This is a genomic window from Catenibacillus scindens, assembly GCF_014202115.1.
GTDB classification, from domain to species: Bacteria; Bacillota; Clostridia; order Lachnospirales; family Lachnospiraceae; genus Catenibacillus; species Catenibacillus scindens.
Genome location: NZ_JACHFW010000004.1, coordinates 173,015 through 230,685, shown reverse-complemented (window position 1 = coordinate 230,685; position 57,671 = coordinate 173,015). Strand labels below are relative to the sequence as shown.

Below are 57,671 nucleotides of genomic sequence, written 5' to 3'. Positions count from 1 at the left end.
ACTGTTCCGGGATTATAGTATTTATGGATATGTTTCAGTTCAAGCATTGATCTTCACCTTCTTTTTGCGGTCATGGCTGATGACAAGAATGATCAGGAGCAGCGCCGCGGTAATTAATTTAACAAAATCCGGTTCAAGGAAGTTTAAGGCGATGGCCACGCAGGCTTTGTACAGGATGGAGCCGATTAGCACGGAAGATGTTACACGAAGGATAGTAACGTTTTTAAACAGGTTTGTCCCGATGATGACGCTGGCAAGGCCGATGACCATAGTTCCGGTGCCGCTGGAAATATCAAAGTATCCTTCTTCGTGGGCGTAAACAGCGCCGCCTAAAGCTACAAGGCCGTTGGAGATGGCCAGTCCCACAATTTTTACAAGTCCCTTGTCTTTGGCAAGACATGTGACAAGAGTGTCGTTATCGCCCACCGCCCGGAGCAGATAGCCGGAGCGGGTATTCATATACAGATCCAGAAGATATTTTGCGATAAGGGTAATGATCAGAATAATGATCAGGGTCATATATGGGCGCAGGCCGTTGGGAATAATCCCGTTGATAAAGTCATTATTAAATATGGTCTGGCTTGTAAAAAGCGGGATATTGGCCTGACCGGCAATTTTCAGATTGATGGTATACAATGCGGTCATCATAATAATTCCAGACAAAAGATCCCGGACTTTAAGTTTAACATGGATCAGGCCGGTGCAGATTCCAGCGAGAATCCCGGCGGCAAAGGCTGCCAGCAGGGAAAGGTAAGGATTGATCCCATTTTTTATGAGAACTGCGGCCACGGCAGCCCCCAAAGGGAAACTGCCGTCTACGGTCAGATCGGGAAAATCAAGAATTTTATATGTAATATAAACACCCAGAGCCATGATCCCGTAGATCAGGCCCTGTTCCAGTACACCTAAAAGAACAGTCATGATTTAATCTCTCCCCAGTGATTATTCGGCGGTGATCTCTGTAAAGATCTCAGCGTTTTCTAAAAGTGATGCATCAACGCTCAGTCCAAGTTCATCGGCAACCGCCTGATTAAAATAAGTATTATAATTTTCAAATGTTTCATAAGGCATCTCGCTGGCCGTGGATTCTCCCTTTAAAATCTGGGCGGCCATCTGACCTGTCTTTTTGCCAAGCTCAATATAATCAATGCCGGCGGCGGCCAGGCAGCCGATCTTTACCTGCTCGATCTCGCTGCCAAAAACAGGGATATTTTTTTCTGTCGCTTTGGCCAGGATAGTCGGAAGGCCCTGGACAACAGTGTTGTCGGTCAGGTTGCTGACACAGTCAACGTCAGACAGCATGTTGTCGGCGGCCAGAGGAATATCGGCGCTGGTGGAAATACCTACGTCAACGATCTCAAAACCGTAGTCCGGCGCTTTTTCTTTGTATTCTGCGATGGTTGCCACAGAGTTTACTTCGCTGGTGGTATACATAATGCCGATTTTTGTGGCGTCGGGAAGCATGTTCCGGATCAGCTCAAGCTGGGCGTCCACAGGAAGTTTATCACTTGTTCCGGTCACATTGCCTACAGGCATTCTACTGTCATCTACAAGCTCGGCGGCCTGAGGGTCTGTGACTGCGGTATAAACTACAGGGATACCGGTGTCCATGGCGGCGTTATAGCAGCTTAAAGCGCTTGGCGTGGCGATGGCGCAGATCAGATCCGGATTTTCGGAAATAAATTTAGAAGCGATCTGGCTGCTCATACCGGAATCTGCCTGGGCGTTCTGGTAATCAATCGTCAGATTTTCACCCTCCACAATGCCTTCCTCTGCCAGTCCTGCTAAAAAGCCCTCCCGGCAGTTATCCAGAGAGCCGTGCTGAGCATACTGGGTAATACAGATTTTATAGCTTTCACCGTCGGCGGAGACAGCTTCCCCGCTCTGGGCCTCCTGAGTCTGTCCGGCGGAGGCCGTATCTGAGCCTGCGCTGGTAGAACTGCTCTGGCAGGCGGATAAAGTACACATACCTAAAGTCATTGTTAATAAAGCTGCGATCATTTTCTTATTCATAATAGAACCTCCTGTTGTTTTTCACACAGCAGCCAGACACTTGCTGTATGGCTGCGTAAGAACGTGATTCAGGTGTTCGCAGGCTTCTTTGGCGAAGCAAAACTTTAAATAAGCCTGCGAAAGTTACTGCTCACTGACTTGTCAGTGAACCGTAACAACCTCCTTAATCCGGTGGGATATTTTGTCTGCCTGCGGAAATAAAAAAATCCCAAGCATGATATAATGCTTGAGACGGTAGATTCGTTCCGCGGTGCCACTCAAATTGACTTTCGCCCTCTTTTTTATGTACTGACATACACACCTTATTGATAACGGGTTTGGTTCCCGGCAGCGCCTACTTTCAAAAGATTTTGGGCTGCCCTCGAAAGGCCATTCAGCTTTAGACGCCATACTGCCTTCCCACCATCGGCAGCTCTCTGTGATTTTGTCTGTAAAGCCTACTTTTCTTTCTCATCGGTTTAATGCGTTAAATTAATTTTTTTTAGCATAATACATTTAGGTACAAATGTCAAGCACAAAAAAGCGTAAGAAACATAGACTTGGGACTAGCCGTTGGACAAAATGCCTGGTAAAATAGAGAAAAGACGAGGAGGGAGTATTTTATGAAAGAGGAGAAAACAACAAAAAAACATAGGGGATGGGTGATTTTTAAAAGAATTACGGGGGTAGTGCTGATCTTGATTTTTCTTGCGGTAGCTGCTGCCGGGGCACTTGTAGGCTATTTAAGTCTCAGGGAATATAAGCCTGGGGATATTGAGGCTGTCACTGTGGAAGGAGAAGGGGGAAAAACTGTCCGGTTTGGTGAGGAGATCACAGTGCTGACCTTTAATACAGGATATGGCGCTTTGGATGCTGGGGAAGATTTTTTTATGGACGGCGGCAGCGGCGTCAACGCGGATTCTGTGGAACAGGTGAATGCCAATATCGCAGGTATTTCCGGTATTATCAGTGAAGTGGACGCGGATGTTGTTTTTTTACAGGAAGTAGATAGGGATTCAAACCGGTCAAAACATGTGGATCAGGCTGAGATTTACGCAGGCCTTGAGGCAGATGACAGTTTTGCCTATGCCACAAATTTTCGCTGTGATTTTATACCTTATCCTATTCCGCCCATTGGGAAGGTGGAGGCTGGTCTTGTAACATTGTCTAAATTCCAGACGTTGGAGGCGGAGCGGATCGCGCTGCCCACAACTTATACCTGGCCAGTGCGTGTGGCACAACTTAAACGGTGCCTTCTCTTGGAGCGTATTCCCATTCATAACAGTGATAAACAGCTCGTCATTGTAAATCTCCATCTGGAGGCTTATGATGACGGGGAGGCGAAAATTGCTCAGACACAAGAACTTGCCAATGTTTTAAAAAGTGAGTATGAGAAGGGAAACTACTGTATTGCAGGGGGCGATTTTAATCAGTTCCTGCCGTCTGTGGATGAAGACCGCTATCCGGTTATCAACGAAGAATATTTCCAGGCCAAGGTGCTGGACGGAAGTCTCTTTGGATCTGACTGGAATTTTCTGGCTGATGATTCTGTGCCCACAGCCCGGCTTCTTAATCAGCCTTATGATCCGTCAGATTCGTCAACACAGTACTATATGCTGGACGGTTTTATAACATCTCCAAATGTTTCAGTCAATCTTGTCCAGACGTTAGATGAAGGATTTGAGTACAGTGATCATAACCCCATGCTTTTAAATGTTACCCTGATTGGTGAAGAAAATATTGAGGAGAGCGAGGAGTGATTCCCTTGGAATCTGTGAAAATATTGTATGAAGATCCGTGGATTTTGGTCGTAGTCAAGCCTCCGGGAATGGCGTCACAGCCGGAGCGGTCCACAGCCATGGATATGGTCAGTTACCTGAAAAATTATATTTCCCGTAAGGAAGGACAAAAAAACCCCTATGTGGCGGCGGTTCACCGATTGGACCGTCCGGTGGGCGGCGTTATGGTATACGCCAGGACACCGGAGTCGGCGTCAGCACTGAGCCGTCAGATCGCCGGAAGAACTGTAAGAAAGGAGTATCTGGCGGTTGTGTGCGGCAGCCCTGAAAAATCGGAGGGGGTTTTGGAAGACTGGCTTTTGCGCAACGGAAAAACTAATGTTTCAGAGGTGGTGCCTCCAGGAACTTTGGAAGGAAAGTTGGCCCGTCTCTCTTACAAGATTTTAGCCCGGAATGACCAGGGATACACTCTTGTCAGTGTCCATCTGGAAACCGGGCGCCATCATCAGATTCGCGTCCAGATGGCTGCCGCTAAAACTCCTGTGGCCGGCGACCGGCGCTACGGCGGAGGTAATGCCGGGAATTTCCGGGATATAGGGCTGTTTTCCTGCAAGCTGTCTTTTAAACATCCTGGGACAAAGAAAATGATGGAATTTCAGGCCAAGCCTCAATGGGGACCGTTTTTATTGTTTTCTGATGTTTTTGACATCAGTGATCATGCATAGAATATTTTCAGAACACACATACTAAAGCCATAAAAACTGTCGAAGATTTATGGAAAGAGATGTGGGTTAATGAGCCGCAAGTCCGCACAGAAATATAAGAAGCTTTTTTTGGTCACTTTTGTGGCTGTGATCGTTTATGTTGTTTTAAAATATCTTTTGCCTTTGGTACTGCCTTTTGTTCTGGCTTACTTTATCTGTCGTTTGTTTTATCCTTGGGCTCTTCGTCTGTGGAAAAAGACGCATATTCCCCTGGGGATCTGTTCAGCGCTGTGCGTTGGGCTTTTTTCACTGGCAGTTGTGGCTGTGATCGGTCTGGCCGGCTGGTATCTGCTGACCCAGCTTGGCCAGATTTCAGGCAGCTTTTCTCAGCTTGGTCAATGGATGAACCGCACCTGGGATCAGATCTGTACTTTTTTATCAACGATGGCCGGGGATGAGGACGGGGCTGTCTACACGGCACTGTGCGCCTGGGGAGAATCTATCTTTGCCAAAGCGCAGGAAAAAATACCGGAGTTTCTGGCAGGCGCTGCCGCAGATTTCCTTCGGGGAACAGGAAAGTTTTTTGTGATTTTTGTTGTGGCTGCCGTAGGTTCGGTGTTGCTGATGAAAAATAAACAGCGCATAAAAAGGCAGCTTTTATCCAATATTTTTGCCCGTGAGATCACTTCGCTGACTGCCAGGATCTATCAGGTCAGCGCCGGATTTTTCAGGTGCCAGTTGACAATCATTGGCATTATCGCTGTTATATTAAGTCTCGGCCTGACGCTTTCCGGCAGCCATTATGGCGTGCTGTTGGGCATTATCATCGCTTTTTTGGATGCGCTGCCGGTTATCGGAAGCGGCACAGTGCTTTTGCCCTGGGCGGTGTTCGTATTTCTTAATGGAAGTTATGTGAAAGCGGCTGTCCTGGTGATTTTGTATGTATTGGCCACTATTGTGAGGGAGGTCCTGGAACCCAGACTTATGGGAAATAAGCTTGGAATCAATGAGTTTTATATGCTTATGGCAACGTTTACAGGGTTGGCATTGTTTGGTGTCTGGGGAATTTTTCTGGGACCTCTTGGGATGGTCATGATTCTGGAGATTCTAAAGCAGCTTGAAGATCTGTACGCGGAATGTGGATAAGCGCCATACGTCTGGTTTTATAAAAAATCCTCTGCAAGTAAACCTGCACCGTATTTTTATTCCCGCAGGCAGTGGGCCAAGCGGACACACTCGCGCGTCCATTTGGCGGTACTGTGTGCCAGTGGCACACGTTTAGCACCGACCGTAGCGGAGTGAAGACCAAATACCCCGCCCCTTGGGGTGCTGTTAGCTTGATGCCCCGTTGCTTGCAGCGGGGTATTTGACTAAACCAGCCGCATGGCTGAATCGTTACATAAACTGTGATCGGGAGTGAAAATACAGAGTTGACAAACCCTGTTTTTTGGCATAGAATAAGCTGTACACAGCGATGAAAGGGAATAGTACGCAGCGCAGTTATCCACAGAGAGAAGACGGTTGGTGAGAAGTCTTTATGGACGGCAGCGGAACCGGCCCCGGAGCTTCATGCGATGAGTATGACGTTATCCGGCGTTAACGGAGAAAAGAGCGATCCAGGACATTTTGGCCTGGTTAATTAGGGTGGTACCGCCGAAAGGAAATGATAAAACCTTTTGGTCCCTTGTTTTACCAGTATAGGTAAGCGGGGATCAGAAGGTTTTTTTCATAGGAAACTGTGTTTCTTATGATACAAAAAATGCTCCGCAAAGCTCACACTGCGGCGGGGCGGTATAAATGTTGAGGAAGGAGATTAACATGGCTAAGGATAAGAAATTAGTGGAGGCCATCACATCCATGGAAGACGATTTCGCGAAATGGTATACGGATGTGGTAAAAAAAGCGGATTTAATGGATTATACCAGTGTGAAGGGATGTATGGTATTTAAGCCGGCAGGTTATGCCCTGTGGGAAAATATCCAGCATGAACTGGACCGACGGTTTAAAGAGACCGGTGTGGAGAATGTTTACCTGCCCCTGTTTATTCCTGAAAGTCTTCTCCAGAAGGAGAAAGATCATGTGGAAGGGTTTGCGCCGGAAGTGGCCTGGGTGACTCACGGCGGTCTGGAAGAACTGCCGGAGCGTATGTGTGTGCGCCCCACATCGGAGACGCTTTTCTGCGATTTTTATGCAAAGGAAATCCAGTCTTACAGAGACCTGCCAAAGATTTATAATCAGTGGTGTTCTGTTGTGCGCTGGGAGAAAGAGACCCGTCCGTTCCTCCGTTCAAGAGAGTTTTTATGGCAGGAAGGTCATACAGCTCACGCTACAGCCCAGGAGGCTCAGGAGAGAACAGAGCAGATGCTTCATCTGTACGCAGATTTCTGTGAGGAAGTTCTGGCCATCCCTGTCGTTCGGGGACGCAAGACAGATAAAGAGAAGTTTGCCGGCGCCGAGGCCACATATACGATTGAAGCTCTCATGCATGATGGCAAGGCTTTGCAGTCCGGAACAAGCCACAATTTTGGCGATGGATTTGCGAAGGCTTTTGGTATTCAGTATACAGATAAAGATAATAAACTCCAGTATGTACATCAGACATCCTGGGGAATGACAACCCGTCTCATCGGGGCCATCATTATGGTTCACGGAGATAACAGCGGACTGGTGCTGCCGCCGAGAATCGCGCCGGTACAGGTGATGATCGTTCCTGTAGCCCAGCACAAAGAAGGCGTTCTGGACAAAGCCTACGAATTAAGAGACCGTCTCTCCAATTTCAAGGTGAAAGTGGATGATTCAGATAAGAGTCCGGGATGGAAATTTGCCGAGGCTGAAATGAGAGGCATTCCTGTCCGTATTGAGATCGGCCCCAAGGATATTGAGGCGAACCAGGCTGTGATCGTGCGCCGTGACAACCGGGAAAAACAGGTAGTTTCTCTGGATACCCTGGAGGAGAGCGTTGCCAATACCCTGGATACGATGCAGAGAGAAATGCTTGAGCGGGCAAGAGCCCATCGGGACAGCCACACTTACACGGCAACTAATTATGAAGAATTTAAAGCTATTATTGCCAACAAACCAGGCTTTGTAAAAGCTATGTGGTGCGGTGATCAGGCATGTGAAGATAAGATTAAAGAAGAGACAACGGCAACTTCCAGATGTATGCCTTTTGCTCAGGAACATATTTCAGATGTGTGCGTGTGCTGCGGTAAGCCGGCTAAAGCTATGGTTTACTGGGGCAAAGCGTATTAATTTTTGCCTAACAGTTCAGCGCGAAAGCGCAAGTGTGCTTTCGCGCTGAACTGTTGCATTTTCTGCGGCTGTGAGCCGGCAGACCAATACCCCGCCATAATCAGGCGGTTATTTATCATAATCGTTAAGATATCGTTTCACTTCAAGCATTTCATCTCTAAGCTGGGCAGCCAGTTCGAAATTTAAGTCCGCGGCGGCGGAATGCATTTTCTTGGTCAGCTTGGCGGCCAGTTCTTTCAGCTCTTTCTTTGTCATAGATTCCAGATCTTTGGCCATTTCCTTCTCATCTTTTTCTGCAGTCTTTGAAATACTGATCAAATCACGCACAGCCTTTTTGATTGTCTGAGGAGTGATGCCGTGATCTTCATTATATTTTTGCTGGATGGTCCGGCGGCGGTTCGTTTCGCTGATAGCCCTGTCCATGGAGTCGGTGATCGTATCCGCGTACATAATTACATGTCCGTCCACATTTCTGGCGGCCCGGCCGATGGTCTGGATCAGGGAAGTCTCAGAGCGTAGGAAACCTTCTTTGTCCGCGTCGAGGATGGCGACAAGGGTGATTTCCGGGATATCCAGCCCCTCACGGAGCAGGTTGATACCTACCAGGACGTCAAAAACATTCATCCGAAGGTCGCGGACGATCTCTGTCCGCTCAAGAGTATCAATATCTGAATGGAGATATTTTACACGTATTCCCAGCTCTTTCATGTAATCGGTCAGATCTTCCGCCATTCGTTTTGTCAGTGTGGTGATCAGAACCTTATTGCCTTTGGCTGTTTCTTTATTGACCTCAGACACAAGGTCATCTATCTGACCTTCCACAGGGCGGACACTGATCTGGGGGTCAAGGAGTCCTGTGGGGCGGATAATCTGTTCGGCGCGGAGAAGTTCATGTTCTTTTTCGTAATCTCCGGGAGTGGCAGAGACAAAAAGCATCTGGTCAATTTTAGATTCAAACTCCTGGAAATTTAAAGGCCGGTTGTCTTTGGCGGAGGGCAGACGGAAACCGTAATCCACCAGGGTGGTTTTCCGGGACTGGTCTCCGGCGTACATACCTCTGACCTGGGGGATGGTCATGTGGGACTCGTCCACGATAATGAGGAAATCATCGGGAAAGTAATCAATGAGGGTGTAGGGCGGCTGGCCCGGTTTTAATCCGGAAAGATGCATGGAGTAGTTTTCAATGCCGGAGCAAAACCCGGTTTCCCGCATCATTTCAATATCAAAATTGGTTCGCTCCGAGATACGCTGGGCCTCCAGGAGCTTGTCCTCGCTTTTAAAGTAGCGCACCCGTTCCTCAAGTTCCGCCTCAATATCTTTGATGGCCCGCTCCATCTGTTCCTGGGGCACAACGTAGTGGGATGCGGGAAAGATGGAAATGTGCATTAAATATGCTTTGACTTCCCCGGTGAGAGGGTCAAATTCCGCGATCCGGTCAACCTCGTCGCCGAAAAATTCCACCCGGACGGCGGTATCGGTGGCCGCTGCCGGAAATATCTCCAGAACGTCGCCGTGGACGCGGAAGGTACCACGCTTAAAATCCATGTCGTTGCGGGTATACTGCATATCAATGAGTTTGCGTATAGTCTCATCCCGGTCCTTGACCATTCCGGGACGGAGAGAAACAACCATTTTCTGGTAGTCGATAGGACTTCCCAGACCGTAGATGCAGGATACCGACGAGACGATAATCACATCTTTGCGCTCAGACAGAGCCGCAGTGGCAGAGTGGCGCAGTTTATCAATCTCATCGTTGATGGCGGAATCTTTTTCAATATAAGTGTCGGAAGACGGGACATAAGCCTCCGGCTGATAATAGTCGTAGTAGGAGACAAAATATTCCACCGCATTGTTTGGAAAAAATTCCTTAAATTCGCCGTAGAGCTGAGCGGCCAGGGTCTTGTTGTGGGCCAATATCAGTGTCGGCTTGTTCAACTGCTGGATAATGTTGGCCATGGTAAATGTTTTTCCTGAGCCGGTAACGCCCAGCAGGGTTTCAAACTGATTGCCCTCCTTAAAACCTTTGACCAGTTCTTCAATGGCCTGGGGCTGGTCGCCGGTGGGTTTGTATTCTGATACTAATTCAAAATGATCCATGATTTTACCCTTCTATTTTTTTCTTCTAATTCACCTTTAAGCCGAAAATGGTTATATTCAATAACTTTATTAGAAAGTTCTATAGGAACAATTTCTGATACTGCTGTAACTGCCGGATTCTTTTCAACTATCAACACCCTCTCTTCTTCATCTAAAACTTTAATTTCATACCCAAAATCTTCTACAAGTCCAATCACATTCTCCTGTAAATACTGATATTCAGCATCACAATCTTCTACTATATACATGTATTTATCATTGCATAACCATATTAAATTTGAAATATATTCTAAATAATTTAATACAACATTTATATCTTCAATATTCTTTTTTACTTCACCAAATGTAATGCATAAACTTTTTCTTATTTCTCTACAACTAGTACACCTCCCCCTATATTTCCAATCTCGAATACAGTACTCATCAATAATCTCTTCCAACGTCCATCCATCTATAGAATGCTTTGACAATAATGTTTCTATCCTGTCAAGTTGATAAGCAATATCTTCTTTTTCTGCTAGGATTTCAAAAATATTTTTTCTTCCCATTTGTATATATCTCCTATTCTTTATGAATGTGAAGTTGACTATCTTCATACCTATTCAACAAAACTATTATCTAATGTTTGTCCTCATCTTTCGCTTCTAACAATATACGGTCAAAATCACTCTGATATAGCCTGTCTTGTTTTACACGGTATTTTTCAAACTCACTTAACGCATGTTCTTCCGCTATTTGAGCCGATATACTTCCTGCATGCGTCAAAATTTCTTTCTTCGATAATCTTAAAATGCCCTCAAATTGCTCGGCCCAATCTTCCATCGTCATAGGAATATGTTCTTCTGCGCGCATTTCCGCCAAATCTAAATAAGCATTAACAATTCGAGCCATAGCCGAAAGTTCCTGTTCGGTCAAGTAGTTTTTTGCAACTGTAACATCAAATCTTTGTATTTTACCATTAGGGGCATCCTTCCATGTCTGTAAACCCATGTGTTCTTTTTCGCTATCCGCTCTATGATAGATTACCTCTGCCGCTGTTTCCCCATGAATCGCCCAGTGTAATTGGTTTTGAACCTTTGCAAAAAACATTCTTGTTGTTTGTGCCTTTGGATCATAATCTATACTAGTTGCATAAATATCTGTGATTTTCTGATAAAATCTTCTTTCAGATAATCGGATCTCACGAATTCTTTGCAGATGCTCTTCGAAATAGTCCTTTGTCAGTACAGTTCCAAAGTTTTTTAGTCGTTCATCATCCATAGTATAACCTTTTATAGTGAATTCTTCTATAATTCCATTCGCCCATTTTCGGAACTGAACTGCTCGCGGAGAATCGACCTTATTTCCCACAGCAATAATTGCTTTTAAATTATAATGATTTGTGTTATAGCTCTTCCCATCTGAAGCAGTTATTCGAAATTTTCGAATAACTGAATTCTCATCTAGTTCTCCATCAGCAAATATCTTCTTCAGATGATAATTAATCGTGTGAGTTTCCACATTGTAAAGAAGCCCCATCATTTTCTGGGTCAGCCAAACATTTTCATCAAAATATATAGCATTAACATCACTTTCTCCCGTAGCAGTAATAAATGTCAAATACTCTGCTGCCGAAGAACGCACAATAGATATTTCTTTTTTCTTTTTCATATTCTTCACCTTTAAATTTAATAGCATTTTACCATTACAAATTTTTCCTGCAAAAAGTCACAAAATCATTTTGTCCGCCTGGCCTCATCTTGCCCGCTTTGAGTTGTTCTGTCTGTAAAAAACGACCGCATTTTCCTCTCGGTGATCCTGTCATTGCCTCCGATCTCCCCGAAGAGGAGAGGTGATGCCGGGTTATGGAGAGCAAAATTTTTATGGGCCAGCGGCTCATTGTAGTTGGCATAGCAGTAGGCGCAAAGATTGATGCAGGTATTATACGCGCCAATATCAATACTGGACACACAGCCGCATTCTTTTCTCTGGCCGGGATCCTTTCTGACATTGAGTGGACGCCCGGTAATCCGGTGAAGTAATACGGGGTCGATGCAGCGGCCATGTTCAATCCCGTAAGGGGAAAGGTCGACAGCTTCACCGCAGGTGGAAAGTTCCATCCCGCAATTACGGGCAATGCCGGAAAAATGTCCGGCAATTCGGTACATATCTTCAGTCCGGATTTCTTTAAGGGTAAGACGTTCTTTGTGCCGGGCTGTATTGCGGTAGCTGTCGATAAAGCTGATGACACACTTTTTGGTGTATCCTTTTAGCGTCTGGGCCATCTGCTGAAAGGATTGGATATGCCGGTCTATAGTATACTGTCTGTTGAGCAAAATGGGATCGTACCGCCAGATTACCCGTTCATATCCGATAGCTTTGGACAGAGCGATAAAAGCCGGAATGAGAACGTCTTTTTTGGACGGCAGCCCCGGCTCAATATCCTGGTCATAGGGTGTAAGGGTAAATTGAAAATAATAATTATAGTCTTTCAATTCGCTCAGATGCTCCAGCATGGGAACAGGGTTTTTGGTCCAAAACACGATGGCGTCCACTACTTGAGGGGACAGGGGGACGCGGCTGATCTGATGGAAGTTGACCGGATTGCGCACAAGGACATACTGCTCTTTCAGGCGGTTAAAAAACCACGGTGAGTAAAGAGCGGGAATGTCAGTCCTGCGGCTGACGCTGATGATCATAGGGACGGCCTCCTCCCAATATAAGTTGCAGGGTTTCCAATGTTTTTCCCTATTATAGCACCTGGAAGGATAAAAGTACATATGTTCTGTTTAGACGCCGAGATTTTTTTGACAGTTCAGTTCATCAGGAATGGCGCGGACTGAACTGTTACGATTTTTTCGCCTCCAACGGTTTCATTCAAGTAACTATACCACTTTGTTGTGCCTACTTTACCAATTGCCAGGGCTGGATTAATATAAGATTAAAGATAAACATTGAAGCAGGAGAAAGAGATTCTCCGGATGTGAGCAAAAAGCTACCTCAGCCTGCGGGACAGCGTGCGGCACTGGAGACAAGAAGTAAATGGCTGAAATATCCCTGCAGGCACCTATACCTGCGGGGATATTTCGATGATACTGGATCACAGAATTCAGGAGAAAGGAAAGAAATACTATGGAATATTTTGTGTTTCAGTGGCATATTACAGAAGCCTGTGACCAGCGATGCAGGCATTGTTATATTTACGCTTTAGGAAGTCATGCCAAATTTAAAGAAATGTCCCTGGAAGACATGGTAACAGTGATTGAAAATTGTAAAACTTTTTGTGAAAAAGCAGGGAGGCTTCCCTATCTTTATATAACCGGCGGTGATCCCATTCTGCATCCGAATTTCTGGACACTGATGAAAATTCTTAAAGTGTCGGAAATTCCTTTTGCTCTTATGGGAAATCCTTTTCATCTCACAGAGGATGTATGCCGCCGTCTGTAAGAGTGCGGCTGCCGAAAATACCAGTTATCACTGGATGGACTGAAGGAAACCCATGACGGCATTCGCCAGCAGCCCGGTTCCTATGATGCCACCATGGCGGCGATCCCCATGCTCAGAAATGCGGGAATTGACGTGGCCATTATGACTACCGTATCTAAATGGAATGTCCATGATATTCCCAAACTGGTGGATGAAGTTGTGAAAAATAAAGCAGATATTTTTGCTTTCGCAAGATACTGCCCGTCAAAAGAGGACAGGGATGTGTGCTGTTCACCGGAAGAATACAGGAATATGATGGAACAGTGCTGGGAGAAATTCCAGAAATACGAAGCCAGGGGCTGCGAGACAACCTTTAACCTGAAAGATCATCTGTGGACACTGTTCCTCTATGAAAAGGGATTGTTTAATCCTAAAGCATACCCGGACTTGGAAACGGGAAAATTGTTCCCAAAGGCTATTTTATTACCGATGAGTGTATAAGTTGTGGGAAATGCGCACAGGTTTGTCCGCAAAATGCCATTGCAACAGGCAGTCCCAGCATTATCCGCCAGGAACATTGTCTCCATTGCGGAAACTGCTTTGAACATTGCCCGGTGTCCGCCATCAGGCGCAATTAAAGATTTTAGGACGGAACACACTTGTCTGATGATATAAAGGTTGGTAACTGGCCATTTTACTGCATTTTTAGTAATTATTCTTTCCCAGCAAAAATCGTGCGCATCCTCCGGAGGGTTTATAGTAAACGACAAATATATTTGTCGTTTACTATAAACCCTCCGGCAGTCTAAGACAGGCTGTCGGGGATTTCTTTTTCATTTGTTCTACCGCTAATGTAACAGTTCAGCCCGCGCCTACGCTGCGGCGCGCTTACGCGCTGATTCGCGGCTTACGCCGCTCCTTTGCTCATTTTCAGGCGCTCTGCTAATCAGAGCAGAACTGTTCCCCGCTAATTAATTATTTCATTGCAGCTCTTGATATATCCATTAGATTGTGCTATAAGAAAACAAGAAATCTGCAGAAATGGCAAGGCAGTTTAAAATGTAATGAGGAGGGCCGGGGAGGTAGAAAATGAATATTTTGGGAATTGATATTGGAACAACGTCCATCTGTATGGTTTTATATGATCCGAAAAAGCATAAGATTGTTGAGATGCAAAGCGTTCAAAATGCTTTTCTCTCTGCAGGAAATTTTTTGCAGGACGCTGATGAAATTGTGAAAAAAGTCGAAGAAATGCTTAAAAAATGGGAAAGTTTTTCTTTTGACGCCGTGGGGATTTCCAGTCAGATGCACGGAATTGTCTATGTCAGCGATTCCGGCAGGGCTGTGTCACCTTTGTATACATGGAAAAATCCATGGGGGAACTGCACTTTTAAAAATGGGGAAAGTTTTGCCCGGTACCTTACGGGGAGAACCGGATATCCCTTATATACCGGATATGGTACAGTCACCCATTTTTATCTTCAGACAACGGGGGACATTTCCGGGGACGCTGTCGGATTTGTGGATATTGGGGATTATCTGGCCATGAGACTGACTGGCGCTAAAAACCCTGTGGTGAATCCCAGTGTAGGAGCAAGTTTTGGCGGCTTTAACAACAGCCTGGGAAATTTTGATATGGAGGTCATTGAAAAGGCGGGAGTAAATATAGGGTTTTATCCTCGGATCTGCACGTGGACAGAGGTTGTGGGCCATTATCATGGGAAAAAAGTATTTACAGCCCTTGGGGATCATCAGGCCAGCTTTCTGGCTGCGGTTGAGGACCGGAAAAGAAGTATCGGCGTTAATGTGGGAACCGGGGCACAGGTGTCGGTCTATGCCTCGGATTTGTTGGATGAAGCAGATTTTTTTGATAGAAAGACAGGCTCTTCTATAGATATCCGCCCATTTCCCAGAGAAGGATACTTGTATACAGGCGCATCGTTAAATGGTGGAAAGGTTTACGAACGCCTGGCCCTGTTTTTTCAGGAGGTATGCCGGCAGTTTACCGGAATAACGCCGGATATCTATGAAAAGATGGAGCAAATTGCCGCAGAACAAAAAAAGACCAGCCTGATTGCCTGCCCGAATCTCTATGGTGCCAGGGAAGGAAAGAAGGCAGGGGAGAACTCCGGATTTTTTGGACTGACAGAAGAAAATTTTCATCCTGGGGATCTGATCCGAAGTTATGTCCATGCCATGGCTGTGGAACTTTTTCAGCTCTATGAGATTTTCCCCGAAAAGGTAAAAAAAGAAAAGACACAGATCGTTTCTTCTGGCAATGGTCTTGGAAAAAACGCCCTATTGTGTGAGGAAGTAGAGTCGGTATTTGGGCGGCCTCTGAGATTTTCACCCTTTAAGGAGGAAGCTGCGGCCGGCGCAGCGATCTTTGCATGGGAAAACCTTTGACGCGGGAGCCAGATCGTTTTATACTTAAAGGAGTATGTTGTCAGGAGGAATGAACTTATGGAAACGCATTTTACACACGCTTCGGCCCTGGAACTTTTAATGAAATATAATAAAGAACCTTTCCACATTCAGCATGGCCTGACTGTCGAGGGATGTATGCGCTGGTTTGCACAAGAACTGGGATATGGAAGCGATCAGGATTTTTGGGGGATCTGCGGCCTGCTTCACGATATTGATTTTGAACTTTATCCTGAGGAACATTGCAAGAAGGCAGTGGAACTTTTGACCAAAGCCGGCGCTCAGCCGGAAGTGATCCACGCTGTGTGCAGCCACGGTTATGGGATCTGCTCCGATGCAGAGCCGGAACATGAGATGGAGAAAGTTCTCTTTGCTGTGGATGAGCTGACCGGGCTAATTGGCGCGGCAGCGAAAATGCGGCCCTCTAAAAGTGTGATGGATATGGAAGTCAAAAGCCTTAAAAAGAAATTTAAAGATAAACGTTTTGCGGCGGGATGCTCCAGAGAGATTATTGAAACTGGAGCCCAGAGACTGAACTGGACACTGGAGGAGCTGATGGATAAGACTATACTTGCCATGCGTTCCTGCGAGACTTCCGTGGCTAAGGAGATGGAAGGACTGGGATTGTAAATGTCAGACAGGAAAGGTGAGAAATCTCTGCGGGGCGCTGTATTGGAATATGCCTGGCAAAACTATAAAACACGGCCGGATCATCCGTGGATAAAATATCCAGACTATGAAGTCCTTCGCCATGAGGATAATCGGAAGTGGTTTGGAGTGATCATGACTGTTTTGCGAAAACGCCTTGGACTGGATGACGAGGATGACATTGACATTCTGAATGTGAAATGTGATCCTATGTTCGGTGCCGCGCTGAAGTCCGGTGACGGATTCTTTCCGGCTTATCATATGCAGCACGACCGTTGGATCACTGTGCTTTTGGATGGGACAGTGGCGAAAGAAAAAATTTTCCCTTTGATAGATATGAGTTTTGATCTGACGTCAGGTTCGGGAAAGAGCGGCGGGAAAACTGCCGCAGGGCCGTCGGACTGGATAATCCCGGCCAATCCTAAATATTATGACGTAGGCAGAGGATTCGCGGAACACAGAGAGATTTTATGGAAACAGAGAAATAAAATTTTTGTGGGAGATGACGTATATTTATATATGACCGCTCCTATTCAGGCAATCTTGTATAAGTGTGAAGTGACAGAGACGGATATTCCCTATACCTTTGAGGATGGAAATATAAAGATCAGCAGAGCAATGAAGATTCGTTTGATTGAAACTTTTGACCCGTCATTTTTGCCGGTGGGGCGTCTAAAAACTCACGGTGTCAGCTCTGTGAGAAGTCCCCGGAGGATGCCGGCCAGTCTCCGGGATGAGCTGGATGTCTGGAGGAACAATGAACATAATGGAGAAGGAGTGACTACATAATGACAAAAGATATGACAAAGGGGAGCCCTATACGCCTGATGCTTTATTTTGCTCTTCCTTTGCTGATGGGAAATCTTTTGCAGCAGACCTACAATATGATGGACGCTGCAATTGTGGGAAGATTTTTAGGCGCTCAGGCCCTGGCAAGTGTGGGTTCCACCAGCAGCGTACAGTTTTTGGTTCTCGGCTTTTGTATGGGTATGTGCAACGGTTTTGCGGTGCCGGTAGCCAGATATTTTGGAGCGGGAGACTATGGGCGTATGCGCCAGTGTATTACCCATGCTCTTGTGCTGACCGCCGGTGCCGCGGTAATACTTACGGCCTCCTGCGCCATTCTTTGCCCGCAGATTTTAAGGATTCTGTCAATTACAGATGATATATATGCGGACGCCTACTGGTATTTGCTGATCATTTTCCTTGGAATGCCTTTTACTCTGCTGTATAATCTGCTTTCATGTATTTTAAGAGCGGTAGGTGACAGCCGGACACCCTTTGTATTCCTTGCTTTTTCGGCGGCCCTTAACATTGGCCTGGATCTGCTGTGTGTCCTTGTGTTCTCCTGGGGATGTGCGGGGGCGGCTATCGCTACTATCACATCACAGGCGATAAGCGGTATTTTGTGTCTTGTGTTTATTTTTCACAAATTCCGCCAGCTCGTGCCGACAAAAGATGACCGGAAACTGGAGAGAAGTACCTTCAGTATGATGCTTGGCATGGGCGTCCCTATGGGGCTCCAGTTTTCCATTACGGCCATTGGCAGTATGGTCATGCAGTCGGCCAATAACGGCCTTGGGAGCGTCTATGTCTCCGGATTTACAGCGGCGGCTCGGATCAAGCAGTTTGCAATGTCTCCTTTTGACGCCATCGCCACCTCCGTCTCCGTGTTTTGCAGCCAGAACGCGGGGGCCAGACAGGGGGCGCGCATACGAAAAGGTTTTGTACAGGGATTGTGTATTGGCGTGCTGTACGGTATCTGCGCGGGCATTGTCCTGATCCTTCTGGGACGGACCCTTTCTATGCTTTTTGTCAGCGCGGATTCTGTGGAGGTTCTGGATGCTTCCGCCAAATATTTGCGCTATATGGGATACTTTTTCTGGTGTCTAGGATTTTTAAATGTGGCCCGCATGTGTACTCAGGGCCTTGGATTTTCAGGACGGGCTGTGTTCTCAGGAGTTACTGAGATGATCGCCCGGATTTTTGTCAGCTTTGTTTTTGTCGGCACCTATGGTTATACGGCCATCTGCTGCGCAGATCAGACCGCGTGGATAATGGCATGTCTGTATATTGTGCCGATGTGTATTTATTGTATACGAAAAGTCTGCCGGGATATGGGGAAAGAAAACGACCCGGAAGAGGCGGCTGTCTGAGAAAAATTTTTAGAACGCCTGAGACGGATTTTTAATAAAAAAGAGACAGACCTTTGTTCTATCAACGAAAGGCGCTGTCTCTTTTTTGTCAGTGTGCAATGGGGGCTTCGGAACAGCCCTCGATGCTTTGAAACCTATGTCAAAGTTTTGGATATTATTTATTAAATTCGATAATTTTTCCAGGATTTAAAATAAGCTTATCGTCAAAAGCAAGCTTGATGGCTTTGTAAAGCCGGATCATCCTTGGCCCGGCAAATTCTTCAAGAAATTCAATTCGGCCGTTGCCGATACCGTGTTCGCCGGAAAGCTGGCCGCCAAGTTTTTTTGAGAGGGCGTAAAGCTCAGTCAGTGAGGCGTGAGTGGCTTTTTTCCATTCTTCATCGCTCATATTTTCGCTCCGGAGAAGTTCTGTGTGGATGTTGCCGTCGCCGCAGTGCCCGCAGGGCTCTACCCGGATGCCGTGGGATAGGGCGATCGTTTTGGCGGCTTTCACATACTCGGCGATTCTGGCTCGTGGGACGACTACGTCGCATTCTTCCTGTGCTACAGAATCCGCCTTCATACCTTCAAGAATACCGCCGCGCACTTCCCACACAGAGGCTGCCCGCTCAGGGGTGCCTGCAATACAGCAGTCCAGGGCACCGTTGGCCAAAGCGGCCTCGGCGGCGGCGGTCACAGCGCTGTCCAATTCCTGGCGGCTGGAGGCGTCATACATAACAATAAGCACAGCCTCACCCTGCTTTACAGGGAAATATTTGTGGAGCGTTCGTTCCACAATGTCAATCAGTTCCCGCTCAAGAAATTCGATGGCGGTGGGGACAAAAGGAAGTTCCAGCACCTTAGGCACCATATCGGCGCATTCTTCCAGGCTGTTAAAGGGCATGACAAGGGTACATGTACAGGTAGGCGCCGGCAGGAGCTTTAATGTTACCTGAGTTAAAATGCACAGAGTGCCTTCGGAGCCGATGATCAGATCTTTGACATCATAGCCGGTGGTGTTTTTTACTACATTGGAAGAAAAATTCATAATGGACCCGTCGGGCATGACAGCTTCTATGCATCGTACAAAATCCCGCGTCAGACCATAGCGTACCGCTTTCATGCCTCCGGCATTAGTGATGACGTTTCCGCCGATGGAAGCGGTCTTTTCACCCGGATCCGGCGGATAGAACAGACCTTCTGCGGCAGCGGCCGCCTGTACGTCAGTGAGAAGGGCGCCGGGCTGCGCAGTAATGGTCTGGTTTTTATGATCTACAGGAAAGATTTTATTCATGCGCATGACTGACAGCATAATGCCTCCGTATTTGCATGTGGCGCCGCCGGCAAGACCGGTTCCTGCGCCCCGGCAGACTACAGGAATATTTTCTTTATAGGCGTAGGCCATAATGGCAGAAATTTCCTCTTTGTTTAAAACTTCAACGTAAAGTTCCGGCGGGAAAACACCGTATTCCGGCATTTCATCTTTATAATAATCATAGTCAATGTTTTCGCCAACCCACACCCGCTCTGGGGATGTTACTGAACGGATAAAATTAAAATCATCCGCAGTCATTTTTTTATATGGATAAGCCATTATTTAATCCTCCTTTTGCCGGCGGATCAGCTCGGTCAGCCGGGGTACCACCTGGTATAAATCGTCTACGATGCAGTAATGGGCCACTTTAAAGATCTGAGCCTCAGGATCTGTATTAATGGCCACAATACACTGGGAACTGCTCATACAGGATGTAAATTGGATGGCGCCGGATACGCCACAGGTGATGATCAGACTGGGGCGGACCGTGCGTCCGGACAATCCGATCTGATGGGCGTTGTCCCCCAGGCCGTTTTCTACCATAGGGCGGGTAAAGGCAAGCTGGCCGCCGAGGGCATCGGCAAGGCTGCGGCACATTTCCACATCCTTTTCACTGCGGACGCCCCGTCCGGCGACAACAATAATGTCTTCTTCTTCCAGACTTTTCTTCTTCTCAAGAATCCTGGAAGATAGAACACGGATCTGTGACTGGATCATCGCTTCTGTCACCGGGCAGGCCAGGATTTTCCCGTGGGGAGTTTTCACTTTTTGGGCCCGGTCCATGACCTTATATCGGACTGTGGCAAACTGAGGGCGGGAACGGGTAATAGCGATCTGGGCCATAATATTTCCGCCAAAAGCAGGCCGGATCTGCACAAGATCTGTATCTGGTTTAATGTCAAGAGTCGTACAGTCGGCGGTCAGACCGGTTTGAAAATGGGTGGCCAGCCGTGGCGCGAGGGACCGTCCAAGGGCGGTGGCGCCTATAAGAACTGAACACGGTTTTGTCCGGGCAATACAGTCGATGGCGGCATTGGAGTAGCAGTCTGCCCGAAAATGGGAAAAGGCTTCATGCTCGTAGACATAAATTTTATCTACGCCATAGTCCAGCAGTTTTTTTGCGTTTTTTTCTGTGGAATTGCCGCCGATCATCAGCACGTTGACACAAAAATTCACCTTTTGGGCCATTTTCAGTGCTTCGCCGATAAGCTCGTAAGTTACAGGATGGATTTCGCCTCTTTCCTGTTCCGCAAAAATGAGAAAGCCCTGCCACTGAGATTTGTCAACAGTTTTTTTTCGCTCCTCAAAATGTATGGCTTGCTCAGGGCAGCATTTGACGCAGACGCCGCAGGTTCGGCAGGTATCCAGTATATGGATAACGTCATTTTCCCGGCTCAGAGCGCCAAAAGGACATTTTTCCACACATATCCCACAGAGGGTACATTTTTCAATATCTAATTTTAATAATTCCATGAGACCTTTCTCCTATATTATAAGTTGCCCGACAAATGGACATGAGATACGGATTGCTCCTGACTTCGCACTTTTGATTCCTTTTGTCGCTTGTTTCATCTTATATAATCTTCCTGGACTTAAGGATGGAAAATAGCTGGTCGGTTTTTTCTATGGCATTTCCCTCTATATAGACCTGCTTTTCTTTTTCAGGAGGAGCAAACATACTCTCCACAGATGTGGGGGAACCTGCAAGACCGTAGTGGCTTTCATCTTGGTCATAAAAATCCCGGAAGGTGAGAATATGAACCGGTTTTTTTGCGGTGGCCCGCTGTAAAAGATAAGATGGCAGTCTGGGAACGCAGATATCCTTTTCCACAGTGATTAGACAAGGATAGGGAATTTCAGAAATCTGAGTAACACTGGCAAGATCTTGCTTTACCTGGATCTTTGTATCATCCGCATCTGTGATCTGAGACACCCATGCGGCATGGGGCAGGCCAAGATGCTGGGCGATCGCCGGACCTACCTGGGCGGTATCCCCATCAGTGGTCTGGCGTCCGCATAAAATCAGATCAGCGCCGCCAAGTATCATAATACCTTGGGCCAGTGTATAAGAAGTGGCTAAAACATCGGCCCCGGCAAATTTCCGGTCCGACAAAATCACAGCGTCATCAGCGCCCATAGCATAGGCGTCTCTCATCATTTCTTCCGCCTGCAAAGGCCCCATGGTCAGCACAGTGACCGTTCCGCCCAGTTTTTCTTTTAAGAAAAGGGCGGTTTCAAGGGCAAACAGGTCATAGGGATTTGTGCAAGACTCGCTTCCGAGCCGTTTCATAGCTCCGGTTTCAGGGTCAATCTCCACGGATGTCCCCGCCGGAACCTGTTTCATGCAAACAATTATTTTGATCATATATGTCTCCTTGAAGCTTTTTGACTTTAACATAGTACACTGATAAAAAACTTAGTTAAGTATAGCATTTTCATGCACCGTTTGTCGAGCCGGTACGGGAGACAGAATAGACAAAATTTTATGGCGTTTTTTGGCAAAATGCACATCATTGTGAGGTTTTTTTTGCGACTTTATTCTGATACATAAGCTGATCTACCTGTCGGAGGATCTGTTCTGCGTCATGGTGGGGCGGAGTGCAGTACAGAACGCCGATGCTTACTCCATTAAAGGGACAGGGGGCGCCTTCATCCCAATTTTTACATTCCTTTAGCTGGTCAAAAACATGATCTGGGACAGTACCGGAATAAATAGCTACAAATTCATCGCCGCCGAAGCGGTGGACGGTCCCATTTCGATCAAAAATCTCGGAAACTATTTTTGAAAAATGCTGTAAATATTTATCCCCCACCATATGTCCGTAATGATCGTTAATATGCTTAAAGCGGTCGAGATCCATAAATAGCAGGGAAAAATCGGCATCCTTTTGAATTAGTTCATTCAGCTCATTCCACAAATGCGTCCGATTTCCCAGACCGGTGAGAGGGTCATGAAGCGTCTCCTGTTTCAGATTGTTCATTTTCAACGTGTCAATAACAATCCGATAAATAATGTAATAAGAAATATAAATAAAGGCCAGAAGCAGGGCTGTGACCAGAACTTTCGCCATGGAATTTTGCGAGGCGATAAAAATTCCGTGGATAAAAACAAGGAGCAGAAAACCTAAAAGATCATTCAATGTCATATATATGTACCATTGACGGTCAAAGGATTCCAGATGTTTCGTCACAAAAATAAATCTTGGAAGTATTTGCCGAAAAAAAGGCAGGCTTGTAACAGCAAAAATAATATTTTCGATGATCAATATGGCGGCTATAGTCCCTGAAAAATATATTCGCGAGAGCTGAATGGAAAGAGATAATACGCCCATAGTATAAACCCAGCAGGTACATGAAATGATGATCAGCAGCCGCCAGTTCTCTTTAAATAGCAATTTAAAGGGAATCAGGAAGATAAGCCCAAAAAGGACAGAACTTCCGTCGCCGCTGGTGGGGATCAGCGGGCTCAGTGCCATAAAACATATAAAAATGAGGATTGATGATAAAACCAGGAAAAAAACTGTTCGTGGGAGAGAATATTTTTTATGGCAGCAGCGGTAAATTGAAATCAGATTAAATATAAGCATTTCAGTGACCGGCAAAAATTGATAGAGCAGCATAGAAGATTCTCACTCCTAACATTTGTGATTAACAGTGTATTATTATTAATTATAATGAACCTGTCACACGGTGTCAATGAATCTGTAACAGTAAAATTTGCTGTTGAAAAATATACTGTGCCACGCTATAATAAATGCATAAAAACTTCAGATAGCAGTAGTGATACACTGAGGGGAGCTGGCAGGAAGCCGGCTGAGAGGAAGCTGGATTGCTTCGACCCGTGACCTGATTTGGATAATGCCAACGTAGGGATGAAGACCGTGATATAGCAGGGGTTCCCAGGCGGAGCCCCTATTTTGTTATATATAATGAGTTGCCCATTTGTCGGGCAACTCATATAAAAAATACACGTAACAGTTCAGGATGGCGTGTAAGTTTACAAGAGAATAAGGAGGCAGATACATGAGAAATTATACAACTCAGATGGATGCGGCCCGCAAAGGGATCATAACACCGGAAATGGAAACGGTGGCCAAAAAGGAAAAAATGCCAGTGGATAAGCTGATGCAGCTTGTGTCGGAAGGAAAAGTGGCGATTTGTGCCAATAAAAACCATACATGCCTGGACCCGGAGGGTATCGGAAGTATGCTGCGCACTAAGATCAATGTAAACCTTGGCGTTTCCAGGGATTGTAAAGATTATGATATTGAAATGCAGAAAGTGATGAGCGCGGTGAATTTGGGGGCAGAAGCGATCATGGATCTGTCCAGTCATGGAAATACACAGCCTTTTCGTCAAAAACTGACCCGCGAGTGTCCGGTAATGATCGGAACAGTACCGGTATATGACAGCGTGATTCATTATCAGAGAGATCTGGCAACCCTGACGGCCAAAGATTTTGTTGATGTGGTGCGGCTCCATGCGGAGGACGGCGTTGATTTTGTGACCCTCCATTGCGGGATTACGAGAAAGACTATTGAGCAGATCAAAAAGCATAAACGTAAGATGAACATTGTCAGCCGGGGCGGCAGCCTTGTGTTTGCATGGATGAGTATGACCGGGGAGGAAAACCCCTTTTATGAGTATTTTGATGAGATACTGGATATTTGTGAGGAATACGACGTCACTATTTCCCTGGGAGATGCCTGCCGTCCAGGATGTCTGGCCGATGCCACAGACGTGTGCCAGATTGAAGAACTGGTGCGCCTCGGTGAGCTGACAAAGCGGGCCTGGGATCATAATGTCCAGGTTATGGTGGAAGGTCCGGGACATGTGCCTTTAAATCAGGTGGCGGCAAATATGGAAGTGCAGAAGAGCATCTGCATGGGCGCTCCATTTTATGTACTCGGCCCTCTTGTGACCGACATCGCTCCGGGCTATGATCACATAACAGCGGCTATCGGCGGCGCGGTTGCGGCAATGAGCGGCGCGGCTTTTCTGTGCTATGTCACTCCGGCGGAACATCTGGCTTTGCCTAATGTTGAGGATGTAAAGCAGGGGATCATCGCTTCAAAGATTGCGGCCCATGCGGCAGATATCGCCAAAGGAATTCCGGGAGCCAGAGATATTGATGACCAGATGGCTGACGCCCGGAGAAATCTTGATTGGGACGCCCAGTTTGCCTGCGCTCTGGACCCGGAAACTGCCAAAGCGATTCGGGATAGCAGAAGCCCTGAGGATGATCACAGCGATACATGCAGCATGTGCGGAAAATTCTGCGCGGTGCGCAGTATGAATAAAGCGCTGGCGGGAGAGTATATTGACATTCTTTAATAATTTAGGGGAACAGTCTGGCCATCTATAGATGGCGCGAGATGAGCTGTTATCATTTATTCCCGCAGGCAGTGAGCCAAATGGACGCTCATGCGCGTCCATTTGGCGCTGCTAACTTGATACTCCGTTGATTGCAGCGGGGTATTTGACTTTAAAACAGTATGCCGGCCTGTAAATAGATTTTTCAGGCCGGCTTTTGACTATTTTTCATGGATGGGGAGATTATGAACAAGCTTCAAAAAATACACTGGCATAAATCTTTTGGCATTATGTTTGTGTTGATTTTACTGATGATTAGTGGTTTTATTGTGGCGGCAACACAGATCAACCATATGGAGGAAGAACGGGGATTTACCACGCTTTATGAGGAAGCGGGAAGAGTTGCAGATGATTTCGAGGCGCGCATTCAAAGTGACAGGGAGCAACTGGAATTGATTGCCTCTGTTGTGGCTACCTACGATGATCTTACATCTCCAAGGCTGTGGGATGTGCTGGACGGGTACACGTCGGTTGGGCTGATGTCAAGGCTGGATCTTCTCCTCCCCGACGATTCTGTTGTAACATCCGGCGGAGAGACGGTACAGACTACATTGTCTTTTTCTGAGCAGGCAGCGCTGGGCGCCCATGTGACCAACAGGGAGGAGGATTTTACCGATGGCGGAAGATATATTCTCCGGCACTACGTTCCTGTAATCCGCAGAGGGGAAACCATTGCCATGCTGTGCGGTGTTATTGATCTGAAAGATATCCCCGGAGAGATTCGTGTTAAACCTTACAGCGGGGAAGCGGCAATCTATATTATCGAGGGAGAAAGCGGCGATTTTATCGTGGATACATGGCATGAAGAAATGGGGAATATCTGGGATCTGGGAGAGCGGGAGATGGCGCCGGGATATGATCATGAGCAATTGAAGCAGGGCCTTATTCATGGCCAGTCGGATTATGTGGTTTTTGTGTCAAGAACGATTGGAGAGTATCTCTATTTCTATTATGAACCTATGGACATTAATGACTGGCGTATCGCCCTGTCTGTGCCGGAAAGTACGGTATTTGCCAATGCCAGTGCCATCCGGCAGGTCATCCGCGCCTTTCTTATATTTGAAGTGGTTCTTTTTGTACTTTACTTTATCTGGATGATCTTCTATGTTCTCCATGAGACCGGAGAAAAACAGCGGCAGTTGGACACCATCAGCCATATTTATGATGTAGAAAATCTTCTTTTTAACGCTCATGAGAATCAAGAAAATATTTCGGCGGCACTGAAAAAGATTGCTAATATGGTCAGAGCCGAACTGGCCGGATACTGGGTGGGAAGCCAGGATAAAAAGACTGCGGTATTTTCCTGTTCCAGCGGCGTCTCCAGCCTTACTGACGAGAATATGTATTATCTTTTAGAATATTTTCGGCATACCGATGATTCCTTTGAGATGGATAACCTGGAAGAAATCCAGAGCTTTTTAAGAAACAAAGAAAATATACGCAACATAATCGCGGTGCCCGTAAAAAATGTTGGCGGCGCTGTGGCCGGTATTTTATATGTATATAATTGCAAGAGACACAGCGGTAATCTGGAACTTATAAAAAGTATCAGTTTTAGTTTTACTATGCTGGCAAAAAATATGCGTTCCTACAATGCAATTAAAGAACTGGGAGAAAAAGATATCCTTTTAGGGTTAAATAACAGGAACCGCTATGAAATGGATATTGACAGATTTGAACATATGTATGAGATGTCTCTGGCCTGTATCTATATTGATGTGAACGGCCTTCACGAACTCAACAATGCAAAGGGGCATGAAGCGGGGGATCGTATGCTCCAGTCAGTGGCCGGACAGATCCGGGAAAAATTCGGAGTCTGCTTTACATACCGCATTGGCGGCGACGAGTTTGTTATTTTTGTTGTGGATACAGATGAGGCTGAAATTAAGGAAAAACTTGCCAATCTCACAGCCGAGCTTGTTTCAGAAGATATACATGTATCTATCGGGCTGGCGTGGGAAAATGAAGATATTCAGGTGGAATCTATGATAAAAACAGCGGAAGCCCGGATGTACACCGACAAAAAGCGATATTATGAAGAGATGGGCTATGACCGCAGAAGGGGAAAGTAATTTTGGATAATCGTTACTGTTTCATTTGCGGACAGTAACGATAAAATCTTTCATCAGACGTATTTTTTTGAGGAATCGTTGACAAAATATAGGGAGAATGATATTATCCACTTAGTTAGTTATTACTAACCCAGTGGATAAATCATTTTATTTATATTCTCTTGAAAGGGGTAAAGAGCATGGAACTGCTTCAGATTGAAAAAGTTATAGGACGAGAAATTATTGATTCCCGTGGAAATCCTACGGTAGAGGCTCAGGTCTGGCTCAGCGATGGGACGACGGCCAGAGGAGCCGCGCCCAGCGGAGCGTCTACAGGAGAATTTGAGGCCCTGGAGCTTCGTGATAAAGACAAAACCCGGTATAAAGGTAAGGGTGTAACCAAAGCTGTTAAAAATATTAATACCATTATTGACAAAACATTAAAAGGTATGGACGCTCAGAATATTTATGCAGTGGATCAGGCCATGATCCAGGCCGACGGCACTAAGGATAAATCAAAGCTGGGGGCCAACGCTATACTGGCGGTATCCATCGCCTGCGCCAGAGCCGCGGCCTGCGCCCTGAATATTCCCCTGTACCGCTTTCTGGGAGGAATCTGCGGAAACCGTCTGCCAGTTCCTATGATGAATATTTTAAACGGTGGAGCTCACGCGGCCAACACTGTTGATGTCCAGGAATTTATGATCATGCCGGCCGGAGCCCCATCATTTTCAGAAGGACTGCGCTGGTGTACAGAAGTTTTCCATGCCCTGGCGGATCTGCTTAAATCTAAGGGGCTTGCCACATCTGTGGGAGATGAAGGCGGTTTCGCACCGGATCTTTCCAGCGATGAGGAAGCGATTCAGTATATATTGCAGGCCATAGAGGAAGCGGGCTATGAACCGGGGAAAGATTTTGTCCTTGCCATGGACGCGGCTTCCAGCGAGTGGAAAGGGAATAAAAAAGGGGAATATATCCTGCCCAAGTGTGGAAAGACTTTTACGTCACAGGAGTTGGTCCAGCACTGGAAAGAACTGTGTGAAAAATATCCCATCTATTCTATAGAGGATGGTCTTGACGAGGAGGATTGGGAAGGCTGGCAGATGCTTACAAGGGAGCTGGGCGGCAAAGTACAGCTTGTGGGGGACGATCTGTTTGTGACCAACACAGAACGGCTGGCTAAAGGAATTTCCATGGGGTGCGGAAATTCTATCCTTATTAAACTTAATCAGATTGGCTCTGTGTCAGAAACTCTGGAGGCTATTAAAATGGCCCACAAAGCCGGATACACCGCCATCGCCTCCCACCGCTCCGGGGAGACAGAAGATACAACTATTGCGGATCTGGCGGTAGCGTTAAACACATGCCAGATCAAAACCGGAGCGCCCAGCCGAAGCGAACGGGTGGCCAAGTATAACCAGCTTCTGCGCATTGAGGAGGAACTTGGGCAGAGCGGAAGTTATCCGGGATTTGACGCATTTAATGTAAGAAGAGGATGAAAGAGGAGGATCCAAAAATGTCTTTAATTGGAAAAAGAGTCGGTGATTTTAAAGTACAGGCATATATTAACGGAGAATTTAAGGAAGTTACTCTGGAAGATGTGAAGGGGCGCTGGAGCGTATTTTTCTTCTATCCTGCGGATTTTACTTTTGTTTGCCCCACAGAGCTGGAAGATCTGGCAAATAAATATGAAGATTTCCAGAAAATCGGCTGTGATATTTATTCTGTTTCCTGTGATACCCACTATGTTCACAAAGCATGGCATGATACGTCAGAACGCATCAAAAAAATCCAGTATCCTATGCTTGCCGATCCTACCGGCAAACTGACCAGAGACTTTGACGTGATGATCGAGGAGGACGGACTTGCGGAGCGGGGTGATTTTATTGTCAATCCTGATGGAGTTATTGTGGCCTACGAGGTCACTGCCGGAAATGTAGGGCGCAACGCCGATGAGATTTTCAGACGGGTACAGGCGTCACAGTTTGTGGCAGAACACGGCGATGAGGTGTGCCCGGCCCGGTGGCAGCCTGGAGAGGAGACTTTAAAACCCAGTCTTGATCTGGTAGGTTTATTATGAAAAATTTTTATGACGCGGTTATTGTGGGAGGCGGACCGGCAGGTTTGTCGGCAGCCATCTATCTGGCCAGGGCACAGTACAGTGTCCTGGTCATTGAAAAAGAAAAAATCGGCGGCCAGATCACCATTACATCAGAGGTGGTCAATTATCCCGGCGTTTATTCCACAGACGGAAAGCGGCTGACTGAGGAAATGCGCCGTCAGGCCCAGAGTTTTGGAGCGGATTTTTTACTGGCCGATGTGAGAGCCCTTCATCTGGATGGATATAAAAAATTGGTGGATACCGATAAAGGGACGGTGGAATGCTTTGGAATCGTCCTCGCCACAGGCGCAAGTCCCCGCAGGGCCGGATTTGCCGGGGAAGAAGAATTTCGAGGGCGCGGCGTGGCTTACTGCGCCACCTGCGACGGAGAATTTTTTTCGGGAAAAGACGTTTTTGTGGTGGGCGGCGGTTTCGCAGCGGCTGAGGAAGCGGTTTTTCTTACACGGTATGCCAAAAAGGTGACTATCCTGGTCCGTGAAGAAAATTTCACCTGTGCCGGGTCCATTGTGGATCAAGTGATGTCCACGCCGGATATCCAGGTGTATTTTAATACTCAGATCCGGAAAGTAGGAGGAAACGGACTTTTGCAGTATGCCGAAATTTATAATAATAAAACAGGTGAGACCTGGCGCTATGAGACGCCGGAAAAAAGTAATTTCGGCATCTTTGTTTTTGCGGGATATGCTCCGGCCACAGAACTGTTTAAAGATCAGCTTGAACTGAGCAAAGAGGGATATCTTATGACAGACAGAAATCAGAAAACCTCCGCCGCTGGCGTTTATGGGGCGGGAGATGTGTGTGTCAAGCAGCTTCGCCAGGTGGTGACCGCTGTTTCCGACGGAGCGGTGGCGGCCACATCCCTTGAAAAAGATCTATTTGCTATGTATCAAAAGCTGAACATAAAAAGGGAGAAGCCAGAGCGCAGAGTCGCTCCCAAAGCAGTTCAGGCCCAGCCTGGGAAAGAAAAAAATGAAGATGACCGTTTTATTACAGGGGAGATGAGAGAAACTCTGGCTCCGGTGTTTGGGCGGCTTGAGAAAAACATTGTGGTCCGTGTCTATCTGGACGATTCCCGTCTTTCCAGGGAAGTAGAGGGATTTGTTTCAGAAATGGAACCTTTGAGCGATAAAGTCCGCTACGAAAAGATCAAAGACCGTGACGGCGGATACCGGATGCCGGCTATGGCAATCTGTGATGATGCCGGCCATGATCTTGGGGCTGTATTTCACGGGGTACCTGGCGGCCACGAATTTAATTCTTTTATTATTGCTTTGTATAATGCGGCTGGACCGGGGCAGCCTGTGGATACGGGGTTGGAAAAACGTATCCACAGTTTGTCAGAAGCGCTGGATCTTAAACTTGCCGTCTCCCTGTCATGTACGATGTGTCCGGAACTTGTCATGGCTGCCCAGAAGATCGCCCTGGAAAATCCAAAAATCCGTGCGGAGGTCTTTGATCTGGCTCATTATGAGGATTTGAAAGAACAGTATCAGATTATGAGCGTCCCCTGTATGGTAGTCAATGACAGGGATGTTTATTTTGGAAAGAAAAATATTTCCCAGCTTTTAGATATTTTGGAAAAGAAAGGAATAAAAGAATAAGTTTAAGGCGCTGAGACGGTTGAATTTTACCGCCCCGGCGCCTGTTTTTTGATGTGCGGCCATAGGACCTTATGAGGCGGTAAAGTAACGCTGGAGATAAGGCCCATTTGGAGAAATACAATAGATATTTGCTTAGAATTATCACAAGAGAAAATTGCTTGCGCACGCAAATAAATGATAGTATACTTAATAGAGCAAACATATATGCCGGACTGAGCGCGGCAGTATAAGAATGGGAGGAGGAAGTATGGAAATTATTAAATGGCTGTCCATCACAGCCCGATATACCCGAATATATCTGGATAAAGAATTGGCGCCTTTGAATTTAAACAGCAGCCAGTATATGTATGTCATCCGGGTATGTCAGGAACCGGGAATTACCCAGGATCGGTTTTTGAAACTGTTTTATGTTAATCCCAGTAATATTACACGTTCTCTGGCCCGATTGGAGAAGGATGGGTTTATACGCAGGGAAAGTTATCCGGGAGACCGCAGGACATGGCGGCTTTGGCCCACACGGCGAGCTATAGAGGCCAATAAAAAAATTCAAAAGATCATTGCGGATATGGAAGGATATCTGACGGATCATCTTGATGATTCCCAGGCCAGATGGTTGAGAGAATGGCTGGAGGATGCCGGGAAAAAAGTGATTTTGCAGACATCGAAAGATTTTTTTCAGGAAAGAGGTTAATTAAGAGATACTATGGAACAGACAATGATAAAAAACCCATTAGGGTATGAAAAAATACCAAAACTGCTGAAAAGTTTTGCTATACCAAGTATTATAGCCATGCTTGTAAGTTCGCTCTATAATATTGTAGACCAGATTTTTATTGGACAGGGCGTAGGGTATCTGGGAAATGCGGCGACAAACGTATCCTATCCGCTGACAACCATATGTCTGGCGATCGCACTGCTGATCGGTATCGGAAGTGCGTCCAATTTCTCACTCTCCCTTGGAGGCGGGGATAAGGAGAAGGCGGCAAAAATTACAGGAAACGCAGTGTGTATGATGCTGATGTTTGGCATAATCTATGCGGTTGTGATCGAAATCTTTCTCCTTCCCATGCTTAACGCTTTTGGCTCAACACCGGATGTGCTGCCTTATGCACAGAGCTATACCCGGATCACGGCCATCGGTATGCCCCTCCTTATTGTGACCAACGGCATCAGCAACCTTGCCCGGGCAGATGGAAGCCCCAAATATTCCATGACTTGTATGCTCATCGGCGCGGTGATCAACACGATTTTGGATCCTGTTTTTATTTTTGTATTTCATCAGGGTGTTGCCGGGGCCGCCTGGGCCACTGTGATCGGACAGTTTTTTTCCTTTCTGTTTGCCCTCAGATATCTGAGAAAATTCAAATCTGTGGAACTGAAACGGGAGCATTTCCGGCTGAATCTGCGTTTATGTCTGACCACGGTGACACTGGGAATGAGCAACAGTCTGAATCAGGTGGCTTTGACGGTTGTGCAGATTGTCATGAATAATTCCCTGACTTATTATGGCGCCATGTCTGTCTATGGAAAGGAAATTCCTCTGGCGGCCTGCGGTATCGTTATGAAAACAAACGCCATCCTTCTGGCGGTTATTATTGGTATTTCCCAGGGTTCTCAGCCTATTGTAGGCTTTAATTACGGCGCAAAGCAGTACCAGCGGGTGAAAGATACATATAAGCTGGCTATAGTGTGTAACCTGGTAGTATCCGCCATAGGGTTTATTTTGTTCCAGTTTTTCCCAAGACAGATCATATCCCTGTTTGGTACTGGCGACGAGGCTTATTTTGAATTTTCTGTAAAATTTATGCGGATTTTCCTTTTTATGGTTATTGCCAATGGAGTCCAGTTGATTTCATCCAATTTCTTCTCTGCCATTGGGAAACCGTTAAAAGGCATGATCCTGTCCTTAACCCGCCAGGTGTTTTTCCTGATTCCGCTGATCCTGATCATTCCGCTGTTTATGGGAATTGACGGTATAATGTTTGCCGGCCCTGTGGCAGATACGATGGCATTTATAGCGACGGTTGTTTTGATTTCTTTTGAAATGCGGCTTATCAGCAGGATGCAGGCTCAGCAGAAGGCTGGCAGCAGTACCGTATAAGCTGGGCGCTTTAGTCGGCCTGTCCTTGATGGCGGGCCTGCACGCCTGTAGGCAACAGTTTGTCTGTGCTATGTCTGATTGCTGAACTGTTGTTAAAAAATGTATTTTATTCTTGACAATCGACCCCTATTCTGGTATTATATTTCTCACCGGGGTGTAGCACAGTTTGGTAGTGCGCATGAATGGGGTTCATGAGGTCGCAAGTTCGAATCTTGTCACTCCGATGAAATTTTACCGTGAAAGTGCCGGAACATCTTTGATTATAAGATGTTCCGGCATTTTTTTACTTAGGGTTATAAATTTTATATTGTTTCAAAATAAACAGGAATGGTTTATAAAGGGAAAACTGGATATACTAGCGAAATCGGAGATTTTCCAAGGGAAATAGATATAGAATAGAATAAAATAATTAGTTATGCTATAATCCATTTGTTGCCGCCTCCTATACTGGCACAGAAAGGAGGTGTCTACATGGATTATTTGTTATCTTTCATTGCCTACTGGCATTATAGCATATGACGGCTGAAAAAACAATATGCCTGAAATTTTTTCAAATACCAATTTATGATAAATTACCGATTTCCGTATTTTATATCCCTCCTGCTGCTCAAAAATATTTGATGTTACCTTTTGACGTTTACTCTGTGTACCGCAAGTTAAATAGCCGAAAGAAGCTGTTGCTTCAAATGTTTCCCACCCGTAGCTGTTCAAAAATGTAATTTCTGTAGAATAGCCTGGCATAATCTGTGGCGGCGCGATCATAAGTTCTGCATTGGCATCCGGAATATTATTTAAGCTCATGGAGTTTGTTTTTCCTGAGTTTTCAAGATTAGTTTTTGTGTTGATAGGATAGGAAGCCGATAAAAGTACTATCCATAAAATAAATATAATACATAATTTGGTCATCAAGATTCCCACCCTCCCTGATTTACTGAAAGAATAGGTGTAAATAAATTGTAGCACACAGAACCGTCCAATGTATATTGACCGGCTTAACAAATAATATTAAGAAAATTTTGATAAAAATATTTCAGGAAAAATAGAAAAACTTTTGTTGCTGGCAATCTGTCCGCCTATCTCTGACGGAAGAACTGTTAACCTACAAAAATTTATATGTGAAAGGTCTTGCATCCTCACAATAAAAGTGCTAGAATAGTAAATATAGAAGTTTCATTTCCTTAAAAATATCTTATTTTTCAAAAGTTCTGTTTAGAGAAATTCCACAACATAGTTTTTATCAAGTGAATATCAATAAGAGTCCATGAAAGAATATTTTGGCTTTTCTTTTGCAGGATAAGCGATTCCTGTTCAGTAACACTACATTTCTATTTTTTAGTATTCATAAGGATTTCACTATTATTTAACTCTATATACACATTTTTTTCGTCAGGGAGATGTTGCTTATGGGAAAAGGGAGAAATGCAGGAATTTTTTGCCTGATTACAGGAATTGTTCTGTGTATTATGGCTGTTTGTCAGTATTCACCCTATTATGAAAACAAGAAAGAAATACTCAGACTTCAAAATTATGTCCAAAAAGATATAGAAGACCAGGGTTTATCTGTAGATGTCTCAACGCCGGAGAACGCCGGAGAAGATCAGGAAGACTGGGGAGAAAATCTGCCGATGCTGGATTTTGACCGACTGAATCAAGTAAATGAGGATATTTGCGGGTGGATCTATGTTCCTGGGACTGTGGTCAATTACCCGGTTCTTTATGGGGACGAATATTTAAGCAAAGATTATCAGGGACAGTATAGTCCGTTAGGAGCGATTTTTACCTGTAATGAGACGGATTTTGATGATCAATGGCACGTCCTTCTCTACGGACACCGGACATTTGACGGCCAGATGTTTGGAATATTAAATTCCTTTGACGCTCTGGACTTTGCCAAAGATCATTCGGTCTATTTTTATACAGCGGAGGGGGATATTTATGAATTTATACCTGCGGCCAGCTATCTGTGTTCACCTTCAGGATCATCTTTTGAGGATGTGACGGAAATTGGGGAGTATGTTCAGATAATCAAAAATGAGGCAGATGATCATGGATGGGCGGATATGCAGATGCTTGAAACTGGAGAGAAAATTTTAACTCTAGTTACATGTCCCCCGAAAAATTCAGACAGCCTGAGGCGGATCGTTCAGTGTGTAGGGAAATGATTCAAAGATATCTATAGCAGCGGGATAAGATCATCCGGAAAAATTTGTCAAAAAAGAACGGTATACATCATGTAACAGTTCAGAAAAATTGTATAAGTTCTTTTTTGTTTATATAGATCATCAACACGATTTCCCCTCAGACAGGGAGAGCATTATTTGTACTGTACAAAAAGAGAAAAGGCAGTCATTGGGTGCTGTCAATAATATACCACCGCATAAACTTAGTGTCAGATCACTGTTTTCAGACATTAAGACAATGTAACCCACAACGACAGTCTGACAACAGACTTATTGAATAGGAGTGCATAAAAATGAGAAAAAAGTTTAGAGCGATGGTGAGCCTTTTCCTGACCTTTTGTATGGCAGTATCTATGCTGTCTTCCCCAGGACTCGCGGCAGAGACCGGACAGAGCAGTCTGTTGGTTATTGAAGGTTTTAAAAATTTTGATTGTTATGGCACAGAACCTTATCAGCAGTTGGATGATTATGATCCAGAGATAGCGTCTCTGCCGGAAAATGTACAGGCGATATGGTCCAACGGAGAATCATCAGAGTTGTCGGTTTCCTGGGATCTTGTGAGCCGGGACAGCGAAATATATGAATGGGAGATCCGTCTGCCGGAAAATGTGGCGCTGTCTGACGAACTTGAGACAGCGGTCAGAGAAAAAAGGGGACGTCTCCCGTGGATCAGAGCGGTTCTTCCAAAGAACCCCCTGCCTGGGACAGATACGGTAATTGACAGCCAGTTAGATACAGAGTCAACGGATACGGTGATTGATAGCCAGCCAGATACAGAACCGGCGGAGTCTGTAACTGAAAGCGTGGAAGATGATAAGAGCGGGGAGGAAAGTTTTTCAGAGACAGAAACTCTAATAGAGACAGAAACTCTAATAGAGACAGAAACTTCCGAAGAGATGGGAATTGTTTCAGAGACCGAAAAAAAAGAAATACCTGAATCCACTGTCGATGAGGAGGATGAACTGACGGATCAGCACTCTTACAATATAATAGTTCGGGAAAATTTTTCAGGGATTTGTCTGAGTGTTGGCGGAAAGTCATCTGCTCTGCCTGGGGAGACGGTATATGTTTCGGCAGATACAGACAACATGTCGGCAGGAATGTATTTTAACGGTATTACAGTTCGAACTTCGGATGAGAAATCTCTGGAAACTGCCTATGATGTATCTTGCGGAATGTATCGTTTTATTATGCCGGAATCGGATGTAGCGGTTACTCCATCCTATGGATGGATCACATTAATGGCCAACTCCATAGGAACCACTCATACAGTTACAAATTACAGTACGATGATGAACCAGGGTTCTTTAATGGTGGGTTACTTTGAGATTGACGGCGGCACTTTAGCCTGGTGTACGCAGCATTCCCTCGATCCGCCCATTATCGGACGGAGAATGACGACGGCTCAGATTTGGTCCGATAATAGCACATGGCTTTCTACAATGATGCGCCGTATTGCTTTCTACGGTTACAGCGGCCAGCGGGCAGAAGAAACGAAAGCCCGTTTTGGTCTGGATGATCCGGGGTTATGGCGCTATACATCTCTGGCCTATTCCTACGCCTACGGCGGTGATGATAACTTTTATGGATATGGCGCAGCCATGGTGGACTGGCTGTCTTCCCTTGGCAATGCCGCCAATGCTCCGGATTCCTTAAAAGTTTATCGCCTGACTTCCGGCTCTTCTTCAATGCAGGATCTTGTGTACTGGGAGGTGGAAACAGAGCCGGAAGAAAAAGATGGCTGGCTCCAGGTTCACAAAACAGTGGAAGGTCATCTGCATGATGGCAGAAAGATCAGCCCGGAAGGGGCGATTTACAAAGTTTACACAGATCCGCAGTGTACTCAGGTCGTCGCAAATCTTTACATTGGAGCCGATGGCTATTCTCAAAAATCCTGGCATCCTCTGGGAACATACTATGTGAAAGAATATTCGGCGCCTCCGGGCTTAGATGTGGACCCGAAGATTTATACAGTTGAAATTAAGGAGGAAAATAATGAGACTACTCCGGTGATGATTGAATCCGTAGATACAACGAAACAAGATTACGGTTTCCTTCAGGTTTATAAAAAATTTGAAGGCGAAAATTATACTTATGATCCTGACCGGGATCCGGCCTTTTACACAATCTATGCGGATAAAGAGTGTAAATATCCTGCCTACACCCTTGCCGGGGATAATGCGTCCACTTTCAGAGTGGAAAGCTATGGCCTGGAAATCCCCGATGGTTATGCCACAGGAAAAATACCTATTCCCTATGGTACATATTACATTAAGGAGACGCGGGCGCCGCAAAACTATGCCCTTGACCCAACGGTTTACGAAGTTGTCATTGACGAGCGGCACAGCGATGTGTCTCAGCCTATGACTATCATGTCTGCCAATGTGCCGCTGGGCTATTTAAGAATTGAAAAATCCTCGGCTAATAAGGCGATCACCAACGGAAACGGCTGTTATACTCTGAAAGGGGGAGTTTATGGCGTCTATTCCGATCAGGGCTGCATGGACCTGATTGATACCTTAACGACTAATGACCAGGGAGTCAGCGAAACCATTGCCCTGGAGGCAGATACTTACTATGTGAAAGAGATTGAGGCGCCGCCAGGCTTTGCCTTAGATGACACAGTCTATACGGTTCCTGTAACGATGAACGACACTCAGACTCAGCCGGTGGTTGTCCAGTCCGTAGAAGAACCGCTCAATGACCCATTGGTCATTTCAATCACCAAAACAGACGCTCAGACGGGAACTTCTGGCGCTCAGGGAGGGACTGCCCTGGCTGGGGCTCAGTTTACGATTAAGTATTATGATGGTTATTACACCAAAGATAACCTTCCCCAAACACCTGACCGGACATGGGTTATTGAAACGAAAAAAATAGTGAAGGACGGAAAAACATCTTATACGGCATCTTTGTCAGAGGACTGTAAAGTGTCCGGCGATGATTTTTATTATGATGGAGGGCAGTCTGTACTGCCACTGGGAACAATATCGGTCATGGAAACAAAAGCCCCTGACGGATACACTTTGGACGGAGCTTACCTTGAGCCTTCCGGCGGCGGTGAGCGTGTCACTGGTATGTATGTGGCTCAGATTAAAGCTCAGGGGGCGGCAGCCCATCTTGAGGGCGGCAATGTTTATATTGCCGGTGATTATGTTGGCTGCGGCGGTGTCAAAATTCAGAAAGTTGACGCGGACACAAGAAAACCGATCGCCCAGGGCGACGCCAGTCTTGAAGGGGCTGTCTATGCCATTATCAACAATAATGACGCTCCGGTGATCATTGACGAAAAGACTTATAACAAAGGGGCAGAACTCTTACTCCTGACGACGAACAACTTAGGGCAGGCTGGCACCTCCAATGACGCCATTCCCCTGGGACAATATAAGATTGGTGAGGTGGATGCTTCCACTGGATATCTGATCAACAATACGGTGCAGTCCTTTGAGATTGAAACCGTCGGGCAGATAGTATCCCTGGAAAACAGCCTGACCGAGCCGGTCATCCGGGGCGGCGTGAAGGTTCAGAAGCGGGACGCTGAAACTGGCGGCACTGTGGCCCAGGGTGACGCAACTCTTGAGGGTGCGACTTTCCAGATCACGAATCAGAGCGCGGCTGATGTTGTTGTGGATGGCCGGACCTATGCTCCGGGAGCGGTGATCGCCATGATCCGGACCAATGACCAGGGTATCGCCCAGACGGCAAACGATCTTTTACCTTATGGAACCTATAAGATCAAAGAGATCGGAACACCTACCGGATATCTTGGCCAGGGCGTGACACAGCGGACGTTTTCAATCCGCCAAAATGGCGTGCTTGTAGATATGACCGGGGAAGATCAGTCGATCTTAAATGATGTGATCCGTGGCGGAGTCAAAGTTCAGAAGAGGGATGCTGAAACCGGCAGTACCACCCCCCAGGGAGACGCCACGTTTAAGGATGCCGCGTTCCAGATCATCAACTCCGGTGCAAAAGCGGTGATGGTGGGCAGAAAGTCTTATGATCCAGGTCAGGTTGTGACGACCATTAAGACGAACGATCAGGGCTTAGCCCAGACAGCGAACAATCTGCTGCCTTACGGCACCTACACCATCAAAGAAACTGGAGCGCCCACCGGATACCTTGGCCAGGGCGTGACACAGCGGACGTTTTCAATCCGCCAAAATGGCGTGCTTGTAGATATGACTGGGGAAGATCAGGCGATCCTCAATGATGTGATCCGTGGCGGAGTCAAAGTCCAGAAGAGGGATAATGAAACCGGCAGTACCACCCCCCAGGGAGATGCTACGTTTAAGGGAGCGACTTTCCAGATCATCAATCAGAGTAAAAACGCGGTGGTTGTGGATGGGACAGGTTATGAACCGGGAGACGTAGTGACAACCATCACCACCAATGACCAGGGCTTAGCCCAGACCGCGTCAGACTTCCTGCCCTATGGTACATATATGATCAAAGAGACGGGAGCGCCTACCGGATACCTTGGTGAAGGCGTGACGGAGCGGACGTTCTCTATCCGCGAGGATGGCGTCATCATTGACATGACCGATAAAGACCATGCGATCCTTAATGACGTGATTCGTGGCGGAGTCAAAGTCCAGAAGAGGGATGTTCAGTCCGGCGATGCCGCTCCGGAAGGCAGCGCAACCCTTGAAGGGGCTGTATTTACCATTACGAACATCAGTGAAAATCCCGTGATTGTTGATGGAAAATCCTATGAACCGGATGAAGTAGTGGCGCAGATGACCACCGATGAAAACGGCCTGGCCCAGACCGCACCGGATCTTTTGCCCTACGGCACTTATAAGATCACAGAGATCGCTCCGCCCAGAGGCTATCTTGGCGAAGGTATCCTTGAGCGGACGTTTTCCATCCGCGAGGATGGCGTGATCGTGGACATGACCGGGGAGGATCAGGCCATCCACAACCAGGTGATTCGCGGGGATTTTGAACTGACGAAGATTGATTCCGACACCCAGAATGCCATGGTCAATATCCCCTTTAAGATCACATCCAACACTACCGGGGAATCCCACACCTTTACCACGGACGCCAACGGGTTCTATTCCTCCGCTTCCACATGGAACCTGCACAGCTACAATACCAATGGTGGCGGCGCACAGGACGGCCTGTGGTTTGGCCTGGACGCTGAGGGAAATCAGGTGGCGGTCAACGATGACCTGGGAGCCCTCCCTTTCGATACCTACACCATCGAAGAACTGCGCTGTGAAGCCAACGCAGACAAGGTACTGTATAAAGGCACCCTGACCATCTCCCGTGACGGTTACATGGTGGATATGGGAAATATCGAGAATGAGACAGTGAACACACCGGCCATCTATACCTCCGCCCGCAATGAAGACACCGGAACCGCTTACGGTATCGCCCAGGCGGGTACGGCCATCATTGATACAGTGACGTACACCGGGTTGGCCCCAGGGGCAACCTATACCTTGCAGGGAACGCTGATGAACGTGGCAACCGGGGAAACGGTGATGGACGGAGACACACCGGTAACAGCCCAAAAATCCTTTACGGCCATCCTTGAAAATGGAACCATAGATGTTGAGTTTGTCTTTGACGCTTCCGGCCTTTCCGGAGCTGATGTTGTTGTCTTTGAAAAACTGTTTTATGAGGGTGAGGAAGTGGCCAGCCATGAAGACCTTGAAGATGAAGGCCAGACCATCCATTTTCCAGGCATCGGCACCACTGCCACCGATTCAGTTACCGGAACCTATATTGGCGCCCTGCAGGAAAGCACAACGCTGGTGGATACTGTGGCTTATACCAATCTTCAGATCGGACGCTCCTACACCCTGACCGGCACATTGATGGATCAGGCCACCGGGCTGCCCCTGCTGTCCGCCAATGGACAGGAGATCACAGTGACAAAGACCTTTATCCCACAGTCCAGTAACGGCACCGTGGATATGTCCTTTGTCCTAAACACCTCGGACCTTGCCGGAAAGTCCGTCGTTGTCTTTGAGCAGTTGAGCCGAGGCATTGTGGTTTATGCTACCCATGAGGATATCAACGATGAGGGCCAGACGGTTCACTTCCCGAAGATTGGCACCACTGCTGTGGATGGTGTGACCGGGGATCATATGGGCAACGCCGGAGTGGAAGAAGTGACGGTTATTGACACCGTAGCTTACGAAAACCTTGTCCCTGGCAAAGAATACACGGTGAGCGGAACCCTGATGGATAAAGCCACCGGAAAAGCCCTGACCTATGACGGAAAGACCTTTATAGCAGAGAAAACCTTTACACCAAAAGAAGCCAATGGCAGTATTGAACTGACATTTACCGTTCCCGGCGCAGCCCTCCTTGGGAAAGCTGTAGTTGCCTTTGAAGATCTGGCTTATGAGGGGATCACTGTGGGAACACACGCCGACATCAGCGATGAAGATCAGACGGTGTATTACCCGCAGATCAGCACCACCGCCACCGACAGCGTGACAGGAAGCCATTACACTCTGGCGGATGAAAAAGTCACTATCAAAGATACCGTAACCTATCAAACACTGATTCCTGGAAAAACCTATGTGATGACCGGAACCCTGATGGATAAAGGGACTGGCGATCCGATCATGGATGGGGAAGAACCTCTGACCGTAACCCAAGCGTTTACGCCAAAGACTTCCGATGGCAGCCTTGAGATGGCCTTTACTTTGGACGCTTCGGTCTTGTCCGGATCTGATGTGGTGGTTTTTGAAACGTTGACCCTTAACGGAACTCTCCTGGCATCTCATAAAGACCTTGAGGATGAGGGCCAGACGATCCACTTCCCGAAGATCGGGACAACAGCCCTGGACAGTGAAACCAAAGACCATATCGGCAAGGCAGATGACAAAGTCACCCTTGTGGATACCGTCACTTATGAAAACCTTGAACCGGGAACCGAATATACTTTAACCGGAACATTGATGGATAAGGCCACCGGAGAAGCCCTGATGATCGGCGATAAAGCTGTCACTACTGAGGTGACCTTTATCCCGGAGAAGAGCAGCGGCAGCGTGGATGTAACCTTCAGATTTGACGGGACAACCGTGGCAGGAAAAGATCTGGTGGCCTTTGAGGAACTTTACATGGACAGCTATCTTCTGGCGTCTCATAAAGACCTTGAGGACGAGGGCCAGACGGTACATTTCCCGAAGATCAGGACAACCGCAACAGATTCTGAAACCGGGGACCATACGGGCAATGCCGCTGTGGAGAAAGTGACCATCATTGACGCCGTCACTTATACCAACCTGATCCCAGGCAAGGAATACACGGTGAGTGGCACCCTCATGGATAAGTCTACTGGAGAGGCTTTAACTTATGACGGACAGACCTTTACTGCAACCGAAACGTTCACACCGGACAAAGCGAATGGCAGCATTGACCTGACCTTCACCGTTCCAGGCGCAGCCCTCCTTGGAAAAGCGGTGGTTGCCTTTGAGGATGTCACCTATGAAGGAATTTCTGTGGGAACCCATGCCGATATTAACGATGAGGATCAGACGGTCTATTATCCGCAGATCGGCACTGTGGCTACCGACAGCGTGACGGGAACCCATTACGCTCTGGCGGATGAAAAGGTGACGATCAAGGATATGGTCACCTATACCGGTCTGCTTCCGGGACGGGCTTATGTGATGACCGGAACCCTGATGGATAAAGGAACTGGAAAGCCGATCATGGGTGGGGAAGAACCTCTGACCGTAACCCAAGCGTTTACGCCAAAGACTTCTGATGGCAGTCTTGAGATGATGTTTACCTTTAACGCTTCGGCCCTGGACGGCTCTGATGTGGTGGCCTTTGAAAAACTGACATTGGATGGAACCCTTCTGGCGTCCCATGAAGACCTTGAGGACGAGGGCCAGACAATCCACTTCCCGAAGATCGGGACAACAGCCCTGGACAGTGAAACTAAAGATCATATCGGTAAGGCGGACAGCGAAGTCACCCTTGTGGATACCGTCACTTATGAAAAACTTGAACCGGGAACCGAGTATACATTAACTGGAACATTGATAGATAAGTCTACCGGGGAAGCTCTGTTGATTGGCGAGACTGCGGTCACCACAGAAGTGAACTTTACCCCGGAGAAGAGCAGCGGCAGCGTGGAAGTGACGTTTACCTTTGACGGGACAACCGTTGTCGGAAAAGATCTGGTCGTTTTTGAACGTCTGTCTGTGAATGGACATATCATTGCTATCCACGAGGATTTTGAGGATGAGGGCCAGACGGTCCACTTCCCGGATATCAGGACAACCGCAACAGATTCTGAAACCGGGGACCATATGGGCAATGCCGCTGTAGAGGAAGTGACCATCATTGACACGGTGACATACACCAACCTGATCCCAGGCAAGGAATACACTGTGAGCGGCACCCTGATGGATAAATCCACCGGGAAAAAATTAACTTATGACGGAAAGATTTTTACAACAACGGAAACGTTTATCCCGGAAGAGGCCAATGGCAGCATTGAGCTGACATTCACAGTTCCCGGAAAAGCGCTGATGGGAAAAGCAGCAGTTGTTTTTGAGGATGTGACCTATGAGGGCGTCTCTGTGGGAACCCACGCTGATATCAGCGATGAGGATCAGACGGTCTATTATCCCCAGATTGGCACTACCGCCACCGATCAGCTCACAGGAACTCATCAGGGATTTGTCCGTGAAAATGTGGTGCTTGTGGACGAAGTGGCCTATAAGGGAGTTAAAACCGGACATGAATACGCCATAGAAGGCGTCCTGATGGATAAATCCACCGGAGAGCCCTATATGGTCAATGGCCAGGAAGTCAGGGCCCAAAAAACATTTATCGCTAAAAACATGGAGGGTTCGGTCACTCTTGAGTTTGTATTTGACGGCACCGATATTAAAGATGATACTTCCTTTGTTGTATTTGAAAGTCTGTATTACAAAGATAAAGAGGTTGGAAGACATAAAGATCTGACCGATGAGGGACAGACTGTGAATTATCCTAAAGTCGATCTGGGGACTGAAGCAAGGGATCAGGACAGCGGCACCCATGAGGCTGAGGCTAAAGAGACGGTAACTATTATTGATACGGTCAGCTATACAAATCTTATCCCGGACAGAGAGTATCAGGTGCAGGGGGTTTTAATGGATAAAGATACAGAGGCCCCCTTTTTGGTGGATGGAGAACCAGTAACAGCGCAGATTACTTTTGTGCCAGAACAGGCGGAAGGAACTGTGGAAATGGAATTTAAGTTTGATGGTACCAGGTTAGAGAATAAGTCGCTGGTAGTTTTTGAATCTCTTTTTTATGAAGATGTTGAGATTGCTGTACATGAGGATATCAATGATATGGGGCAGACTGTGACAATAGATATTCCGGACACATCAGATCATGAAATTCCCCAGACCGGTCTTTCCTCAACGGTGGGGCTTATGGCTGGGAGCGGAGCCGGACTGACTGTTTTAGGGCTCAGTCTTTTGATTCGATTCCGCAAAAAACACCATAAGCCGAAAATATAAAGCAAGGATGATCAATCATCGGATAATTTGTTGATTAATATCTGTACCTGCTGTTTGGATCCTTTATCTTTGACCTGATTGAGAAGGGATTCTTTCTCTGCCTCTGTCATATGTTCAACTTTGTCCGGATCTACACTATCATCCATTGCGGCTACGGCAAGACCCAGAGGAATTAATTCATTATAATAAAAATCCATGCTTTTCACCTCACTGAAAAGCATGGACAAAAAAGATATTTTTATTCTTGTTTCCTCAGATAATTTTCCAAAGCGGCGATAACCTGAGCGGCTTCATGGAGGGTGTTATAACCGTGGATTCCTGTGCGTATACAGCCGCAGCGAAAAGAACAGGCGATGTTGTGCTGTCTCAGATATTTGTAGGCTGAACTGGAATCCTTCGTTTTAAATGTTACAATGGTCGACCGGGTATTAGCTTGCCGTGTACACGGAGCCACAGATAAATGCAGCTCGTTTAATGCGCGGATAAACCATTCGCTGACCTCCCATGCCTGGCGGTAAATGTTTTCAAATCCCAGATCTTCCATAAATTTCAAGGACGCGTTGAGACCGGCAATGCCGGGAGCGTTTGGAAGTCCTGTTTCAAAACGTGTGGCGTCAGGTTTAAATTCCAGACGGTATTGGACAGAATCTACATCCATGGTGACGCTGTCTGCACCGGCAAAGGGAGGGAAAAGGGTGGGGAGCAATTCTTTTCTCACGTAAAGAAAACCGGTGGAGAAAGGTCCAAGGAGCCATTTAGAGGACAGACCTGCCAGAAAATCAATATGATATTTTTTTACATCCATAGGCATAACACCGAGAGACTGGGCACAGTCCACAATAAGGTAAATGTTGCGTTGGCGGCACCATTGACCGATAGCTTCGAGATCAGCCGAAAAACCGTCGCAAAACTCGACGCTGCTTAAAGAAACCGCCCGTGTACGGGAATCGGCATAGCGTTCAAGAAGAGCCACCGTCAGCCCTCCGCCTGGAAAAAAGTCAGGATGATGAGAGGGCAGTTTCTGGAATGTGTCTAAGCCGGATATTGCCGCGGGAATGATCCGAAGGTGGACACCCTTTTGGTGTTCTTGCACCATCCATGGATAAATATTTGAAGAAAATTCCCGATCACAGACAATTACATTATCGCCGGGAGAAAAGGGAATGGAACCTGCGGCACAGTTAATGCCGTAGGCAACATTTTCTGTAAAAGCGATCTCCTCCGGCGAAGCGTTGATGAGAGATGCCAGCCGCGTTTTACAGGCGGGAAAAATTTCATTGGCATATTGATAATATTTCATAGGCATGGACTGGCGCAGCCGCATACAGTCACACATAGCTTCCGTAACAGCAGGGATCACCGGGCCCATGGAAGCATTATCGAAAAATACGCCTTGATCGACCGTCTGGGCAAGGGCGCTGCGAAAATGATCTAAAAACATAGCCCGTCACCATTAACCTTTTTTATGGGTTTCGATCTTCCCTGAAGGGGACGTATGCTTTTTCCAAAATGACGGCTCAGGGAGACGGATGTTTTTTGGCATAAGAGCAACGACCCGGTAAGCGACAAGCCAGATACAAATGACGCTGACAGGGATAGTGATAAGATTCTGTAAAATACGGACAGGCAAAAGTACAAGGTAGCCTTTTCCTGTAAGCAGCATCAACCAGAATGTCTGTAAGAATACGCTGATCAAAATACTTTCAGTCAGAACACAAAGAAAAATACGCCGGATGCTGGCTGTTTTTCGATAAAGGAAAAAACCATAGATCATTCCGGTTAAAAGGGCGGATATCCCCATGGGTGGGAAGTAGCCATAAGGGCCTAAAAGCGCGGTGATCAGGTCGCCAAGGACTGCTGAAACGCCGCCCCATACCGGGCCGTATAAAATGCCTGTAATGGCAATGGGAAGAAATGTGAAACCAATGGTGGCAATAGGCAGGGAAATCGAAATAAATCTGCCGGTAATCACCTGCGCGGCAATGAGCATACCGATCATAGTAATCTTTCGTACAGTATTTGTCATAAAAAAACCTCCTTATTACGCAGTCAGGGCTACATAAAAAGAGGCAATAAAACGGACTTATTCCATCTGGTTATGTAGCAACGGGATGCGGACTCTGCACCGTCAGTACAACACCGGTTCCATGTGGAAGACGGCATCCTGTTCGTCCTGACGACAACTCCCCGTTCGTCAGGCACTACATACCTTTCGGTAAACGCGCAAAATCCTACTCTGCTTTAACCAAAAATATATTGTATCTGTACGCGGCGTTTAAAGGCTGTAAAATATTGGCCATTAAAGAACGCCTTATTCGATATATTATATCATGCATTTACTTAAATGCAAGGCTTTTTGCAACAATTTACAGAGGTGGAGCTTCTGGCAGACGCAGGTGGTGATTACACAGATGGGCTGACATTGGAGGTCACCTTGACGGAGCAGAAGAACGGCCAGGGAAATTTCAGCGCTGAATACGATTCTATCTGAAGCAGGCCACTTCCTCTTTTTTGCAATGACTGTCAGCATTTTATTCTAAGAATGGACATCCAGTCATCCGGAAATCCCATGAGGGATAAAATATCTTTCCCAGGAGCCTGCTTTTTCAGACAGTTTTTTAATTCATAATAAAAATTCCGGAAATCTTCTTTGTCCAGAAGATATTTCAAAATAATGACTTCTGAGAAAAGATCATTTTTTCCCATTTGATAGCGTCCGCTGATTTGTGGAATGTGCAGTTTCTTATGTATGACTGTATCAGTGATACTGTCTTTTGTCCTGTAATTGAAAAAGCGATCTCCATGTGCGCACACATTCCGGTGTTTTGTCATAATGGAAAGAAAAGAGTGCAAATCTTTTCGCCCGATTTGATTAAAATCATTGCAGACTTTAATTGGAACAGAGGCTTTTAGGTAATCAAACATATGTGAAACCTGTCCCAGGGTTAATACCTGTATCATGATCCATAAAGGAACATTATGGTGTTTCGACTTATAATGATTGATATAAGCATATTCATTATTCAGTTTTAACTGATACTGAAAAATGCTGATGAGCTTCTGTATCTTCTTTTGTGTTGAGCCAGTAACCATGTAGTGGGATAAAGATAAGTATTCTTGCTGATCTTCTCCGTATGTAGCTGAAAAATGGTAGGCAAGAGAAGATTTCACACTGTGTTCAGCGATAAGGATATATTTCAGAAAAATACTGCGTAGTTCATTGTCAAATTGATATAAACGGTAAATATCATGAAAGGTCGTCCCATCAATGTATTTTCCTGTTGTTGGGTTTTTGAAAGTATCTTTGTATCCAGAGATAAGGGAAAAATAACTTGTCTTTGATAAAATATGCCTAGCCGCATCAAAATCTTCGATAATCAAGTTCTTATCATTTTGTAAGAAGATCAGTAAATCTTCATATGATTTGAAAGGCTTTGCCATTTCCCCACCTTCTTTTGCTGTAAAATAACGAAAGGCCCCCGCAGGAGCCTTCCGGACTGGAGGCTTCACAAGTTTCTCCAGTACGATCACTGAACTAAATATAGCAAAACTGGACTGAAAAGTCAATCCTGCAAATTCAGTTCAATGCCAGTATATGTGAAGCAAGTATGAAAAATGCAGGCATATAAAACACAAACAGTTAGATTATGATTAACAGTTTTTTACCGGGGTGGGTATCTTTTCCTTCAGTCCATTTATTACCAGATGCAGATGAATAAAATTTGTCGGAAACTGAAACAAAAATATAAATGGCACAAAAAATGTTAGATTCAGGGAATGCCAAAAAGAACCGGAAGAACCCCAATAGCCCGGCACGTTTTATTGGAAAGATGGCTGTTACAAAGGATGGAGAAGTTGCAGATATCAAGAAATACCTGGATGAAGGGAAGATTGCAGAAGAGGTACAGTATGATGGGCTTTATACAATATGCACGGATCTTTTGGATGATGAGATCTGTGGATTTCGGACAGACTATCTAAGGCTTTTTGCAACAATTTACAATTACTGCGTTGATAATGGGTTTATTATTTGTTTATAATATTTATTTTTATTTTATAATTGAAACACAATGACATCAATAAAGATTCACATTCACTTCATACAATAAAAAAGCAATCACGAAGGAAAGGAGCCTTTTGACATGAAGGGAATGAAGAATTTGCTGAAAAAACTGGGAGGCGCGGCGGCAACTGCCATAGCCTTGAGTGTTTTTTCGCTAAGTGGGGTGACATATTCTTACGCGGCTGAAGGCATTGATATGAGTACGGATTATCCGGGAATTATGGCTAAAGCCGGAGACAGTGTCAGTTTTGAACTGGATTTTTCCAGTCTTACCGGCGACAGTTACGATGTGGATTTGAGCGTAGAGTCTATTCCGGAGGGATGGACAGGAAACTTTAATGGGTCTGATGGAGAAATTACCCGTGTCCATGTGGACAGGACAGCAGCGGCATCGGACACCTCTTTAGTGACTTTCAGCCTGAGTGTTCCTGAAGACGCCCAGGTAGGGACTTATGAGGTGGAACTTCTGGCAGACGCGGGGGGTGATTATTCAGATGCCCTGACCCTGGAGGTCACCTTGACGGAGCAAGAGAACGGTCAGGGAAATTTCAGCGCTGAATATGATTCTCAGGAAGGATCTACAGGGACAAGTTTCAGCTTTGACACCACATTGAATAATAACCGCAGTTCTGAGCAGTCTTATAACTTGTCCGCGGACGCGCCTGATGGCTGGCAGGTCAGCTTTAACGCATCTGATGACAGCACTCAGATTGCCAGTGTGACTGTGGATTCCGGGAGCAGTCAGTCCATGACTGTCAATATTACTCCACCGGAAAATGTGGAGATGGGGGAATACACCATTCCAGTGACTGCTGTTTCTGCCAGTGAGACTTTGGAACTTGATCTCACTGTGGAAATCACAGGAACCTATGATGTAACCTTGTCCACACCTACAGGAAATTTAAGTCTGGATGCCTATGCCAATGCCGAAAAGTCTGTGACACTTCAAGTGACAAATAATGGAAATGTAGCATTGCAGAATCTCACGTTCTCCTCGGACTTGCCTACAGATTGGGAGGTATCTTTTGACCAGTCTGAGATCGAAACCCTTGAAGCAGGGCAGTCTGTGGAGGTGACGGCTTATATCACGCCGGATCAGGATGCCATAACCGGAGACTATATAGCGACTTTAAGTATCAGCAATGATGAAGTGTCCTCAGAGGCCCAGTTTCGTGTCTCGGTAAAAACCCGTACCGTGTGGGGAATCTTTGCGGTAGTTATCATTGTGGCTCTGGTAGGGGTTCTCGGATTTGTAATTAAAAAATACGGAAGAAGGTAACTTATGGAAAGTATTATTCAGACACAAAATCTGACAAAAATTTACAGCGGTAAAGTCGCAGTGAACCGGTTGAATCTTTCCATTAATAAAGGCGAAGTCTTTGGACTCTTAGGGCCAAATGGCGCGGGAAAAACCACGACGATCCTTATGCTCCTTGGCTTGACTGAACCTTTCGAGGGCAGCGCTCAGATTTGTGGAATGAACTGCACGCGCCATCCTGTGGGAGTTAAACAGATTGTCGGATATTTGCCGGATAATGTGGGGTTTTATCCGGATATGACCGGGAGGCAGAATTTGAGATTTACCGGGAGACTGAATGGTTTAGAGGGCCCTTTGTTGGAAGAACGGATCGAAATGCTTCTTCAGCGGGTGGGGATGACAAAGGACGCAGACCGCAAAGCGGGGACTTATTCAAGGGGAATGAAACAGAGGCTTGGGGTTGCCGATGTTTTAATGAAAGACCCGCAGATTATTATTATGGATGAACCTACTCTTGGTATTGACCCTGAGGGAATGCGTGAATTGCTGGATCTGATTTCCCAGCTTTCCAAAAAGGACGGACGCACTCTTCTGATTTCCTCCCATCAGCTTTATCAGGTTCAGCAGATCTGTGACAGAGTGGGAATCTTTGTCAATGGCAGTCTTGTGGCCTGTGGCCGGATCGAGGAACTGGGGAGACAGATTGAAAAGGAGAGCAGCTACATATTAGAGTTGGAGATAGATTCTCTAAACCAGGAAGTGTGGGAAGACTTTGGGCGGATGGAAGGTGTAAAGAATATAACAGAAGAAAATGGGCGTATCGTTATAGAATCTGAAAGAGATCTTCGTCCGGCCGTGACACAGTATTTTGGACAAAATGGCTCCACGATTTTGCACATGCACCAGAAGGGCGCGGATCTTGATGAAATTTACCGACGATATTTTGAAAAGGCAGGGCAGAGTGATGAAAGCATTAGAATGGAAAAGAAAAAGCGGAAGAGCTTTAGCGTTCTTTTTAGAAAAAAGAGAGAAACAGCAGTCCCCAAAAGAGACGGAAATACTGAAGGTTAAAAGCTCTGCCGGATTAGCGCAACTGGTGAAAAAAGAGCTGGCGGATCATCTGACCAGCCGGCGATTTATAATTATATTGATCTTGATCTACGCCACCAGTTTTGCCAGCTTATATGGGGCTTTATCAGGGCTGGAGGCTGCCGTGGAAAATGACAGTAATTTTATTTTTCTAAAATTATATACAACCAGCGGCAATTCGGGTGATCCGCTGTGTTCGCTCTGTCGGTTACCGTATTCCGGTGGAGGAATTTTATATATATTGCCATAGCTCTGATTGACAGGGAATGGTAAGATTTCCCGGCAGTTGCGGTTTGATGTGCCATATGATATGATTAAACTGCATTAATGAAACAGTTGAAGTCATATACTGATCTGCAATTGGATGAGGTCATGGACTTCATGATTTGATGTGAAGATAAAAAAGAAAAGAGGGATAAATATGGCATATTATAAATCAGTGGCAGATATGATCGGCAATACCCCAATGGTGGAATTAGGAAACTTTGAAAAAAATCACGGACTTTGCGCCCGGATTATCGCCAAAGCGGAAGGTTTAAATCCGGGAGGCAGTATTAAGGATAGAGCGGCTCTGGCCATGATTGACGATGCTGAGGAAAAGGGACTTTTGACACCGGACAGTGTGATTATTGAACCTACCAGCGGTAATACGGGGATCGGCCTGGCAAGTGTGGCAGCGGCAAGGGGATACCGCATGATCATTGTCATGCCGGATACGATGAGCGTGGAACGCCAGAATATGATGAAAGCTTACGGGGCTGAACTGGTGCTGACCCAAGGCACTCTGGGAATGAAGGGAGCCATAGAGAAAGCTCAGGAGCTTGCCGATTCTATTCCGGGAAGTTTTATACCGGGGCAGTTTTCCAACCCGGCAAATCCGGCCATCCATAAAAAAACTACAGGACCGGAGATATGGCGTGATATGGATGGCAAGGTGGATATTTTTGTGGCGGGCATAGGGACCGGCGGAACGATCAGCGGCGCAGGGGCCTACTTGAAAGAAAAAAATCCCGCTGTCCGTATTATTGGAGTAGAACCGGAAGGATCACCAATATTGACCCGGGGGCATTCCGGCGCTCATAAAATACAGGGGATTGGCGCCGGTTTTGTGCCGGAGACATTAGATACCAAGGTGTATGACGAAGTGGTAACGGTATCCGATCAGGACGCCATTGCCACCGGTCGGGAAATCGCTCATACGGAAGGTCTGCTGATCGGCATTTCCGCAGGGGCGGCAGTGTTCGCGGCGGCACAGCTCGCCGCCCTGCCTGAGAATAAGGGAAAAAATATTGTCGTAATTTTGCCGGATAATGGCGATCGCTATTTATCCACGGAGATGTTTGTGTAAACCTGCAGCTCTCTGTGTATATGCCTATTGCTGGCAATAATATCCTGATTTTTACAAAAGTTCAGGGGATTATTCTGGTAGTCAGTGATCCTGCCGCCTGCTTCCTCCAGGATCACTGCGCCGGCGGCAAAGTCCCAAGGCTTGAGATTTTTTTCAATATATCCGTCAAGGCGGCCGCAGGCTACATAGGCAAGATCCAGGGCGGCAGAGCCGCTGCGGCGGATATCCAGAGAGTTTTGAAACAGTCCAAGAAAGATCCGAAAGTTGTCCGGCGCAAGCTCCTTATCGTAAGGCGATGTGCCTATGGAGATCAGACTTTGGGACAGGAGCGGGTGGTCTGTAACGTGGATGGCGGTGTCGTTTAAAAACGCGCCGGAGCCTTTAGCGGCATAAAAAGTTTCCTCTGTAAATGGATTATAAATGACCCCCATAGTCACCTGACTTCCATCATAGTAGGCCAGGGATACGGCACTGTGGTGGTAGCCATAGATGAGATTGGTCGTGCCGTCAATGGGATCGAGAATCCAGGACGGTTTCCTGGGATTGATCTGATTCATATGATTTTCTTCGCCCATAAATTGAACCTGGGGAGCCAGGTCATAAAGGGCTTCTTTTAAAAAGTTCTGAACGTTGGTGTCCACCATTGTCACAAAATCGGCAGGACCTTTGACAGTGACATGGCGGCTGTTTTCTGTATTCATAATCAATGGACGGGTTTTGTGAACCAGTTCAATGACTGTTTTTATTTCCGGAAAAGACATTTTTACGAAACCTCCTGAAAAAGAAATACTGATGTATGTCATCCAACCCGGTTCACCGGGTGAACCGTGACTATTATTTTACTCTATTTTTCTTTTATAAGCAATGTGGTGGATGCAAACTTGATAGAATTGGAGTATACTAAGATCAGATAATGACAAATTTTGACATGGACCAGGAGGCAGAAAAAATGTATATTGCAGATCTGCACATTCATTCCCGCTATTCAAGAGCCACGAGCAAAGACTGTGTGCCGGAGTATTTGGATCTGTGGGCAAGAAAAAAAGGAATCCACATTATAGGAACCGGGGATTTTACTCATCCGGCCTGGCGAGAGGAACTAAAGGAAAAACTTTGTCCGGCTGAGGACGGGCTTTATGTGCTGAAGAAAGAGTATCGTATTCATGATCCGGCGGCGACGGAGGCATTTATTCCCCGTTTTGTGGTTACCGGGGAGATCAGTTCGATTTACAAGAAAATGGATAAGGTAAGAAAAGTACACAGTTTGATTCTACTTCCAAGTCTGGATGCAGCTTCAGATTTGTCGGCAAAACTGGAAGCTATTGGAAATATCCACTCTGACGGCCGGCCTATTCTTGGTCTTGACTGCCGTGATCTTTTAGAAATTACTCTGGAAAAATGCTCCAGAGCTATTTATGTACCGGCCCATATTTGGACGCCTCATTTCTCTATGTTCGGTGCTTTTTCCGGTTTTGATACTGTAGAGGACTGTTTTGAAGATATGGCTTCTTTTGTTCACGCCATAGAGACCGGTCTGTCCTCGGATCCGCCTATGAACTGGCGTGTATCTGCCCTGGACCGTTTTCAACTGATTTCTAATTCAGACGCCCATTCACCGGCAAAACTGGGCCGGGAGGCAAATTTTTTGGATATTGATCTTGCCTATGATGGCCTGTATGGAGCGATACAAAGGGGCGAGGGCCTTTATGGGACTATTGAGTTTTTCCCCGAAGAGGGCAAATATCATTTTGACGGGCACCGCAAATGCCATGTGTGTTTAAGTCCGGCTCAGACTGAAAAATATGGCGGCAAGTGTCCCGTATGCGGACGCAGGCTGACTATTGGTGTTTCCCATCGGGTGGAGGCCCTTGCGGATCGCCCGGAAGGAACTGTGTCCCCCAATGCCCGACCATTTGAACGCCTGGTGCCGTTGCCGGAAGTTGTGGGGGCGGCCACGGGACACGCATCCACCAGCGCCGGAGTGACAAAACAATATGAGGAAATGTTAAGAACTCTTGGCCCGGAATTTGAAATACTGAGAAGCGTACCCTGTGAAGATATCCGCAAGCATTTTGGAAATCTTATTGCTAGCGGAATAAAGCGGCTTCGGGACGGGCAGGCTACATGGCTTCCGGGTTTTGACGGAGAATATGGGACACTCCGCCTGTTTACAAAAGAAGAACGGGAAAATGTGGACGGCCAGCTCAGCCTTTTTGATGCCATGCCAACAATGGCATTTGGGGATAATTTCAAGCTGGAGAGCGGAGAAGAAAAAAAGAGCGGGGATGAGCCGAAAAGAGATGGAGGAGAGCGCTGCGGCGATGCGCTTATTGATAGAGCGTTCCAGGAAAACAGTGTCGGGGAAGCCGGGGTGCCTTTGCCAAATGAACTGCAGAGAGAAGCCGCCCAGACGCCGGGGAGATGTGTTGCGGTTGTGGCCGGGCCGGGAACGGGAAAGACAAAGACGCTCATTGCCCGTATCGAGTATCTTTTGGAAACGCGCAGAGTAAAGCCTGAGCATATTACAGCGGTCACTTTTACAAATAAAGCTGCCGGAGAGCTTAGGCAGAGACTTTCCCAGAATCCTGATAATAAGCGAGCATTGCGGCGGCTCCACGCGGGAACTTTTCACGCCCTTTCCATGGAACTTCTGAAACGGTGGGGCTGTGCTTATACTTTGGCGGACAATTACATGACCATGGATCTGGCAGGAGAAATTGTGAAGGAATACCATCTGAAAATGTCCGCCGGACAGTTTCTTCAAAAGGTGTCGTACATAAAAAGCGGACAGCCCCTTGCCGGGGCGGATGAAAGCCTTTTGCCTGCGGAAAAAGCTTACACTGAACGGCTGAGACAGCAAAATGCTCTGGATTTTGACGATCTTCTTTTAAAGGCCCTGGAGCTTGGCAAAAAGCAGGAGCATGTACTTTGGTTTGATTATCTTCTCGTAGATGAATTTCAGGATATCAGCCCTGTACAATATGAATTGCTCCGCCTTTGGAATGAAGGTGGCGTGGAGCTGTTTGTGATCGGTGACAGTGATCAGGCTATTTATGGTTTCCGGGGCTCTGATGACCGGTGCTTTTCCAGACTTTATGAGGACTTTCCACGGACAAAAGAGATCCGGCTTGTGGAAAATTACAGAAGTACGCCGCAGATTCTGAACAGTGCCCTTTCTGTGATCAATCATAATCCGGGATCAGAGCGTGTCCTTAAAGCCCACAGACCATCCGGTCCTTCAGTGGATGTGGTCCGGACCAGAAGTGAGAAGTCTCAGGCGATTTTTGTGGCCCATGAAGTGAACCGGTATATTGGCGGTATAGATATGATAGATGCGTCGGAGCGGATACAGGATGCGAAAACGCGTAGCTTTTCCGATATAGCAGTTTTATATCGGACGCACCGTCAGGCAAGACTTTTGGAGGAGTGTTTACAGAATGAAGGGATTCCCTATATTGTTGCCGGTCGGGATGACTTTTTGGCGGAAAAAGAAGTGCGAGGCTCTCTGGCCTTCTTTGACTGGCTATTAGATCCGGCAAATGATGTGGCGGCGAAAACCTGCCTGAAGCTGATGTGGGATTATGAAGATCAGCCCCTCACACGGCAGATTTTGGAGAAATATGGGGAGGCGTTTGGACCATTGATCAAAGGGCGGCCGGGAAAACTTATTGAGGCGTGGATCTCGGATATGGGAATGGATGGTAATGAGGCCATGGGGCGGCTGCTGCAGACATCTTTGTGCTATAAAAATGCTCAGGAATTTATGGAGGCCATCCATACAGGCATTGAGAGTGATCTTATGCGCTGCGGCGGGAAAAAATATACCGCTGACGCTGTGACCCTTATGACTCTCCACGGAGCTAAAGGGCTGGAGTTTCCTGTAGTCATTTTATATGGCGCCCAGGAGGGCGCGCTGCCCTATGAGAGTGAGCGCCATCCGTCCAGCGAGGAGGAAGAGCGGAGATTGTTTTTTGTGGGAATCACGAGAGCCAGAGAAGAGCTGGTGATCACATTTTCCGGGGAACCATCAAAATTTATCAGCGAATTGCCAGAAGATATAAAGATCCGGGACGCACAGACAGCACGGAAATTGTCTGGTGGGCGGCAGCTCAGTCTTTTCGATCTGATGTAGCATGGAGGGAGGAGATTATGATAAAAATTGCTGTACTGTCGGATACACACAATCTTTTAAGGCCCCAGGTGCTGGAAATCGCCGCAGGATGTCAGGCAATCATTCATGCCGGGGATTTTTCACGGGAGAGTGTGCTGGATGCGTTTCGGCCGCTGGGAAATATTTATGTAGTCCGGGGAAACAATGACCAAAGCTGGGCGGGATATTTGAAAGATACACTCCGGTTTCAGATCGGGGGAATCCGTTTTTTCCTGACTCACAATAAAAAAGATGTGGATCGGCGGCTGGACGATGTGGATGTTGTGATCTTTGGGCATTCCCATAAATACTTTCAGCAGATGATCGACGGGCGTTTATGGTTAAATCCCGGTTCCTGCGGATATTCCAGGTTTGGCGGGGAAGTAACCATGGCGGTCATGGAAATCGACGAAAATAGCCGTACATGGGCGGTGGAAAAAATAGTGCTGCCTCTGGAGAGGATGCAGTAATATTGAAAAAAATATGGGATTATGTTATGATGTTGACGTTAAAAATGTTGATTTCATAGTGGCCGCGGCATTGAGGCCGCTGCTTTGACATTATGATCGGAAGGAGATTACCCAATGGGAAATAAAGTAACACCGAGAACCCTTTCTGGATTTATGGAATTACTTCCCCAGGAACAGTTAAAATTTGATAAGATTGTCCGTACATTGCAGGACGTTTATGCGTCCTACGGTTTTCTGCCGCTGGATACGCCGATTCTTGAATCTTCTGAGGTTCTGCTGGCAAAGGCCGGCGGTGAGACGGAAAAGCAGATTTACCGCTTTAACAGAGGGGATACAGATTTGGCGATGCGTTTTGACCTGACCGTACCTCTGGCAAAGTATGTGGCAAAAAATTACAGCAATCTGACATTCCCCTTTAAACGTTTCCAGATTGGAAAAGTGTATCGGGGCGAGCGGGCACAGAAAGGTCGTTTCAGAGAATTTTATCAGGCAGACATTGACATTATCGGTGATACAAAACTGGATATTGTCAATGATGCCGAAGTCCCAAGCATTATCTACAATATTTTTACTAATCTGGGGCTGGACGATTTCACTATCCGTATTAATAACAGGAAAGTGCTGTCCGGATTTTTTGAGATCCTTGAACTTTCAGAGAATGTT

45 protein-coding genes, 1 tRNA gene, 1 pseudogene, 2 riboswitches and 2 other annotated features (2 of these 51 running past the window's edge) are annotated in these 57,671 nt (G+C 46.5%); of the genes and pseudogenes, 30 read left to right on the top strand and 17 right to left on the bottom strand.

Annotated features, from left to right (window positions below):
* The 3 genes in view from HNP82_RS07315 to HNP82_RS07305 are tightly spaced (at most 21 nt apart) and all read right to left on the bottom strand, a layout consistent with a single transcriptional unit that may run on beyond the window.
* Positions 1–47, bottom strand: partial view of an ABC transporter ATP-binding protein gene (locus HNP82_RS07315; protein WP_183772916.1) — the 5' portion only. Its footprint begins 727 nt before the window's first position; 47 of the gene's 774 nt are visible here — the first part of the coding sequence; its start codon is at positions 45–47; its stop codon lies beyond the left edge, outside the window.
* The gene (locus tag HNP82_RS07310; RefSeq protein WP_183772913.1) at positions 40–921 is read right to left on the bottom strand and encodes an ABC transporter permease; all 882 of its coding nucleotides are present in this window, start codon (positions 919–921) and stop codon (positions 40–42) included. Before HNP82_RS07310 ends, HNP82_RS07315 begins: the two co-directional genes overlap by 8 nt.
* A gap of 21 nt (positions 922–942) precedes the next feature.
* Entirely contained in the window at positions 943–2,013 is a 1,071-nt protein-coding gene (locus tag HNP82_RS07305; RefSeq protein WP_183772912.1) for an ABC transporter substrate-binding protein, read from the bottom strand.
* 224 nt (positions 2,014–2,237) lie between these two features.
* Positions 2,238–2,476, bottom strand: a binding site (T-box leader).
* A gap of 139 nt (positions 2,477–2,615) precedes the next feature.
* Between HNP82_RS07305 and HNP82_RS07300 the strand changes: the two genes are divergently transcribed.
* The 4 genes from HNP82_RS07300 (at position 2,616) to proS (ending at position 7,687) form a co-directional block, all read left to right on the top strand.
* Positions 2,616–3,752 (top strand): endonuclease/exonuclease/phosphatase family protein, encoded by a 1,137-nt coding sequence (locus HNP82_RS07300; RefSeq protein ID WP_183772911.1) that lies wholly within the window; start codon positions 2,616–2,618, stop codon positions 3,750–3,752.
* Positions 3,749–4,456, top strand: a complete 708-nt coding sequence (locus tag HNP82_RS07295; RefSeq protein WP_330599483.1) for an RluA family pseudouridine synthase — start codon at positions 3,749–3,751, stop codon at positions 4,454–4,456. The genes HNP82_RS07300 and HNP82_RS07295 overlap by 4 nt, the downstream gene beginning before the upstream one ends.
* 69 nt (positions 4,457–4,525) lie before the next feature.
* Positions 4,526–5,581 carry an AI-2E family transporter gene (locus HNP82_RS07290; protein WP_183772909.1) on the top strand — a complete coding sequence of 352 codons (1,056 nt, stop codon included), beginning with the start codon at positions 4,526–4,528 and terminating at the stop codon, positions 5,579–5,581.
* Positions 5,582–5,900: 319 nt separating this feature from the next.
* Positions 5,901–6,123 (top strand) — a binding site (T-box leader).
* A 130-nt stretch (positions 6,124–6,253) separates the two neighbouring features.
* Positions 6,254–7,687, top strand: coding sequence for a proline--tRNA ligase (gene proS, locus HNP82_RS07285; RefSeq protein WP_183772908.1), 1,434 nt, complete (start codon positions 6,254–6,256; stop codon positions 7,685–7,687).
* A gap of 108 nt (positions 7,688–7,795) precedes the next feature.
* On the opposite strand, the gene uvrB is transcribed toward proS, so the two are convergent.
* From uvrB to HNP82_RS07265, 4 genes are all read right to left on the bottom strand, one after another.
* Complete coding sequence (gene uvrB, locus HNP82_RS07280; RefSeq protein WP_207720577.1) at positions 7,796–9,784, bottom strand: excinuclease ABC subunit UvrB; 1,989 nt, start codon at positions 9,782–9,784, stop codon at positions 7,796–7,798.
* Positions 9,766–10,332 carry a hypothetical protein gene (locus HNP82_RS07275; protein WP_183772907.1) on the bottom strand — a complete coding sequence of 189 codons (567 nt, stop codon included), beginning with the start codon at positions 10,330–10,332 and terminating at the stop codon, positions 9,766–9,768. The genes uvrB and HNP82_RS07275 overlap by 19 nt, the downstream gene beginning before the upstream one ends.
* A 70-nt stretch (positions 10,333–10,402) precedes the next feature.
* Positions 10,403–11,434 (bottom strand): virulence RhuM family protein, encoded by a 1,032-nt coding sequence (locus HNP82_RS07270; RefSeq protein WP_183772906.1) that lies wholly within the window; start codon positions 11,432–11,434, stop codon positions 10,403–10,405.
* 65 nt (positions 11,435–11,499) lie between these two features.
* On the bottom strand, positions 11,500–12,462 hold the full coding sequence (locus tag HNP82_RS07265) for a DUF1848 domain-containing protein (RefSeq protein ID WP_183772905.1): 963 nt from the start codon (positions 12,460–12,462) through the stop codon (positions 11,500–11,502).
* A 433-nt stretch (positions 12,463–12,895) separates the two neighbouring features.
* Between HNP82_RS07265 and HNP82_RS07260 the strand changes: the two genes are divergently transcribed.
* The 7 genes from HNP82_RS07260 (at position 12,896) to HNP82_RS07230 (ending at position 18,417) form a co-directional block, all read left to right on the top strand.
* A complete protein-coding gene (locus HNP82_RS07260; RefSeq protein WP_183772904.1) occupies positions 12,896–13,210 on the top strand; it encodes a radical SAM protein in 315 nt (104 codons plus the stop codon).
* Between the two features lie 108 nt (positions 13,211–13,318).
* Entirely contained in the window at positions 13,319–13,690 is a 372-nt protein-coding gene (locus HNP82_RS07255) for a hypothetical protein (RefSeq protein ID WP_183772903.1), read from the top strand.
* The gene (locus tag HNP82_RS18600) at positions 13,627–13,827 is read left to right on the top strand and encodes a 4Fe-4S binding protein (protein ID WP_183772951.1); all 201 of its coding nucleotides are present in this window, start codon (positions 13,627–13,629) and stop codon (positions 13,825–13,827) included. The genes HNP82_RS07255 and HNP82_RS18600 overlap by 64 nt, the downstream gene beginning before the upstream one ends.
* A gap of 451 nt (positions 13,828–14,278) precedes the next feature.
* Positions 14,279–15,595: a sedoheptulokinase gene (locus tag HNP82_RS07245; protein WP_183772901.1), complete on the top strand. Its 1,317-nt coding sequence runs from the start codon at positions 14,279–14,281 to the stop codon at positions 15,593–15,595.
* A 57-nt stretch (positions 15,596–15,652) separates the two neighbouring features.
* Positions 15,653–16,243: an HDIG domain-containing metalloprotein gene (locus HNP82_RS07240; RefSeq protein ID WP_183772900.1), complete on the top strand. Its 591-nt coding sequence runs from the start codon at positions 15,653–15,655 to the stop codon at positions 16,241–16,243.
* Positions 16,244–17,050, top strand: a complete 807-nt coding sequence (locus HNP82_RS07235; protein WP_183772899.1) for an MmcQ/YjbR family DNA-binding protein — start codon at positions 16,244–16,246, stop codon at positions 17,048–17,050.
* On the top strand, positions 17,050–18,417 hold the full coding sequence (locus HNP82_RS07230) for an MATE family efflux transporter (protein WP_243164677.1): 1,368 nt from the start codon (positions 17,050–17,052) through the stop codon (positions 18,415–18,417). The genes HNP82_RS07235 and HNP82_RS07230 overlap by 1 nt, the downstream gene beginning before the upstream one ends.
* Positions 18,418–18,571: 154 nt before the next feature.
* Here HNP82_RS07230 and HNP82_RS07225 read toward each other — a convergent pair whose 3' ends face one another.
* The 4 genes from HNP82_RS07225 to HNP82_RS07210 all read right to left on the bottom strand — a co-directional run bounded on the left by HNP82_RS07225 (position 18,572) and on the right by HNP82_RS07210 (position 23,331).
* Positions 18,572–19,990 carry an FAD-binding oxidoreductase gene (locus tag HNP82_RS07225; protein ID WP_183772898.1) on the bottom strand — a complete coding sequence of 473 codons (1,419 nt, stop codon included), beginning with the start codon at positions 19,988–19,990 and terminating at the stop codon, positions 18,572–18,574.
* A gap of 3 nt (positions 19,991–19,993) precedes the next feature.
* Positions 19,994–21,184 carry an FAD-binding protein gene (locus tag HNP82_RS07220; RefSeq protein ID WP_183772896.1) on the bottom strand — a complete coding sequence of 397 codons (1,191 nt, stop codon included), beginning with the start codon at positions 21,182–21,184 and terminating at the stop codon, positions 19,994–19,996.
* Positions 21,185–21,284: 100 nt separating this feature from the next.
* On the bottom strand, positions 21,285–22,076 hold the full coding sequence (locus HNP82_RS07215; protein WP_207720576.1) for an electron transfer flavoprotein subunit beta/FixA family protein: 792 nt from the start codon (positions 22,074–22,076) through the stop codon (positions 21,285–21,287).
* A gap of 145 nt (positions 22,077–22,221) precedes the next feature.
* On the bottom strand, positions 22,222–23,331 hold the full coding sequence (locus tag HNP82_RS07210; protein WP_183772895.1) for a GGDEF domain-containing protein: 1,110 nt from the start codon (positions 23,329–23,331) through the stop codon (positions 22,222–22,224).
* Positions 23,332–23,492: 161 nt separating this feature from the next.
* Positions 23,493–23,601, top strand: a riboswitch (TPP riboswitch).
* Between the two features lie 133 nt (positions 23,602–23,734).
* On the opposite strand from HNP82_RS07210, the gene thiC reads away from it, so the two are divergent.
* The 8 genes from thiC to HNP82_RS07170 all read left to right on the top strand — a co-directional run bounded on the left by thiC (position 23,735) and on the right by HNP82_RS07170 (position 33,183).
* On the top strand, positions 23,735–25,045 hold the full coding sequence (gene thiC, locus HNP82_RS07205; protein WP_183772894.1) for a phosphomethylpyrimidine synthase ThiC: 1,311 nt from the start codon (positions 23,735–23,737) through the stop codon (positions 25,043–25,045).
* Positions 25,046–25,269: 224 nt separating this feature from the next.
* Entirely contained in the window at positions 25,270–27,156 is a 1,887-nt protein-coding gene (locus HNP82_RS07200; RefSeq protein ID WP_183772893.1) for a sensor domain-containing diguanylate cyclase, read from the top strand.
* A 179-nt stretch (positions 27,157–27,335) separates the two neighbouring features.
* Positions 27,336–28,634 carry a phosphopyruvate hydratase gene (gene eno / locus HNP82_RS07195; protein WP_183772891.1) on the top strand — a complete coding sequence of 433 codons (1,299 nt, stop codon included), beginning with the start codon at positions 27,336–27,338 and terminating at the stop codon, positions 28,632–28,634.
* Between the two features lie 17 nt (positions 28,635–28,651).
* Positions 28,652–29,215 (top strand): alkyl hydroperoxide reductase subunit C, encoded by a 564-nt coding sequence (ahpC, locus tag HNP82_RS07190; protein ID WP_183772890.1) that lies wholly within the window; start codon positions 28,652–28,654, stop codon positions 29,213–29,215.
* A complete protein-coding gene (locus HNP82_RS07185) occupies positions 29,212–30,858 on the top strand; it encodes an FAD-dependent oxidoreductase (protein WP_183772889.1) in 1,647 nt (548 codons plus the stop codon). Before ahpC ends, HNP82_RS07185 begins: the two co-directional genes overlap by 4 nt.
* A gap of 247 nt (positions 30,859–31,105) precedes the next feature.
* Positions 31,106–31,549 carry a MarR family winged helix-turn-helix transcriptional regulator gene (locus HNP82_RS07180; RefSeq protein ID WP_183772888.1) on the top strand — a complete coding sequence of 148 codons (444 nt, stop codon included), beginning with the start codon at positions 31,106–31,108 and terminating at the stop codon, positions 31,547–31,549.
* A gap of 12 nt (positions 31,550–31,561) precedes the next feature.
* Positions 31,562–32,959, top strand: a complete 1,398-nt coding sequence (locus HNP82_RS07175) for an MATE family efflux transporter (protein ID WP_183772887.1) — start codon at positions 31,562–31,564, stop codon at positions 32,957–32,959.
* Between the two features lie 150 nt (positions 32,960–33,109).
* Positions 33,110–33,183, top strand: a tRNA-Pro gene (locus HNP82_RS07170).
* Positions 33,184–33,442: 259 nt separating this feature from the next.
* Here the strand turns inward: HNP82_RS07170 and HNP82_RS07165 are convergent.
* The gene (locus HNP82_RS07165; RefSeq protein WP_183772886.1) at positions 33,443–33,868 is read right to left on the bottom strand and encodes a hypothetical protein; all 426 of its coding nucleotides are present in this window, start codon (positions 33,866–33,868) and stop codon (positions 33,443–33,445) included.
* 494 nt (positions 33,869–34,362) lie between these two features.
* Here HNP82_RS07165 and HNP82_RS07160 point away from each other — a divergent pair, with 494 nt between their 5' ends.
* Both HNP82_RS07160 and HNP82_RS07155 read left to right on the top strand, forming a co-directional pair.
* The gene (locus HNP82_RS07160) at positions 34,363–35,121 is read left to right on the top strand and encodes a class B sortase (protein ID WP_183772885.1); all 759 of its coding nucleotides are present in this window, start codon (positions 34,363–34,365) and stop codon (positions 35,119–35,121) included.
* Positions 35,122–35,432: 311 nt separating this feature from the next.
* Positions 35,433–44,630, top strand: a complete 9,198-nt coding sequence (locus tag HNP82_RS07155; protein ID WP_183772884.1) for a VaFE repeat-containing surface-anchored protein — start codon at positions 35,433–35,435, stop codon at positions 44,628–44,630.
* An 11-nt stretch (positions 44,631–44,641) separates the two neighbouring features.
* Here the strand turns inward: HNP82_RS07155 and HNP82_RS07150 are convergent, their stop codons facing one another.
* The 3 genes from HNP82_RS07150 to HNP82_RS07140 are packed head-to-tail and all read right to left on the bottom strand — an operon-like array spanning position 44,642 to position 46,656.
* Entirely contained in the window at positions 44,642–44,827 is a 186-nt protein-coding gene (locus tag HNP82_RS07150; protein WP_183772883.1) for a hypothetical protein, read from the bottom strand.
* A gap of 41 nt (positions 44,828–44,868) precedes the next feature.
* Complete coding sequence (locus HNP82_RS07145; protein WP_183772882.1) at positions 44,869–46,071, bottom strand: aminotransferase class V-fold PLP-dependent enzyme; 1,203 nt, start codon at positions 46,069–46,071, stop codon at positions 44,869–44,871.
* A 12-nt stretch (positions 46,072–46,083) separates the two neighbouring features.
* Positions 46,084–46,656, bottom strand: coding sequence for a folate family ECF transporter S component (locus tag HNP82_RS07140; protein ID WP_183772881.1), 573 nt, complete (start codon positions 46,654–46,656; stop codon positions 46,084–46,086).
* A gap of 76 nt (positions 46,657–46,732) precedes the next feature.
* A riboswitch (THF riboswitch) is annotated at positions 46,733–46,871 on the bottom strand.
* A gap of 115 nt (positions 46,872–46,986) precedes the next feature.
* On the opposite strand from HNP82_RS07140, the gene HNP82_RS18200 reads away from it, so the two are divergent.
* The gene (locus HNP82_RS18200) at positions 46,987–47,121 is read left to right on the top strand and encodes a hypothetical protein (protein ID WP_279288891.1); all 135 of its coding nucleotides are present in this window, start codon (positions 46,987–46,989) and stop codon (positions 47,119–47,121) included.
* 32 nt (positions 47,122–47,153) lie between these two features.
* On the opposite strand, the gene HNP82_RS07135 is transcribed toward HNP82_RS18200, so the two are convergent.
* Positions 47,154–48,140 carry an Abi family protein gene (locus tag HNP82_RS07135; protein WP_183772879.1) on the bottom strand — a complete coding sequence of 329 codons (987 nt, stop codon included), beginning with the start codon at positions 48,138–48,140 and terminating at the stop codon, positions 47,154–47,156.
* 242 nt (positions 48,141–48,382) lie between these two features.
* On the opposite strand from HNP82_RS07135, the pseudogene HNP82_RS07130 reads away from it, so the two are divergent.
* From HNP82_RS07130 to cysK, 5 genes and pseudogenes are all read left to right on the top strand, one after another.
* Positions 48,383–48,586: pseudogene (locus HNP82_RS07130) on the top strand (IS1634 family transposase); the annotation flags it as partial.
* Positions 48,587–48,772: 186 nt separating this feature from the next.
* Positions 48,773–49,972 (top strand): COG1470 family protein, encoded by a 1,200-nt coding sequence (locus HNP82_RS07125; protein ID WP_183772878.1) that lies wholly within the window; start codon positions 48,773–48,775, stop codon positions 49,970–49,972.
* 3 nt (positions 49,973–49,975) lie between these two features.
* A complete protein-coding gene (locus HNP82_RS07120) occupies positions 49,976–51,022 on the top strand; it encodes an ABC transporter ATP-binding protein (RefSeq protein WP_183772877.1) in 1,047 nt (348 codons plus the stop codon).
* Positions 50,916–51,290, top strand: coding sequence for a hypothetical protein (locus HNP82_RS07115; RefSeq protein WP_183772956.1), 375 nt, complete (start codon positions 50,916–50,918; stop codon positions 51,288–51,290). The genes HNP82_RS07120 and HNP82_RS07115 overlap by 107 nt, the downstream gene beginning before the upstream one ends.
* Before the next feature lie 171 nt (positions 51,291–51,461).
* On the top strand, positions 51,462–52,388 hold the full coding sequence (gene cysK, locus HNP82_RS07110) for a cysteine synthase A (RefSeq protein WP_183772876.1): 927 nt from the start codon (positions 51,462–51,464) through the stop codon (positions 52,386–52,388).
* Here cysK and HNP82_RS07105 read toward each other — a convergent pair.
* The gene (locus tag HNP82_RS07105; RefSeq protein ID WP_183772874.1) at positions 52,361–53,149 is read right to left on the bottom strand and encodes an inositol monophosphatase family protein; all 789 of its coding nucleotides are present in this window, start codon (positions 53,147–53,149) and stop codon (positions 52,361–52,363) included. The two genes, cysK and HNP82_RS07105, sit on opposite strands and share 28 nt — an antisense overlap.
* Positions 53,150–53,337: 188 nt before the next feature.
* Between HNP82_RS07105 and HNP82_RS07100 the strand changes: the two genes are divergently transcribed.
* From HNP82_RS07100 to hisS, 3 genes are all read left to right on the top strand, one after another.
* A complete protein-coding gene (locus tag HNP82_RS07100) occupies positions 53,338–56,520 on the top strand; it encodes a UvrD-helicase domain-containing protein (protein ID WP_183772873.1) in 3,183 nt (1,060 codons plus the stop codon).
* A 17-nt stretch (positions 56,521–56,537) separates the two neighbouring features.
* Positions 56,538–57,008: a metallophosphoesterase family protein gene (locus HNP82_RS07095; RefSeq protein WP_183772872.1), complete on the top strand. Its 471-nt coding sequence runs from the start codon at positions 56,538–56,540 to the stop codon at positions 57,006–57,008.
* A 114-nt stretch (positions 57,009–57,122) separates the two neighbouring features.
* Positions 57,123–57,671 carry the beginning of a histidine--tRNA ligase gene (gene hisS, locus HNP82_RS07090; protein ID WP_183772871.1) on the top strand. 807 nt of this gene lie beyond the right edge of the window, so the window shows 549 of its 1,356 coding nt (coding positions 1–549); its start codon is at positions 57,123–57,125; its stop codon lies off the right edge, out of view.

Bases quoted from the DNA above. Each gene is read 5' to 3' on its own strand.
- HNP82_RS07310 (WP_183772913.1), bottom strand. From the start codon at position 921: ATGACTGTTCTTTTAGGTGTACTGGAACAGGGCCTGATCTACGGGATC.
- HNP82_RS07305 (WP_183772912.1), bottom strand. From the start codon at position 2,013: ATGAATAAGAAAATGATCGCAGCTTTATTAACAATGACTTTAGGTATG.
- HNP82_RS07300 (WP_183772911.1), top strand. From the start codon at position 2,616: ATGAAAGAGGAGAAAACAACAAAAAAACATAGGGGATGGGTGATTTTT.
- HNP82_RS07290 (WP_183772909.1), top strand. From the start codon at position 4,526: ATGAGCCGCAAGTCCGCACAGAAATATAAGAAGCTTTTTTTGGTCACT.
- proS (WP_183772908.1), top strand. From the start codon at position 6,254: ATGGCTAAGGATAAGAAATTAGTGGAGGCCATCACATCCATGGAAGAC.
- uvrB (WP_207720577.1), bottom strand. From the start codon at position 9,784: ATGGATCATTTTGAATTAGTATCAGAATACAAACCCACCGGCGACCAG.
- HNP82_RS07275 (WP_183772907.1), bottom strand. From the start codon at position 10,332: ATGGGAAGAAAAAATATTTTTGAAATCCTAGCAGAAAAAGAAGATATT.
- HNP82_RS07270 (WP_183772906.1), bottom strand. From the start codon at position 11,434: ATGAAAAAGAAAAAAGAAATATCTATTGTGCGTTCTTCGGCAGCAGAG.
- HNP82_RS07265 (WP_183772905.1), bottom strand. From the start codon at position 12,462: ATGATCATCAGCGTCAGCCGCAGGACTGACATTCCCGCTCTTTACTCA.
- HNP82_RS07260 (WP_183772904.1), top strand. From the start codon at position 12,896: ATGGAATATTTTGTGTTTCAGTGGCATATTACAGAAGCCTGTGACCAG.
- HNP82_RS07255 (WP_183772903.1), top strand. From the start codon at position 13,319: ATGCTCAGAAATGCGGGAATTGACGTGGCCATTATGACTACCGTATCT.
- HNP82_RS07245 (WP_183772901.1), top strand. From the start codon at position 14,279: ATGAATATTTTGGGAATTGATATTGGAACAACGTCCATCTGTATGGTT.
- HNP82_RS07240 (WP_183772900.1), top strand. From the start codon at position 15,653: ATGGAAACGCATTTTACACACGCTTCGGCCCTGGAACTTTTAATGAAA.
- HNP82_RS07235 (WP_183772899.1), top strand. From the start codon at position 16,244: ATGTCAGACAGGAAAGGTGAGAAATCTCTGCGGGGCGCTGTATTGGAA.
- HNP82_RS07230 (WP_243164677.1), top strand. From the start codon at position 17,050: ATGACAAAAGATATGACAAAGGGGAGCCCTATACGCCTGATGCTTTAT.
- HNP82_RS07225 (WP_183772898.1), bottom strand. From the start codon at position 19,990: ATGGCTTATCCATATAAAAAAATGACTGCGGATGATTTTAATTTTATC.
- HNP82_RS07220 (WP_183772896.1), bottom strand. From the start codon at position 21,184: ATGGAATTATTAAAATTAGATATTGAAAAATGTACCCTCTGTGGGATA.
- HNP82_RS07215 (WP_207720576.1), bottom strand. From the start codon at position 22,076: ATGATCAAAATAATTGTTTGCATGAAACAGGTTCCGGCGGGGACATCC.
- HNP82_RS07210 (WP_183772895.1), bottom strand. From the start codon at position 23,331: ATGCTGCTCTATCAATTTTTGCCGGTCACTGAAATGCTTATATTTAAT.
- thiC (WP_183772894.1), top strand. From the start codon at position 23,735: ATGAGAAATTATACAACTCAGATGGATGCGGCCCGCAAAGGGATCATA.
- HNP82_RS07200 (WP_183772893.1), top strand. From the start codon at position 25,270: ATGAACAAGCTTCAAAAAATACACTGGCATAAATCTTTTGGCATTATG.
- eno (WP_183772891.1), top strand. From the start codon at position 27,336: ATGGAACTGCTTCAGATTGAAAAAGTTATAGGACGAGAAATTATTGAT.
- ahpC (WP_183772890.1), top strand. From the start codon at position 28,652: ATGTCTTTAATTGGAAAAAGAGTCGGTGATTTTAAAGTACAGGCATAT.
- HNP82_RS07185 (WP_183772889.1), top strand. From the start codon at position 29,212: ATGAAAAATTTTTATGACGCGGTTATTGTGGGAGGCGGACCGGCAGGT.
- HNP82_RS07180 (WP_183772888.1), top strand. From the start codon at position 31,106: ATGGAAATTATTAAATGGCTGTCCATCACAGCCCGATATACCCGAATA.
- HNP82_RS07175 (WP_183772887.1), top strand. From the start codon at position 31,562: ATGGAACAGACAATGATAAAAAACCCATTAGGGTATGAAAAAATACCA.
- HNP82_RS07160 (WP_183772885.1), top strand. From the start codon at position 34,363: ATGGGAAAAGGGAGAAATGCAGGAATTTTTTGCCTGATTACAGGAATT.
- HNP82_RS07155 (WP_183772884.1), top strand. From the start codon at position 35,433: ATGAGAAAAAAGTTTAGAGCGATGGTGAGCCTTTTCCTGACCTTTTGT.
- HNP82_RS07150 (WP_183772883.1), bottom strand. From the start codon at position 44,827: ATGGATTTTTATTATAATGAATTAATTCCTCTGGGTCTTGCCGTAGCC.
- HNP82_RS07145 (WP_183772882.1), bottom strand. From the start codon at position 46,071: ATGTTTTTAGATCATTTTCGCAGCGCCCTTGCCCAGACGGTCGATCAA.
- HNP82_RS07140 (WP_183772881.1), bottom strand. From the start codon at position 46,656: ATGACAAATACTGTACGAAAGATTACTATGATCGGTATGCTCATTGCC.
- HNP82_RS07125 (WP_183772878.1), top strand. From the start codon at position 48,773: ATGAAGGGAATGAAGAATTTGCTGAAAAAACTGGGAGGCGCGGCGGCA.
- HNP82_RS07120 (WP_183772877.1), top strand. From the start codon at position 49,976: ATGGAAAGTATTATTCAGACACAAAATCTGACAAAAATTTACAGCGGT.
- HNP82_RS07115 (WP_183772956.1), top strand. From the start codon at position 50,916: ATGAAAGCATTAGAATGGAAAAGAAAAAGCGGAAGAGCTTTAGCGTTC.
- cysK (WP_183772876.1), top strand. From the start codon at position 51,462: ATGGCATATTATAAATCAGTGGCAGATATGATCGGCAATACCCCAATG.
- HNP82_RS07105 (WP_183772874.1), bottom strand. From the start codon at position 53,149: ATGTCTTTTCCGGAAATAAAAACAGTCATTGAACTGGTTCACAAAACC.
- HNP82_RS07100 (WP_183772873.1), top strand. From the start codon at position 53,338: ATGTATATTGCAGATCTGCACATTCATTCCCGCTATTCAAGAGCCACG.
- HNP82_RS07095 (WP_183772872.1), top strand. From the start codon at position 56,538: ATGATAAAAATTGCTGTACTGTCGGATACACACAATCTTTTAAGGCCC.